We start from the raw sequence: 55,346 nt of genomic DNA, 5'->3' as shown, positions 1-55,346 counted from the left end.
CACAACCCCGAGCGCCAGCGAAATCCCCTTCACATTGCAGTCACACAGGCTCCGCATAATGCGCATGCACTGAAAACGTTTACACCGCCACCCCACGTCGTGGGGACCTGCAGAGAAAATGCCTTCGACCATCAAGGACGTCGCCGCTCACGCGAGCGTATCCATCGCGACGGTATCGCGCACGATCAACGCGCCGCATCGCGTGAATGCCGAAACCTTGGCGCGGGTGCGCGAATCGATCCAGGTGCTCGACTTCACCCCGAGCGCCCTCGGTCGGCAACTGCGCGGCGAGCGCACGCGCCTCATCGGCGTGATCGTCCCGACGCTTGCGAATCCGGTATTCGCCGAGTCGCTGCAAGGCGCGGACGAAGCCGCCTCGGCCGACGGCTACCGGCTCATGCTCATGACCACCGAGTACGACACCGCCCGCGAGCGCGCCGCCATCGAAACGCTTCGCGAACAGCGCGTGGACGGCCTCATCGCTACCGTCGCGGACGCCGGCGCCAACACGCTGCTCGACGAACTCGACCGCGCGGAACTGCCCTACGTCCTCACGCACAACGACACCCCCCACCGCCCCTCCGTCTGCGTGGACAACCGCCGCGCCGCGCGCGAAGGCGTGCACGCGCTGCTCGCGCGCGGACATCGCAACGTGACGATGGTGGCGGGCAGCTTCGCGGCCTCCGACCGCGCACGGCTGCGCTATCAGGGCTACGCGGACGCCATGCAGGAAGCGGGTCTCCAGCCGCTGCCCGCCGTCGAAATCGACTTCAACGCGGACGATGTTCCCGATTCGCTCCTCGCCGGCCTCGTGCGCCGCGGCGATCGCCCCACGGCGCTCTTCTGCAGCAACGACCGCCTCGCGATGGTCGTGATGCACGCGCTGCGCCGCGCGGGCATCGACGTGCCGCGCGACATGTCCGTCCTCGGCTTCGACGGCATTCCGCTCGGCGAACTGATGCAGCCCGCGCTCGCGAGCATCGCCACGCCGAACCGCCTGATCGGCCGCACGGCCTGGCGGCAGCTTGCGCCGCTGCTCGGCCTGGCGGGCGATGCGCACGCGCCGCAATGCACGACGCTCCCTCACCGCTTCAGGCCGGGCGCAACCATAGCGGAACCCGATTCAGCCCAACGCCTTCATTCCCTCTCGCCGGAGACACCGCATGAACATCCGTAAGCTCGCCGCGACGCTCCTTGCGACGCTCGCCGTCACGACAGCCGCGCACGCCGACAACACGGCCATCTGCTACAACTGCCCGCCCGAATGGGCCGACTGGGCAAGCCAGATCGCCGCGATACAGAAGGCGACTGGCATCCGCGTACCGTTCGACAACAAGAACTCCGGGCAGTCGATCGCGCAGCTCATCGCGGAGCAGAAGAGCCCGGTTGCGGACGTGGTGTACCTCGGCGTGTCGTCGGCGTTTCAGGCGAAGGACAAGGGCCTCGTGCAGCCGTACAAGCCCGCGAAGTGGAACGACATTCCCGCCGGCATGAAGGACCCGAATGGCGCGTGGTTCGCCATCCATTCCGGCACGCTCGGCTTCATGGTCAACAAGGACGCACTCGAAGGCAAGCCGGTGCCGCGCTCGTGGAACGATCTGCTCAAGCCCGAATACAAGGGCATGGTGGGCTATCTCGACCCGGCATCGGCGTTCGTCGGCTATGCGGGCGCGGTGGCGGTAAATCAGGCGCTCGGCGGTTCCTTCGACAACTTCAAGCCCGGCCTCGACTGGTTCGAGAAGCTCAAGGCCAACGCACCGATCGTGCCGAAGCAGACGGCCTATGCGCGCGTCATGTCGGGCGAGATCCCGATCCTGCTCGACTACGACTTCGACGCGTACCGCGCGAAGTACAAGGACCATGCGAACGTGGAATTCGTGATCCCGGCCGAAGGCACGATCGCGGTGCCATACGTGATGAGCCTCGTGAAGGGCGCGCCGCATCAGGCGAACGGCGAGAAGGTGCTCGACTTCGTGCTGTCGGACGAGGGCCAGCGCCTCTGGGCCAACGCTTTCCTGCGGCCGGTGCGGGGCGCCGCGCTGCCTCCCGACGTCGCCGCGAAATTCCTGCCCGCATCCGACTACGCCCGCGCGAAGAACGTCGATTTCGCCCGCATGGCCGACAAGCAGAAAGAGTTCGGCGAAGCGTACCTGCGCGTGATGCACTGATTCCGAAGGCGATTCGACATGCACGATCTCACGTTCCCGCTGCGCACCCGCATCGCGCTCATCGCGCCCGCGCTGGCGGTGTTCGTCGCGTTCTGGCTACTGCCGCTCGTCGCGCTCCTGCAGGCGAGCGCGGCGCCCGACGGGCACGCCAGCGCCTTTGCCGCGTATGGCGCGGTGCTCACGAACCAGCGCTATCTGCACAGCCTCGTGTCGACGATCGTGCTGTCGCTTGCCGTGACCGTCGCGACGCTCGCGCTCTCCACGGTCACCGGGCTCTTTCTCGCGCGCCATAGTTTTCCGGCCAAGCGTCTGATGGTCGCGCTGCTCACCTTCCCCCTCGCCTTTCCGGGCGTGGTGGTCGGCTTCATGGTGATCATGCTCGCCGGGCGGCAGGGCCTGATCGGCGCGATCTCGGCGCGGCTCACCGGCGACAAGTGGGTGTTCGCCTATTCGGTCGGCGGCCTGTTCGTCGGCTATCTGTATTTCTCGATACCGCGTGTGATCGTCACCGTGATGGCCGCCGCCACGAAACTCGACGCGTCGCTGGAAGAAGCGGCGCGCTCGCTCGGCGCGTCGCCGTGGCGCGTCTTCGCGGACGTCGTGCTGCCGGCGCTCAGGCCGGCCCTGATCGCGGCGGGCGCGATCTGCTTCGCCACCGCGATGGGCGCATTCGGCACCGCGTTCACGCTCGCCACCGACCTCGAAGTCCTGCCGATGACCATCTACACCGAGTTCACGCTCAACGCGAATCTCGCGACAGCCGCCTCGCTCTCGCTGATCCTCGGCTTCGTCACGTGGGCGGTGCTCGCGCTCGCCCGCAGCATGACCGGCGCGGCCGTCGCCGCCACCGCGTGAGGGCCGCCATGTCCGCGCGCACGGCACCCCGGCGGTTTCTCACCGCGCTGCAGTTCGCGCTCACGCTGGCGCTCGTCGCGTTCCTGGTCGTCCCGGTCGTGATGTCGGTGCTCGCCGGGCTCACCGTGAACTACTTTCGGGGCGTCGCGAGCGGCCTCACGCTGCGCTGGCTCACAGAGGTCTGGTCGATGTACCAGGGCTCCGTCTGGCTCTCCCTCGAGATCGCGCTCGCCACCGTCTGCATCACCGCCGTGATCGGCGTGCCTGCCGCCTACGTGCTAGCGAGAAGCCGCAGCCGCGCGGCACGCGTCGTCGAGGAGCTGCTGGTGCTGCCCGTCGCGCTGCCGGGGCTCGCGTCGGCGCTCGCGCTGCTGTCGGTGTATGGCGGCTTCGGCGCGTTCCGCTCGAGCATGTGGTTCATCGTCGTGGGCCACGTGGTCTTCACGCTGCCGTTCATGGTGCGCTCGGTCGCGGCCGTCTGCGCGAGCAGCGACCTCGGCACGCTCGAAGAAGGCGCGGCGAGCCTCGGCGCCACGTTCACGCAGCGCTTCTTCACGATCGTGCTGCCGAACGTGCGGCCCGGCATCGTCGCGGGGGCGCTCGCGGTGCTCACGCTGTCGATCGGCGAATTCAACCTCACGTGGATGCTCCACACGCCCGACACGAAGACGCTGCCCGTCGGCCTCGCGGATGCCTACGCGTCGATGCGGCTCGAAATCGGCAGCGCCTACACGATCCTGTTCCTGCTGATGACGCTGCCGTTCCTCGTCGCGATGCAATGGCTCGGCGTCGATCCGGCCGGCGCGCGCATCGCCCGCCGCGTGAAGACGCGCAAGGCCGCGCAGAACGAAACGCCGGGCGTCACCTCAACTTCCGTCGAACCTGCCTAATCTGCCTGATCTGCGCCTGATGAAACTCGAAGCCGTTTCCGTCACCCTGCGCCAATGCGCGAAAACCTTTCGCGGACAGCGCGTCCTCGAACCCGTCGACCTGACGATCGAAGCCGGCGAAACGATGGTCCTGCTCGGCCCCTCGGGTTGCGGCAAGACCACGACGCTGCGCATCATCGCCGGTCTCGAAACGCCCGATACGGGCGGCCGCGTGCTCTTCGGCGGCGAAGACGTAACGCCCTTGCCGATCGAGCGCCGTCAGGTCGGCATGGTGTTCCAGAGCTACGCGCTCTTTCCGAACCTCACGGTGCGCGGCAACGTCGGCTATGGGCTGCGCATCCGCCGCGTCGATCCGGCCGAAGCGCGCCGCCGCGTGGACGAACTGCTCGCGATGACCGAACTCACCGCGCACGCCGACAAGCCGATCGACGAGCTGTCCGGCGGCCAGCGCCAGCGGGTTGCGCTTGCGCGCGCGCTCGCGCCGCGTCCGCGCGTGCTGTTGCTCGACGAGCCGCTCACCGCGCTCGACGCGCGCCTGCGCGAAAGCCTGCGCGCCGACATGAACGCGCTGCTGCGCGAACTGCGCGTGACGAGCGTCTACGTGACGCACGACCAGGCCGAAGCGATGGCGCTCGCCGACCGCATCGTCGTGATGAGCGCGGGGCGCGTCGAGCAGTGCGGCACGCCGCGCGACATCTATCACCGGCCCGCCAACCGCGCGGTCGCGCAGTTCATCGGCACGTTCAACCGTGTCGCGGGCGTGTGCCGCGGCGATTCGCTCAGCACGCGCGGCGGCGTCGTGCCGATGCACGCGCGCGCCGCCCGCGATGGCGACGCCGTCGAGCAGTTCTTCCGTCCCGAGGACGCGCAGATCGTTCACCCGGCGTCCGCGCAGCTGTGCGGCTCGGTGACCTCGGCGCAGTTTCTCGGCGAGCGCACCCGCCTGAAGATCGACGGCGCGACGGAGGACACGCTCACCGTCGACGTGCCGGGCCGCATCGAACTCGCGGCGGGCACGCTCGTCGGGATTTCGGTTCGCGACGAAGGCTGGCTGACGTTCGCGTGACGCTTTTTCGCCTGACGCAACCCCGTTCAACAGGAGTCACCATGCTGTTAGCCCAGATCTCGGATCTGCACATCAAGCAACCCGGCGCGCTCGCGTACCGCAAGATCGATACGGCCGCCTGCCTGCGGCGCTGCGTCGAGCGGCTGAACGCGCTCGTGCCGCGTCCGGACGCCGTGCTCGTCACCGGCGATTTGACCGACTTCGGCACGCGCGAGGAATACGCGCATCTCGCGGCGCTTCTCGAACCGCTCGAACTGCCGGTGTATCTGATGGTCGGCAATCACGACGACCGCGCCGCGCTGCGCTCGGCGTTCGACGCGCCCTACCTGCACGCCGCCGCGGACTTCGTGCATTACGCATTCGACCTCGGCGAACTGCGCATCATCGCGATGGATTCGCAAGCGCCGGGCGGCAGCGCGGGAACGCTCTGCGATGCGCGCCTCGACTGGCTCGCCGCGCAACTCGACGCGGCAGGCGGGCGGCCGGCGATCGTCGCGCTGCATCATCCGCCGTTCAGGACCGGCATCGGGCACATGGACGAGATCGCGCTCGATACACCGGCGGCCGCGAAACTGGCCGCGCTGATCGGCGCGCATCCGAACGTCGAGCGCGTGCTGTGCGGGCATCTGCACCGGCCGATCAGCGTGCGTTTCGCGGGGACGATCGCGTCGACGGCGCCCTCCACCGCGCATCAGGTCGTGCTCGATCTGCGCCCGGACGCGCCGTCCGCGCTCGTGCTCGAGCCGCCCGCGTTCACGCTGCACCAGTGGCAGCCGGACACGGGCGTGATTTCGCATCACGCTTACGTCGACACGTTCGACGGCCCGTATCCGTTCTTCGATGCCGGCGGCAAGCTCGTGGACTGAGGGGCCGGGCAAGACCGGCAATGAGGGCGCTCGTCTCAGCCGAAGCGATGCATGCCGCGCGGCCAGCCGGCCGCTTGCGCAACCTCTGCCGCGGCGGCGCGCCGCGCGGCACCGGGCGACACGCCCATGACCCGCTTGAACGCCCGGCTGAACGCGGCTTCCGAATCGTAGCCGAGGCGGCTCGCCAGTTCCGCGAGCGGCGCTTCGGTTTCCCGCAGGCGCGTGAGGGCGGCCTGCATCTTCCAGCGCACGGCGTAGCGCATCGCCGGTTCGCCGACGAGCTGCGTGAAGCGCGCCGAAAACGCCGAGCGCGACATGCCGACCGTATCGGCAAGGGACGCCACCGTCCAGTTGCGCGCCGGATCGCGATGGATCGCCGCGATCGCCCGTCCGATCTGCCTGTCGCGCAGCGCACCGAGCCAGCCCGCCTGCGCGCCGGCGTCGCGTGCGATCCACGCGCGCACCGCCTGGATCACGAGAATGTCCGCGAGACGCGTGATGACCGTCTCGCCTCCCGCGTTCAGCTGCTGCGCCTCGGCGGCGATGAAGCGCAGCGTGCTCTGTATCCACTCCATTTCCGGCGACTTCCACGTATCGACGCGAATCAGCTTCGGCAGAAGACGAATCAGCTGATGCGCGGCCGGGTGGTCGAAGCGCACGAGCGCGCAGATCATCGTGGCAGGCGCGCCGCCCTCGCCGTGCCGCAGGATTTCGTAGCGGTTGCTGACGGCCTCGCGCGACAGGTCGAACAGTCTCGCCGCCGGAACGCCGGGCTCGCTCGCGAGCCGGTGGCCCGCGCCGTGCGGAACGAGCGCGAGATCGCCTGGGCGCAGGAGGCAGGGCTCGGCGCCTTCCACTTCCAGCAGGCACTGACCGGCCGTGACCACATGGAACATCAGGCAGTGCTCGAACGGCGGAAGCTCCAGCGCCCACGGCGCGCTGAACTCCGAGCGGCAATAGAACGTGCCGCTCATGCGCAGAAAATGCAGCGCTTCGCCCAGGGGGTCGTCGGGAGGTGGCAGTTCGCTCATGTGTCCAGTGTAGGCGTCCGGTCCCGGTCGAGTCCACTTGCCTGGACGATCGGGCATGAAATACGGATCAATCGACATTGTTGATCCTGTGCACCGTGCCTATCCTGGACGCAAGGTCACAGCAATCGCGTGACCCCCATCCTGGAGGAGCGAACAATGACTGCGCAAACCATTCTGGTGCTCGGCAGCACGGGCAAGACCGGCCGTCGCGTGGCGGAGCGCCTTGCGTTTCGCCATCTGCCGGTGCGGCACGGCTCGCGCTCGGCCACCCCGCCGTTCGACTGGGACGACCGCGCCACGTGGGCGCCGGCGCTCGACGGCGTGCGCGCCGTCTACGTTTCGTATTACCCGGATCTGGCCGCCGAGGGCGCCGCGGACGCGATCCAGTCGTTCACGGACCTCGCGGTCAAGAGCAGCGTGCGGCGCCTCGTGCTGCTTTCCGGACGAGGCGAAGCCGAAGCGCAGCGCTGCGAGGAGATCGTGCGCCAGTGCGGTATCGAGTGGACGCTGTTGCGCTGCAGCTGGTTCGCGCAAAACTTCAGCGAGGCGCATTTCCTCGAGCCGATCCTCGCGGGCGATGTCGCGCTGCCCGTTGCCGAGATCGGCGAGCCGTTCGTGGACGCGGACGATATCGCCGACGCCGCGGTCGCCGCGCTCACGCAGGATGGTCACGCGGGGCAGTTGTATGAACTGACCGGCCCGCGCTTGTGGACGTTCGCGCAGGCAATCGACGAGATCGCGCGGGCGACCGGGCGGCCGATCCGCTTCACGCGGATTCCGGCGGAACAATACGTCGCCGCACTCGAAGAAGCGCAGCTCCCGCCGCAACTCGTCGATCTGATCCGGTATCTGTTCACCGAAGTGCTCGACGGCCGCAACGCGTCCGTTGCGAACGGCGTCGCGCGCGCGCTCGGGCGGCCCGCCCGCGATTTCACCGATTACGTGCGCGAAACAGCGGCAACGGGCGTCTGGGGCGGCGCCTCGCGCTGAGCGGCGCGGCGTCGGGTTGCGGCCCGTGTCGCGGCTTCATGGCGCGGCGCCGCCAGCCATTCAGCCGTGCGCTCAGCCGAGCTTCGCCTGCAACTCGGCGGCCCCGCCGCGCCGGTACAGCGACAGCGTCGCGCAGAACCCGCACAGCGCCGCGAAGATGAGCCAGTAGGCGGGCGCGGCCTTGTCGCCGGTGGCCTCGATCAGGTACGTCGAGACGGCGGGCGTAAAGCCGCCGAACACGGCGGTCGCGAGACTGAACGCGAGCGAGAATCCGGCGACGCGCACGTTGACCGGCATCACCTCGGTCAGCGCCGCGACCATCGCGCCGTTGTACGCGCCGAAGAAGAACGAGAAGTACAGCAGCACGGCCAGCATGCGCAGGAAGCTCGGCGCGTGCGCGAGCCATTCCAGCGCGGGATAGGCGGTCACGACGGCGAGCGCGGACACGAAGAGCAGGAGCGGCCGCCGTCCGATGCGATCCGAGATCGCGCCGCCGATCGGCAGCCAGATGAAGTTCGACAGCCCGACGAACAGCGTCACGATCAGGCTGTCCGACGTGCTCAGGTGCAGCACGGTCTTGCCGAACGTCGGGGTGTAGACCGTGATCAGATAGAACGTCGTGGTGGTCATCGCGACCATCAGCATGCCGGCGATCACGGTCTTCCAGTTGGCGAGCATCGAGCGGAACACTTCGGACGTGGCCGGATGATGCGCGCGCGACTGGAACTCGGCGGTTTCCTGCAGCGAGCGCCTGAGCACGTACAGAAACGGCACGATCAGGCAGCCGATGAAGAACGGCACGCGCCATCCCCACGCGCCGATCTGCGCCGTCGAGAGCATGCCGTTGAGCGCATAGCCGAGCGCCGCCGCGACGATGATCGCGACCTGCTGGCTCGCGGACTGCCACGCGGTGTAGAAACCCTTTTTGCCCGGCGTCGCCATTTCCGCGAGATAGACCGAGACGCCGCCCAGCTCCGCGCCCGCCGAAAAGCCTTGCAGCAGCCGCCCGATCAGCACGAGCGCGGGCGCGAAAAGACCGATGGACGCATAGCCCGGCACGCAGGCGATCAGGATCGTGCCGCTCGCCATGATCGACAGCGTGACGATCAGGCCGCGGCGGCGCCCCACCTTGTCGATGTACGCACCGAGCACGATCGCCCCGAGCGGGCGCATCAGGAAACCCGCGCCGAACACGGCGAACGTCTGCATCAGCGAGGCGAAGTCGCTTGCGGACGGAAAAAACGTGCGGGCGATGAACGTCGCGTAAAAGCCGAACAGGAAGAAGTCGAACTGCTCGAGAAAGTTGCCGCTCGTCACGCGCAGGACCGCGCCCATTTTCGATGCGGCGGACGCCGTCGCGCCGAGTGCGCGGGGTTGATGCTGTGAATCCATGTCGTCTCCTGAGACCTTTTGAATGCGCCGATGTCGTTGTTGGTTTGCCGCGTGCCCCGATTTCGTGTGCGTCCCCGCGCGGCCCGGGTCAGTCCTCGACCAGAAGGCCGCTCGGGCGCCGCTTCTCCACGGCCCATTTCAGCAGCGCGGCGCTGCGATAGATGCCGTGCGCGAACTTCCCGTAGGGCAGCGTCAGGAAGAGCGCCATGACGATGCCCAGGTGCACCGCGAGCAGGAGCGCCATCATCGAGGTGTCGCGCAGCATCAGCAGCGCGAGGCCGCTTGCGCTCGTGAGCAGCAGCAACGCGATGAAACCGCGGTCCATCGGCCGCTGCGCAACGTCGCCGTGCTGAGGATGGCGCTTCAGGTTGAGCCACAGGAGCCCCGCCGGGCCCGCCAGCAGGCCGATGCCGCCCGCCGCGCCGAGCACGACCGGCAGGCTCGCCAGCGCATACGGCGCCTCGAGTTTCAGCAGATAGTGGTAGAGCGTCGCGACGCATGTCGATGCGAAACACAGCATGAAGCCGTAGAACGTCAGATGGTGAAAGCGCCTGCGAGCAAGCGAGAACGCGTCGCTTGCGTTGTTGCATCCTTCGCCGTGGCCGCCGCCGAGATAGTGCAGGCTCAGCACGTCGTGCGCCGCTTCGCCGATCGCCGCGCCCGACATCGCACCCGGGTCCTCGTTGCGCCAGAAGCGGCGCACGCCCACGCCGAGCGCGATCATCGAGAAGAGGAAGACCGCGCCGAAGAGCAAGGCGAGCGTGTTGTGCGGAAACACCGCATAGAAGTTGCCCGCGAGCGGCGGCAGGAAGAGCGAGCCCTTCATCGCTGTCGCGAGAATCAGGAAGAGCGCCAGTCCGCCGGCGAGCGCGACCGCGATCGTCAGCCCGTTGCGCTTGTAGAGCGCGCCGAATCCGGCCGGCCAGGCGTAGTCGACGTAGGTCTGCCTGCGCACCTCGGCCATCGCCTTCGGCACGTTGACCGCGAATTCGTGCGGCGGCGCGTACTGGCAGGAATGCAGGCAGGCGCCGCAGTTGTGGCAGAGGTTCGCGAGAAAGTGCGCATCGGCGCGGCCGAATTCGAGGCGGCGCGTCATCGCGGGGAACACGGCGCAGAAGCCTTCGCAATAGCGGCACGCATTGCAGATCTGCATGATGCGGCTGACCTCGCCCTCGGCGGCGGTCATCGCGGATACGACCGTGATTTCGTTCGAGGCGAGCGCACTGGCCTCGCGGGTGAGCGCTTCAAGCGACTGCATGACGGGTTTCCTTCGATTTCAACGCGGCGTTCGCCGCCTGTGTTCCGGCGATGCGTCCGAACGCGGTGCCGATCGCCATGCCGACTCCCGCCGTATAGCCCTTGCCGAGCACGTTGCCCGCCATCATCTCGCCCGCGACATACAGGTTCGGACTCGGCTTGCCGCCGAAGTGCACGGCCGAGTGCTCGTTCACCTTCAGCCCGAGATAGGTGAACGTGATGCCGGGGCGAAGCGCGAACGCGTAGAACGGCGGCTTGTCGATGGGTTGCGCCCAGTGCGTCTTCGCGGGCGTTAGGCCCTCGGTGTGGCAGTCGTCGAGCACGGAGTGATCGAACGTGCCGACGCGGCAGGCGGCGTTGTAGGCCGAGAGGGTCTTCAGGAAGCGCGCTTCGTCGAGTCCCGTTGCCCGCGCAAGCTCGCCAAGCGTATTCGCCCGCGTGCCGGGGAACACCGGCGGCATGAAGCGGCCGATCGCCTTCGAGTCGATGATCGAATAGCCGATCTGCCCCGGCTGCTGCGCGACGAGGCGGCCCCAGATCGCATAGCGTTTGGGCCAGAAATCCTCGCCTTCGTCATAGAAGCGCTCGGCGTTGCGGTTGAGCACCACGCCGAGCGACACGCAGTCGACGCGCGTGCAGATGCCGCCGTCATAGAGCGGCGCGCGGGCGTCGATGGCGACGCAGTGCGACTGCGACGGATCGCCGACGGCGTCCGCGCCCGCATCGATCATGTACTTGAGCAGCACGCCCATGTTGAAGCGCGTGCCGCGGATCAGGAAATTCTCCGCGACCCATTCGCCGTTGACCTGCCCCCACGCCTCACGCAGCCACTCGCGGTTCGATTCGAAACCGCCCGCCGCGAGCACGCAGCTCTTCGCCTCGATGCGCTCGCCGCCGATGCGGGCCGCGACGAACCGGTCGCCGTCGAGCTCGATCGCATCGACCGGCGCGTTGTAGCGAATGCCGATGCCGAGCGCTTCGGCGCTGCGGTAGTAGGCGTTCACGAGCGCCTTGCCGCCGCCCATGAAGAACGCGTTGGTGCGCGCGACATGCAGCGCGCCGGAAAGCGGCGGCTGAAAATGCACGCCGTGACGGCGCATCCAGTCGCGGCACGTCGACGATGCGCGAATGGCGAGCCGCGCGAGCTTCTCGTCCGTGATGCCGCCCGTGACTTTCAGCAGGTCCTGCCAGTACTCTTCTTCGGGATATGCCTCGACCAGCACGTCCTGCGGCGCGTCATGCATGCAGCGCAGATTGCGCGTGTGCTGCGAATTGCCGCCGCGCCATTCGCGCGGCGCGGCTTCGAGCATGAGCACCGACGCCCCGGCCTCGCGTGCCATCAATGCGGCGCACAGGGCCGCATTGCCCCCGCCGATCACCAGTACATCCACCATCGTTTGACGTCCCCCACCAGTTGCGCAGAGTGTAGGGCGCCAGGTCTTCAGCCGCCAGCATCAAGCTGGCAATGGGTGTTCACGAATCGTGAAGGGGCTGGCTCGGGACCGGACGGGTGTCTGCCGCGAGCGTCGCGCCCGCCCATTCGCCGCGCGCGACGAGCGTGCGGGCGACATCCGCGAGCACCACGCGCGCCGCGAGGCCGGCGGGCGAAAGCTCGTCGTCGGACAGGCTCACGAGCTGGTTCGGGCGCACCATGTGGGCGTCGCTGATGGCGAGCGCGCGAAACGACGACGGGTCGCGCCGCGCGAGCGCCGCGCCCGGCTGGATCGTCACGCCGAGCCCGCCGCCTACGGCATCCATCAGCATCGCGAGGCCGTCGATCTCCGCGACGATGTTCGGCTCGCACTTCACCCGCGCGAAGGCGGTGGTGAGCAGCGAGCGCAGGCCATGCGGGCCGCTCGGGAGAATCAGCGGAAGCGGCGCGATCTGCGCGAGCTTCACTTTCTTGCCGCCGGGCATCGGCTCGAACTGCGCAGACGATATGGCGAAAAGGCGTTCGTCGAGTAGGGGCGTCGCGCTGAAGCGCCTGGCGGCGCCGCTCTGGAACAGGATGGCGAGGTCGATCTGGCGCGCGCTCAGCATCGTGGCGAGATGGCCGGAGAGGCTCTCCACCATGCGCAGGCGCACGTCGGGGTAGCGCTCGCGCATCGCGCGCATGAACGCGAGGCCGAGCACGCCCGTCGTGCTCGGCGCCATGCCGACGCTCACATGGCCCGACAGGCGCGCGTGCCGGGCCGCGTGCGCGGCGTCGTCGACGTGGCGCAGCGCGAGCTGGGCCTGACGCCAGAACGCGAGGCCCGCGTCAGTGGGGCGCACGCCATTGGCCGTGCGCTGCAGCAGGCGCGTGGACAGTTCGCTCTCCAGCCGGCTGATCTGCTGGCTCAGCGCCGACGTCACGACACCGAGGTCCGCCGCGGCGCGGCCCATGCTGCCGTACTCGACGACACGAACGAAGTAGCGAAGCTGGCGCAGTTCCAAAAGTGTTCCTTTGCGGTATGACGAATCGTGCGCCGAAGTGACGGCGCTAGCGCGGCGGCACAGCGCGCAGCCGCCCGACGACCGTCTCCGAGATCTGCCCGGCGGCGCGCTCGATGGTCGAATGCTCGTCGCGGCCGTCGAGCACGAACTTCGCCGCGATCACATAGGGATTGAGTTTCACGATCGCGCCCGGCTTGTCGCGGCTCGTGCTTTCCTCGACGTTTTCATAGAGCGGCCCCTGCTGCGGCGAGGAAAGATCGTCGAGGGAAACCGCGACCTGCAGGTCGTTCTGGCCCGCGCCGAAGCCCACGACCGCGCGCCGCAGGCGGTTGCCCTCGTCGACGTTCAGAAACACGCCGCGCACCCGGTAGCCGCTCGGCGGCACGGGCGCGCCGGGCAGCAGGCGGCGCGCGTCGAGGCCCGCCTTCGTCAGATCCGCCGTCAGTTGCTCCGACATCTGCGAGACGATCTCGCGCGCGTGCGCCTGCGGGTCCTGCTGCGAGTGCAGCGGGCCGCGCGGCAGGATGCCGCCCGCGAGACGCCGCGCGCGCGAGCCCGGGCCGCTGTCGGGCTCGACATCGGCCACGTCGAGCTCGAAATCGGTCACGTAGACCAGGGGCGGAGCAGTCGGCGCGGAATTCGGTGCGGAAGCCGTGCCGGCCGCGAGACTCGCCGCCGACATGACGCCAAGGCATCCCGCCGCGGCGAGCGCGGAGCGCAACCAGTGAAGTCCCATGATCGCTCTCCGCTATTCACGTGTCGACGTCGCTATCGTACTGCACGCGGGCAGCGGACACGAGCGGCCGCCCGCGGCGGCGCATCACGCGTGCGCCGCGGGCGCCGCGAGGGCCCAGCACGTCTTGCCCCCGCGCCTTCGCGGCATAAAGCGCGCCGTCGGCCGCCTTCAGGATGGTGTCGATGTCCTCGCCGTGATCGGGCACCAGCGCGACGCCGATGCTCGCGCTGATGCGGATCGAGTTCGCGTGGCCGAGATCGAACGGCTGCGAGACCGTTTCGATCAGGCTGTCGGCGAGCGGCGGCACGTCGGCGCGCTTCACCCGCTGAACCAGCAGCACGAACTCGTCGCCGCCGATGCGCGCGACCACGTCGCATGCCCGCACGCACGCGCGCAAACGTTGCGACACGCCGATCAGCAGCGCATCGCCGGCGGCGTGGCCGTAGCGGTCGTTGACCGGCTTGAAGCCGTCCAGGTCCAGATAGAAGATCGCCGCCCGGTGCGCGCCCGGCGCGAGGCCGCCCGACATGGCGTCGATCGCATGAACCAGACCCGCGCGGTTCGGCAGGCCGGTGAGCAGGTCGTGCCTCGCGCGGCGGTCGTTTTCCCGCTCGGCCTTCATCGTGGACACGAGCAGCTTGTTCAGCCGGAACGCCGCGATGCTCATCGCGAACAGATAGAACGGTATCTGGATCAGGACGAGCAGCAGCACCGGCTGGCCGGAAAGGGCGCCCGCCGGACAGCACGGCCCGAGCGAGAGCAGGATCATCACGGCGACGAGACGCGGCGCGCCGAAGTTCCGGAAGCAGATGCCGCCCACCATCGCGGCCGCCGAAAGACACGAGAGGGTCGCCGCCACCCAGTCGCCGCTCAGAATGCTGACGAACGCGCCATAGCCGACGCTCGCGCCCCACAGCACCGCGAGCAGGACATAGCTGTCGGTAGGCGTGCGCCTGCCGGACGCGGCGGTGCGATGCGCCATCAGGAGCAGCACGAGTCGCGCCGAGCACAGGATCACCTCGATCACGAACCACGTGACGAAGGGTGCCGTGGGCCGGCGCAGCGCGATGACGAGCGACACGGCGATCGTATTGACCACGCCACCCGCGAAGATCGGCAGCGTGCCGAACAGGCTCGCGACCAGTGCGGAGCGGATATCGTCCGGCACGTCGTGACCCGCGTGCAGCAGCCACCGCGTCAGCCGCCAGCGCGGCAGGCTGAACGTGATCACCTGGTTATTCATGAATTCCTGCCTGATACAACGAGCGCAACCCGCGAACCACGAACCCGGCGAGCCTTTCGCACGGGTACCGGCGCGGGCGCGCCACCTGTCAACACTACCCGGCTACCTGTATATCGGCCGGATTTCAAATGTCTTGAGCGCGGGCCGCCGGTCAGCCGCGCCACGCATCACGGATCACGCGCATGCACTTCGTAAGGAAATATCGCGCAATCGATTGCCGCCGGCGCCGCTGGAATAAATCGCGTACACGGATCGTTCATCTAGGAACGGTTAGCGCTGCCCTGCGAAAGCGGCGCCCACATGAACGAACGGACCCCATGAGCCTCACCAACACCCGCAGCACCTTCGAACAGATGGCGGCGGAGCCCGCCTCGAAATACACCCGCACCGCGATGGTGCTCCACTGGACCATCGCGCTGCTGATCATCGTGAACGTCATGCTCGGTCTCGGCAGCGAATCGCTGCCCGACAGCATGGTCCGCTTCGCGATCGATACGCACAAGTCGATCGGCATCACGGTGCTCGGCCTCGTGATCCTGCGCATCCTGTGGCGCACCACGCATCGGCCGCCGCCGATGCCGCGCAGCTTTCCGAAGCTCGAGCAGATCGCGGCGCATGTCGCGCACTTCCTGCTCTACCTGCTGATGATCGCGCTGCCGCTTTCCGGCTGGATGCACGACTCCGCATGGAAGGACGCGGCCACGCATCCGATGTACTACTTCGGCCTCTTCACGTGGCCGCGCGTCGGCTTCATCGAGCATATCGACCCGCAGGTGAGGGAGACGCTGCATACGCGCCTCGGGATGCTGCACACGTGGTTCGGCTACGCGCTGTACGCGCTGTTCGCAATGCACATCGGCGGCGCGCTGAAGCATTCCTGGATCGACCGGCGCTCGGTCATCTCGAGGATGGTCCCATGAACGCGCGCACGCCTCTGAGGCTCGTTACATCGCGGCAGGAACCGCAACCGGAACCGGAACGCTCCTTGAAAACCTCTCTCGAAGACGCCCTCGCGATCGCTTCGCCGCGCATCGCGCCGCGCGGGTTCACCGTGCCGGGCATCGTCATTCATTGCAGCGTCGTCGTGCTGTGGGGTCTGCTGTTCGCCCGCGCGTTCTTTCTGCACGGCGTGGTGGCATGGTCGACGGGCATCGCCTACGTGATCTACGACACCATCCTGCTGCTTTTCGTCGCCGTGAAGACCCTGCCGCTCGCGATGCCCGCACGGCCTCGCGCGCCCATGCCGGATAGCGGCGACATGCCGGGCCTCGGCGTGATCGTCGCCTCGCACAATGAAGCCGCCGTGCTGCCGATCACGCTCGACGCGCTGCTCGCGCAGGAGCACGGGCCCGCGCAGATCGTGATCGCCGACGACGGTTCCACCGACGGCACCATCGCGCTGCTCGTCTGCCGCTACGGCCTCGTCGCAGCGCCCGAAGGCGAACTGAGCGCGCCGAGCACGCTGCATCCGAACCTGTACTGGATGCGCGTGCCGCATGGCGGCAAGGCGCGCGCGCTGAACGCCGCGCTCACCGCGATGACCACCGAGACCGTCATGACCGTCGACGCCGATACGCTGCTCGCGCCCGACGCCACGCTCGCGATGCGCCGGGCGTTCGCGGAAAGCGGCAAGCTCGTCGCGGCGGCGGGCATCCTCGTGCCGGTGTGCAGCAGGACGATGTCGGGCCGCTTCTTCCAGTGGTTCCAGACCTACGAATACATCCGCAACTTCATCTCGCGCTTCGCATGGATGCGCGCCGACAGCCTGCTGCTGATCTCGGGCGCGTTCGCCACGTTTCGCCGCGACGCGCTCGTCACGGTCGGCGGGTTCGATCCGCAGTGCCTCGTCGAAGACTACGAGCTGATCCACCGCCTGCGCCGCTACGCGGTGGATCACGGGCTCGACTGGGACGTGCGCGTGGTCGGCGACGCTCATGCGCATACCGATGCGCCGAGCAGCTTCGGCACGTTCCTGCGCCAGCGCCGCCGCTGGTTCGCGGGCTTCCTGCAGACGCAGTACTGGAATCGCGACATGACGGGCAACCGCCGCTATGGCACGCTCGGCCTGCTGATGCTGCCCGTGAAGGCGTTCGACACGCTGCAGCCCATCTACGGCCTGACGGCGTTTGCGCTGCTGATCGGCTTCATTTGCGAGGGACGGGGCACGATTGTCGGGCCGGCGTTCGGCGTGATCGGCGGAAAGATCGCGCTCGACTTCGCGTTCCACCTCTGGTCGGTGCATCTGTACCGGCGCTGGACGGGCGAGCGCGCCGGGTCTGCGTTCGGCATGGCGGTGCTCGCCTCGATCGCGGAGCCGTTCACGTTCCAGCTGCTGCGCCACTGGGGCGCGGCGCTCGGCTGGCTCTACTTCCTGCGCCGCCAGCGCGCATGGGGCGCGCAAAGCCGCGCGGGACTGGTGGCACCGGACAAGGCCTGACATCCCCGAGCCCGGCGCCACCCGCCGGGCGCCTGCTCAGAAGCCTGCGGCGAGCCCGTCGCGGCGGCTGTCGCTGGCCGCGACGTAGCCGCGCTCGGGATCATTGCGATCGAGCTTCCAGATGTACTGGCCGGAGCCGAAGTCCATGTAGGGGTCTTCGATCGACTTGATCGTATGGCCCAGCGCCTGCAGCGCCGACGCGGTCTTTTGGTTCAGCGTCGCTTCGACGTCGATGCTGAAGTCGCGGTTCACCTTCCAGCGCGGCGCATCGCACGCGGCCTGCGGCTGCTGGCCGTAGTCGAGCATCCTCACGATCGACTGCACGTGGCCCTGCGGCTGCATGTCGCCGCCCATCACGCCGAAGCTCATCACCGCCTCGCGCGTGCCGTTCACGTCCTGCGTGAGGAACGCCGGGATGATCGTGTGAAACGGCCGCTTGCCGCCCTCCACCACGTTCACCGATTTCGGGTCCATCGAGAATCCGCAGCCCCGGTTCTGCAGCGAGATGCCCGTGTCCGGCACCACCACGCCCGAGCCAAAGCCCATGTAGTTCGACTGAATGAAGCTCACCATCATGCCGCGCTCGTCCGCCACCGACATGTAGATCGTGCCGCCCGCCTTCGGCATGCCGAAATCGAACTGCGTCGCCTTCTTCGGATCGATCAGCTTCGCGCGCTCGGTGAGGTAGGCGTCGTCGAGCATCTGCGCCGGCGTCACGTCCATCGAGCGGGGGTCGGCCACGTAACGGTACAGGTCGGCGAACGCGAGCTTCATCGCCTCGATCTGCAAATGCTGCGACTCGATGTTGTCGACGGTGAGCGACTTCACGTCGAACTTGTCCAGGATGCCGAGCGCGATCAGTGCGGCGATGCCCTGCCCGTTCGGCGGAATCTCGTGGACCGTGTAGCCGCGATAGTCCTTCGCGATCGGCTCGACCCACTCCGCGCGATAGGCGCGCAGGTCGGCCGCCGTCATCGCGCCGCCGTGCTGCTTCGCGAACGCCGCGATCTTGTCGGCCGTCTCGCCTTCGTAGTACGCGCGCGGCCCCTGCTCGGCCAGCATGCGCAGCGTCTTCGCGTGGCCGGGAAAGCGCACGAGCTCGCTCACCTCGGGCGCGCGGCCGCGCGGCATGAACACGTCGGCGAAGCCCGGCTGGTCCTTCAGATCGGGAATAGCGGCCGCCCACTTGTGCGCGACGATGCTCGCTACCGCGTGCCCGCGCTCCGCAATCTCGATGGCCGGCTGCATCAGGTCGCCGAACGGCAGCGAGCCGAACTTCGCATGGAGCGCCTCCCATCCCGCGATCACGCCCGGCACCGTCACCGCGTCCCAGCCGCGCTTGGGCTGGATCGCCACGCCGTTTTCCTCGCCGTACTTGCGCCTGAAGTAGTCCACGTTCCATGCGGCCGGCGCCACACCCGACGCATTCAGGCCGTGCAGCTTCGCGCCGTCCCAGACGAGCGCGAACGCATCGCCGCCCAGGCCGCACGAAACCGGCTCGACGACCGTGATCGCGGCCGCAGCGGCAATCGCCGCATCGACCGCGTTGCCGCCCTTCCACAACATGCGCAGGCCGGCCTGAGCCGCGAGCGGATGCGAGGTCGAAACGATGTTGCGTGCGAACACCGGCATGCGCGGCGTCGGATAAGGGTTTTGCCAATTGAATGAAGTCATACGAGTCGTGTGTGCTTGCGGAGCGTCAAAGCTCGCGGGGATCGAGGGCGTCGCGCAATCCGTCGCCCAGCAGGTTGAAGCCTAGCACCGCCAGGAAAATGGCGATGCCCGGGAAGATGGACATCCACGGCGCCTGATCGACGAAGTCCTTCGCGGTGTTCAGCATCGATCCCCACGAAGGCGCCGGCGGCAGTTGCCCGAGTCCGAGAAACGACAGGCTCGCCTCCGCGATGATCGCCATGGCGACCGTCAGGCTCGCCTGCACGATGATCGGCGGCAGCACGTTCGGCAGGATATACCGCACGATGATCCGGAAGTCGCCGAGACCGATGGCGCGCGCGCCTTCCACGTAGTCCTCGGCCTTCACGCTGAGCGCCTGGCCGCGTGTAAGACGCACGAACCGCGGCATCGCGGAGACGCCGATCGCGATCATCGCGTTCGTCAGGCTCGGGCCGAGAAACGCGGCGAGCGCGATCGCGAGGATCAGGAACGGGATGGACAGGAGCGCGTCGGCGAGCCGCGAGATGACGCCGTCGACGAGCTTGCCGAAGTAGCCCGCGAGCAATCCGAGCGGCACGCCGATCGCGACCGCGATGCCGACCGACACCACGCCCGCGAGCAGCGACGCCCGCGCGCCCCAGATCATGCGGCTCAGCACGTCGCGGCCGAGTTCGTCGGTGCCGAACCAGTGCGCGGCGTCGGGCGCCTTGCGCACGGTCATGAAGCTTGCCTGAACCGGGTCGTAAGGCGCGAGCCACGGCGCGAACAGCGCGACCAGAACGACCAGCGCGACAATCAACGCGCCCGCGACGGCGGCGCGATTCTTCATGAACTTCGCCAGGCCGCGATGCCGCCTGCGCGGCAGCTTCTCGGCGGCGATAACAGGGAGCGTGGCCATCAGCTTCGCCTCAGCCTCGGGTTGAGCAGGATATAAAGGACATCGGCGAACAGATTCACCACGATGAAACTGACCGCGGTTACGAGCACCACGCCCTGCACGACCGCGTAATCGCGGTTGAACACCGCATCGACGATCAGCTTGCCGAAGCCCGGAATCGTGAACACCTGCTCCGTGAGCACGGCGCCCGCGAGCAGTTCGCCGAACAGCAGCGCGAGCACGGTCACGATCGGAATCAGCGCATTGCGGAACGCGTGCTTGATGACCACCGTGCCGCGCAGGAGACCCTTCGCGCGCGCGGTGCGGATGTAGTCGGTGCGCAGCACGCTCAGCATCGCGCTGCGCGTATGGCGCATCAGCTGCGCGCCGAGCGCCGCGCCCAGCACGAACGCGGGCATCAGCATGGTCTTGATGCTCATCCAGAAATCCTCCGACGGCGACACGTAGCCCGACGAAGGCAGCAGATGCCAGCGCACCGACACCACGAAGATCAGGATGATGCCGAGCCAGAAGTTGGGAATCGACATGCCGGAGAGCGCGAGCACGTTCGCGCCGTAGTCGAGCGCGCGCCCCTTGTTCGCCGCCGACAGCACCCCGAGCGGCAGGCCGATCCCGATTGCGAGGATCATGCCCATCACCGCCAGTTGCAACGTGACCGGCAGCTTCTGCGCGATCAGCGTCGTCACCGGAACGTCGGTGCGGATCGACGCGCCCAGATCGCCGCGCAGCATGTCCTTCATCCACAGCACGTACTGCGCGGGCACGGGTTCATCGAGGTGATACTTCGCGCGCAGCATCGCGATGACCTGCGGATTCTGGTCCTCGCCCGCCATCGCGAGGACCGGGTCGCCCGGCAGCATCTTCTGCAAGCCGAAGATCATCATCGACACGAGTATCAGCGTCGGGATGGCAACCAGCACGCGGTTGGCGATGATGCGCAGCATGACCCCTCACCCCTTGATGCTCATGCCGCGCAGGCGGATCAGCCCGTCCGGGTACGGCGTAAATCCCTGGACCTTCTTCGAGAGCACGTAGGGCCACGGCTGTACGTACAAATAGACGATCGGGTCTTCGTCGGCGAGGATCTTCGAGGCCGCGTCGTAGAGCGGCTTGCGCTGCTCCACCGTCGATTTCACGCGGGCGTCGTCGAGCAGGCGGTCCACCTCGGGGTTGCAATAGAGGCCATAGTTGAGGTTGCCCTTGCAGCTCACGAACTGATGCAGGTTGCCGTCCGGATCGATGCGGCCCGACCAGCCCAGATACAGCAGCTCGAAATCGCCCTTGTGCGCGGCGTTGAGCGCCGCGGCATAGTCGGTCGGACGCAGCTTGAGGTTGATGCCCGCTTCCGAGAGCATGGCCTGCAGCATCTGCGCCATCTGGTTCGACACGGTGTTGTTGCCGAACGTGAGTTCCACGTCGACCTTGTCGTAGCCCGCCGCCTTCAGGAGGGCCTTCGCCTTCGGGATATCGCGCTTCGTGGTCTTGATCGACTTGTCGTAGTACGGGCTCGATGCCGTCAGCGGCTGATTCGCCGGGGCGAAGATGCCTGCGCCGATCACCTGGTTGATCGCGTCGCGGTCGATGGAAAGCTCGAACGCCTCGCGCACGCGCTTGTCCTTGAGCGCCTTCGGCGCACGCGCGCCGTTCGAGATATTGAACGTGAGATCGTAGAAGCCGAGCCCCGGGATCGACACGAAGTTGAGGTTGCGGTCGTTCTTCGCCGTGTTCACGTCCGACGGCGCGAGGCGCTCGAGCATGTCGAGCGAGCCTGCGCGCACGTTCGCGAGACGTACGGTGGCGTCGGGCACCGGCTGATAGATCACCTTCTGGATCGAATACTTGTCGGCGTCCCAGTAGCCCGCGAATTTCTCCAGCACCACACGGTCGTTCTGCACGCGCTGCACGAACTTGTACGGGCCCGAGCACACCGGATGCGTCGCGACGCCCGCGTCGTCCGCGAGCGTCCTGGGCGCGAGCATCATGCCCGCGCGGTCGGTCAGCGTTGCGAGCAGCGCCGAGTCGGGCGTCTTCAGCACGAAGTTGACCGTGTATTCGTCGACCACGTCCACGTGATCCACCGACGCCAGTTCGCTCTTGCGGTTGCTCGCCGGCAGCGTGCGCGAGCGGTCGATGTTGGCCTTCACCGCGGCTGCGTTGAACGGCTCGTCGTTCTGGAACTTCACGCCGTGGCGCAGCTTCATCGTCAGCGTCTTGCCGTCGGCGCTCGTGCTCCATGAAGTTGCGAGCATCGGCACGATCTTCAGGTCGGGCGAGATGTCGACGAGCGAATTGCACAGCGAGTTGAGCACCATGCGGTCGACGACCTGGCTGCTGCGCGCAGGATCGAGCGTGCCGATGTCGTCCTGCAGGCCGATGCGGATGGTCGACTGCGCCATCGCGCTTCCGGCGCTCATGGCGCCTGCAGCAAGTACCCCGGCTACAAGGATGTTACGCATGCGGTCTTTCCTTCGAGTTTGAATGATCACTGGTTGCGTGCCGTATCGGTGGCGGCCTGACGTTCGCGATAGACGGCGAGGCGCTCGACGAGCTTCGCGCTCACGCTCGCCCGAAGCGGCGCGCCGCCGCCCGCGTTCTGGATGTCGCGCCAGAAATGGCACGAGACCGAGCGGCCGTCGGGGAGCGTCTGCGCCGGCGGCTTCTGCTCGCGGCATACCGGCCTCGCATGCGGACAGCGCGGATGAAAGCGGCAGCCCGGCGGCGGCGAGGTGGGGCTCGGCAGGTCGCCCGTCAGCGCGACGCGATCGCGCCGCTCGCGCGGGCTGCTCGCGGGAATTGCCTGCAGGAGCGCCTGCGTATAGGGATGCAGCGGCGTGTCGAAGAGGTCGTCGACGTTCGCGAGTTCGACGATCTCGCCGAGATACATCACCGCCACGCGATCGCTCATGTGCCGGATCACCGCGAGATCGTGCGCGACCATGATGAGCGTGAGGCCGAGATCGGCCTTCAGCTTTTCGAGCAGGTTGATCACCTGCGCCTGCACGGAGACGTCGAGCGCGGACACGGGTTCGTCGCCGACGATGAGGCGCGGCTCGCCCGCGAGCGCGCGCGCGATGCCGATGCGCTGGCGCTGGCCGCCGGAGAATTCGTGCGGGTAACGGTCCGCGTACTCGGGATGCAGGCCGACCGTGCGCAGCAGCTCCGCCACGCGCTCCGCGCGCGCCTTGCCGTGCGCGAGGCCGTGCAGCCCGATCGGTTCGCCGATGATGCGCGCTACCGTCATGCCGGGATTCAGCGACGCGAACGGGTCCTGAAAGATGATCTGCATCTCGCGGCGCAGCCGCCGCAGCGCCTGCACGCCGAGATGCGTGATATCCCTGCCCTGATAGATGACCCGGCCTTCGGTTGCGTCGATGAGGCGCAGCAGCAGCCGTCCGAGCGTCGACTTGCCGCATCCCGATTCGCCGACGATCGCGAAAGTCTCGCCCTCCTGCACCGTGAACGAGACGCCGTTCACGGCATACACGGTCGGCGAGCGCGAGAACAGATGGCGCGCGCCGCCGAAGTGCTTCGTGAGCGCGCGTGCTTCGAGAATCGCGCTCATGCGGTCACCGCGCGCAGTTGCGTGCCGATCGAGGTTTCCACCGGCGCGACCCAGCAGGCCACGCGATGCGTGCCGCCCACGAGCTTGTCGGGCGGCACCGCATCGATGCATCGCGCTTGCGCGAACGGACAGCGCGGCGCGAAGCGGCAGCCCTTCGGCATGCGCTCGGGCGCAGGCACCGAGCCGCGGATCGTCGCGAGCTGCCCTTCGCGCCTGCCGACCGACGGGATCGCGCCCATCAGGCCGATCGTGTAAGGGTGCTGCGGATCGTCGAATATCTCCGCGACGGGACCATATTCCACGATGCGCCCCGCATACATCACCGCGACGTGATCGGCGACCTCCGCGACCACGCCGAGGTCGTGCGTGATCAGGATCATCGCGGTGCCGGTCTCGGCCTGCAGATTGCGCACGAGCGAGAGGACCTGGGCCTGGATGGTGACGTCGAGCGCAGTGGTGGGCTCGTCGGCGATCAGGAGCTTCGGGCGGTTGGCGAGCGCCATCGCGATCATCACGCGCTGGCGCATGCCGCCCGACAGCTCGTGCGGATACGCGTCGAGCCGGGTCTCGGGCGCGGGAATGCGCACGAGCCGGAGCATCGCGAGCGCCTCGGCGCGGGCCTCGGCGCGCGCCAGCCCGCGATGCCGCGCGACGCACTCCGCAATCTGATGGCCGACCGTGAACGCCGGATTCAGCGAGGTCATCGGCTCCTGAAAGATCATCGACATGCGGTTGCCGCGCACGTCGGCGAGTTCGCGCTCGGAAAGCTTCAGCAGGTCGCGGCCGTCGAACATGGCCGTGCCCGCGACGATGTTGGCGGGCGGGCTCGGCAGCAAGCCCATCAGCGCGAGCGAGGTCACGCTCTTGCCGCAGCCCGACTCGCCGACGATGCACAACGTCTCTCCCGCGTTCACGGCAAGCGAAACGTCGTCGACGAGGTTGGGAACGTTCACGTCCCGCGAGAATTTGAGCGAGAAGCCCGCCACCTCCAGCACCGGGCGGTGCTCGACAGGCGTGTTCATGGTCTGCTGCTTCAGCACTGCGTCGAAATCCGGTAAAAAATCATTTAGTGATTATGTCGAACACCGGGCATCAGAAAATATTAATATTTCTTAATCACACTCAATTTTTATTTAAGCATCGATGCTCACGATCCGCATGCTGAAGACTTTCCGGCTGGTCGCGAAGACCGGCTCGTTCGCCGCCGCCGCGGACAAGATCGCGCTGACCCAGGCCGCCGTCAGCCTGCAGATGCGCGGGCTCGAAGAGGCGCTCAACCGCGAACTGTTCGACCGCAGCGGCCGCCAGATCACGCTCACGCGGGCGGGCCGCGAGATATCGCCGAAGGTCGAGCAGATCCTCGACCTGATGGCGCAACTCGAAGCGAAGCCTGCAAATTCGATGCAGGGGCCGGTCACGATCGGCGCGGTGGTGTCGGTGATCGGCGCGCTGTCGCTCGTCGTCGCGGGGCTGAAGACGGCTCATCCGCTCCTCGACGTGCGTCTCCTGTCGGCGCGCTCCGACGAGCTGACGGTGATGGTCGATGAAGGCGAAGTGGACATTGCGGCCGTGGTCGCGCGCCCCGACGACACGCTGCCCGAAGGCCTGATATGGACGCCGCTCTATACCGAGCCGCTCATCCTCGTCGTGAACCGCGAGGTCACGGACACCGACGTTCAGCGCGTGCTGCGCGCGCACGGCTTCCTGCGCTTCGACCGGCGCGTGCGCACCGGCCTCGTCGTGGATCAGGCATTGCACACGCTCGGTCTGGAGGTGAACGAGTATCTGGAACTCAATTCGATCGAGACGATCGTCGCGCTGGTGCGCAAGAACGTCGGCGTCACGGTGCTGCCGAAGCTGCACAGCGGCGACTGGGACGCGGACCCGTCGCTGCGCCTCGTGCCGATCGCCTATCCGCCGATCACGCGCACGGTCGGCATGATTCACCGGGCGTCATACGGACAGACGGGGATCACCGAAGCGATCGTCGACATGCTGCATTCGGACTAGACGCGCAAGGGCCGCCGGCGAGGCGCGTGCCCCGCCAGCGGCCCTTGCGGCGCCCGATACTCAGGCGCGCGGCTTCACGTTCTGATTGAGGCTGAAGAAATTGGCCGGATCGTACTTGTTCTTCAGTTCGACGAGGCGCGCGTGATTGCTTCCGAATGCCGCCCGGATCACGTCCTGATTGTCCTCGCTGAGAAAGTTCAGCAGCTGGCTGCCGTTCGAATACGGCTTGAGCGCATCGGCCAGCGCGTTCGTCCAGGCGATGTGCTTCGCATTCTCCGTGGCATCGGTCCATTGCGCCGTGATCCCGACGTTGTACTTCGCCTCGCGCTGCGCGAATGCGGTCTCGCCGTGGCCGACGCGGCTCGCCGCGCCGCCGTAGTACTCCACCACCACGCCCGAGAGCGGCGACTCGACCCGGTTGGCGTGATCGATCAACAGGTCGATCGTGTCGTCGGTCAGATCCTTCAGGAACGTCGACTTCCAGTAGTTGTAGGTCCGGTCCGGGAACGCGTCGTCGAGCAGCGTCTGCATGGCCGGAAACGGCATCGGCTGAACCGCATCGAGCATCGGCGTGCCGAACGCGCGCACCGGCGCGAGCACGCGCTCACCCTGCGTGAGATCGCCGCAATAGCAGAGGATCATGCCCACGGCCGGCACGCCTTCGGGGGTCGAGATGAGCCCGGCATACGCCGTCAATTCTTCCGGCGCGCTCGCGATGAAGTCCCGGTAGAAGCGCAGCACTTCGCCCGCCTTGTCGCGCGGATAGAGGATCAGGCCGCCCAGCACCGTGGAAACGGGCTGTCCGCGAAATACGAACGACGTCACGATGCCGAAATTGCCGCCGCCGCCGCGCAGACCCCAGAACAGGTCCGGGTTCGACGTTTCGCTGGCCGTGACGAGTTCCCCACTCGCCGTGACGACGTCGCAGGAAAGCAGGTTGTCGCACGTCATTCCGTACTTGCGCACGAGCCAGCCGACCCCGCTGCCGAGCGTGAGACCCGCGATGCCCGTCTTCGAGACCACGCCCATCGGCACCGCCAGGCCGTGCGGGTGCGTTGCACGGTCGATGTCGCCGAGCAGCGCGCCGCCCTGCACGGTCACCGTGCGCCTTGCCGGGTCGACGGAGACGGCGTTCAGCGCCGACAGGTCGATCACGATGCCGTCGTCGCAGAGCGCCCGGCCCGCAACGTTGTGGCCGCCGCCCCTGACCGCCACCAGCAGATTGTTCTCGCGCGCGAAGTTCACCGCGCGGATCACGTCGTCGGTGACCGCGCAGCGGGCGACCAGGCCAGGATGCTTGTCGATGCTCGCGTTCCAGATGCGCCGCGCCGCATCGTAGCCGGCATCGTCCGGCAGGAGTGCCTCGCCCCTGAACGCGCGCCGGAACGCTTCGACGGCGGCGGTTTCGACGGCGGCGCCGTCACGTTGTTTGAGCATCGGAGTCTTCATGGGTTTCCTCCCGGAATGGACTGAGGCGACGCAGAATGTACGTCGTGCGCACTACACTGCCGCCGCTTGCGCGGCCCGAACGGCCGCAACACCACAACACCCGCACCGGCGCATTTATTCCGGGCCAGGGCGCAATTACCCGGGCCCGCACCATGAAACGTTGCGCATTCTCGACAAGACCGTCAAAATAGCATTTGAACGGAATCATTTTACGAGGAGCATCATGGCAGGCGTTCGGCAGTTCGACGAAGACAGCGCATTTTCGGAGGCGCTGGGGGTATTCTGGGCCAAGGGCTTCCGGGCAACGTCCATGCTGGATCTGGCGGAGGCCACCGGCGTGCAGCGCGGCTCGCTCTACAACGCGTACGGCGACAAGGAAGAGATTTTCATGCGCGTGTTCGAGCGTTACGCCGCGCGTTTCATCGCCGATGTGCGCAAGGCGCTCGCCAAGCCCGACCTGCGCGACGCGCTGACCGCGTTTTTCGCGTTCGCCATCCGCTCGATTTCGCAGGGTTCTCCGTCGCGCGGCTGTCTTTCGACCAAGGCCGCCGTCGAACTCGACCCCGATTCCCCCCGCGTGCGCCGCGCGCTGCAACGCATGCTCGACGAACTCGAAGCCGCGCTCGTCGAGGTGCTCGACACCCCCGAAGCACGCGCGCAACTCGCCGTGCCGCCGCGGCAGGCAGCGGGCATCGTCGTCACGATGACCCGCGGGATCGCCGTCATGGAGCGCGTCTACGACGACACGAAGCGTCTGCGGCAAACGGCTTCGGCGCTCGTCGATGCGCTGGTGCCGGCACGCTGAGCCGCCCCGGCTGACCCTCTGCTGACCCCCTGCTGACGTCACGCCCGGCAGGGCCGGCCAGCATCGGCGGCTCCCGGCGCGGGCGCACTCAATCGCCGGCGCGAGGCGCGACCCAGGCGGTCGCAACCGCTTTCGCAGCGGGGCCGATGTCCACCGCCATCCCGAGCGTCACGAGCGCGGCGCCATAGCCGATAACCGCCGCCAGCACTGAATCGAACGCCGCCTTCGCGCCGGTATGGTCGAGTCGCACGAGCCGCCCTTCGGTATTGCCGAAGCCCGCGCCGAGCGCGACGCCGTATCGCGCGGCGCCGTCGATCAGCGCCTGGGCATCGATGCCGTCCGGGACCGGCGCCGACGTGACGAGTGCCGAGGCGGCCCGGTCGTCGGCGATCCACGGCTCGACGCCCAGCGCGCGAAGCCCCGCGCGCGCCGCCATTGCGGCGCGCTGATGGCGGGCGATCACGTTGTCGATGCCCTCGGCCTCCACCCGGTCGATCGCCGCCTCCAGCGCCCAGAATTCCAGCGGCGCCGGCATGCCCGGCAACGCGCCGCGGCCGCGATCGAGCCAGGTGCGCCTGATCTCGGCGAGCGAAAGACTCGAAGGCGCGAAATCGGGCGTGGCCGCAACATGCGTCCACGCCCGCTGGCTCATTGCGACGGCGGACACGCCCGCCGGCCCCGCGAGCCCCTTCTGCGCACCAATCACCGCAATGTCGATGCCGAGCGCGTCGACATCGAGCGGATGGGCACCGATCGACGCCACCGCATCGATCACGAGCAGCGCGTTGCGTGCCTTCGCGAGCGCCGCGATATCGGCGAGCGGATTGAGCACGCCGTTGGCCGCTTCCGCATGAACGGCCGCGACGACATCGACCGCGGGCAACGCGTCCATCCGTGCGCGCAGCGCCTGCATGCCGGCAGGCTGCCCCGGCTCTGCGACCAGCTCGTGCACCGTCGCCCCGGCGCGGCGCAGCCAGGCGCCGAAGTACGCGCCGTAGGGGCTCGTCACGATGTTCACCGCCGTCACGCCCGGCCGCGCGATGCTCGTTGCGACGGCTTCGAGTGCAAGGATCGCCTCGGCCTGCACGAAGATCACATCGCCGGTGCTCGAAAGCAGGCGTCCGATGCGATCCGCGAGCGGCGCAGAGCGCCCCGCAGGATAGACCGGCACATCGAGAAGGGCATTCGCATGACGTATCGGCATGAAGGGAACCTCGTCTACGGGATGATTCGGGCGGCGAACGGGCGCCGCGCCAGACGATACAGCACCGCGGCGAGACCGAGCATCAGCATCGTGAACATGAAGACGGCCGACACCGCAGCGTAGACGGTCGGCGACGGCCCATACTGAAGGCTGCCATAAAGATAGACCGGCAGCGTGGTGACCTGCGGCGTCGACAGGAAAGCCGACACGACGAGATTGTCGAACGAGAACGTGTACGCCATCACGCCGCCCGCCGCGACGGCCGGCGTCAGTTGCGGCAGCACGATGAACCAGAGCGTCTTCAGCCGTGTGCTGCCCAGATCCGCCGCCGCGTCTTCCACGCGGCGGTCGAGCGTCAGCATGCGCGCACGAACCACGAGCGCGACCACGGCGATCGCCATTGGCGTGATGCCGGTGACGAGCGTCGCGGTATCGAGCGAAATTCGCGTGACACTGTAGAGCAGGAGCAGCGAAACGGCGATCACGGATTCCGGCACGATCAGCAGGATATACGTGAGCGCCGCCAGCAGGTGACGCACGCGGCCGCTCGGATGCCGCACGATCGCGTAGCCCAGCGCCGAACCGATCACGACCGAGAGCAGCGACGACCAGAACGCGACGTCGAGACTCGACACGATCGAATGCCTCAGCGTCAGGTCGTTCCAGGCGGCCGGATACCATTGCAGGGTCCAGCCGGTCAGCGTGGCGGTTTCATTGCCAAGAACGCCGAGGTTGAACGAATAGACAAGCGCCGCGACGATCGGCGCGAAGAGAAAGACGACCGCGGCGGCATACCACAGCCTCAGGCTCGCATGCGTCGCGTATTCCTTCCAGCCGGTGCGGGCATATTCGCGCGCCGTCATCGCCCGACCTCCGCAAAGCCTCGCGTGATGCGGGCGAGCACCGCGACGATGATCGCCACCGCGACGAGCACAAGCACCGCCATCGCGGAGCCGAGCGCGTAGTTCTGCGATTGCAGGTACTGGGCGGAAATCGCCTGGCCCATCAGCATGCCGCGATCGCCGCCGAGCAGCCTCGGGACCACCAGTTCGCCGAGCATCGGCACCATCGTCAGAAGAATCGCGGTGGCGATGCCGGGGCGGATCATCGGCAGCGTGATGAAGCGGAAGGTCTGCCAGCGCGACGCGCCGAGATCGCGGCTCGCCTCGATGAGCGCGCGCGGGATCCGGTCGATCACGACGAAGAGCGGCACGACGGCAATCGGCAGATAGCCGTACACCATGCCGATGAATACGGCCGTGCGGGTATCGAGCACATCGAGCGGACCGTGGTGCAGATGCAGCGCGTTGAGCATGCCCTGCACGGCGCCGTCACGCGACATCAGCATGTGCAGCGACATCAGGCGGATCAGGAAGCTCGAGAAGTACGGCACCACGATGAGCGCGATCGCAAGCGCGCGATGCCGCCGCGTATGGCGGGCCACGAAATAGGCCACGGGCAATGCGGCGCCGAGGCAAAGCGCCGAGGCCGACGCCGCGAATGCGATCGTCCTGAGGAAAGTCGCGCCGTAGAAGCCCGAGAGCGCGGCCGCGTAGTTGTCGAGCGTGAAGTCGGGCACGACGCCGCCGAACGTCGGCCGTCCGAACGAGAACACCACGGTGAACGCGAGCGGCGCGAGAAAGAACACCGCGAGCCAGAGCGCCGGCACGCCCGCAAGCAGGTGGTGCGGCAGATTGCCGGCTGTGGCGGGACGACGACCCACGCCGCGGTCGGTACAGCCGTCGCATCGCCCGCCGGCGCCGCGACGTTCATCGAACAGGTGAAGTAGGACTCGCACCACGCTTTAGCCAGCCGCCGCCTGGATTTCGGTCTGCATCTGAAGATACACCCCGATTGTTTGAGGATTCACCACGAACGACGTCAGCCTGCTGAAGTCGAGATTCCTGCCGCCGAAAATGAGGTCGGCGTTGGGCACATCCGCGCCGAGCTTCGCGCGCAGATCGGACAGTGCGGCCGGAAAGCCGAGATACCGCGTCTCGGAGATCTGCACCTCGGGCCGCAGCTGATAGGCGAGGAAATCGTAGGCCTGATCGAGATGGGGCGCGTTCGCGGCGATCGCGTAGTTGTCCACCCACAGTTCGCTCAACGGACCCGGCACCGCCCATCTCAGCTTCGGATTGAGCGCGATGGCGGCGCGCGCCGCGCTCTGGTGGGTCTGTGCGAGCACGATCGAGCCATTCGCGACGGCGTTGGGGTCGAGAACCGAAAAGGACTTGACGTGTTTCGCAAAGCCCTTGAGCCGGCCCGCCGCCGCGCGGATAGCGGCGGCATCCGCCGTGTTCCAGTCCTTGCCCTGCAGCCAGAGTTCGGGGCCGATCGTCTCCCATCCCGACACGGACAGACGAACCTTCCCCGACACGCCCGGCCTTTCCCCGGCCCTGAAGAAATCCTCCCAGGTCGCGATATCGCCGCCCGTCGCATCCGGGTCGTAGAGCACGCCGAGCAGGCCCCAGTCCTTCGGAATCGAGTACCGGTTGCCAGGATCGTACACACGGTTCATGAGCTTCGGATCGAGCGCGCCGATGTTCAGCCTGCCGTGGTCGATCGGCTGCAGCAGCCCCCTGCGGGCAAGCTGCGAGATCCAGCTCGACGAGGGAATGACGACGTCGTAGCCCGCGCCCGCCGCGCTGTTGAGCCTCGCGAACAGCGTCTCGTTGGAGTCGTAGGTCGAGACGTTCGGCGTGACACCGGACTTCTGCGCATAGGCGCGCAGGTCGCCGGGAGAAAAGTAGTTCGGCCAGCTGTAGACATCGAGCTGGCGCGCTGCCCCCGCCGCTGCGCCGGGCACGCATGCCGCCAGTGCGGCCGTGGCGCAGGCGCCGCCCAGCCGGCGCAGCATGGAGCGGCGGCTCAACGACGAGTCGAGGGTGAGCGAATCTGTCTTCATCAAAGCGATACCTTTCGAGTCAGCCGGAGAACGTTGCGTTGCCTGAGCCTCAGGCGAACCAGTCGTCGCGGTACGCGCGTACCGAACCGGCATCGAATGTGATGAAGACGGGATTGCCCGGCGCGAGACCATGGCTTGGCGACATGCCCGGCTTGCGCGCCTCGATCGAGTCGAAGACGCTGCCGTCCGCGGTGACGGCGCTCAGACGCCGCGACGGACCGGCCGTGACCACGTGGAGCAGCCGGGCCGCGAGGCGGTTCGTGCGGGTGAGCGCGGTCGGGCCGCTGCGTTCGATGCGCGTCGCCTCCGGCCTGATGACCACGAGCGCGGTGTCGCCGCTCATCAGGTCTTCGTCGAAATAGCCGGCTTCGATCAGGCCGGGCCTCGACGTGAGCATCGCGCTGCGGCCGATGCGGTCCACGTGCGCGCGGAGCATGTTGGCGCCGCCGACGAAGCGCGCGACCCATGCATTGGCCGGCCGGTCGTAGATTTCCGCCGGGGAACCGACCTGTTCGATGCGTCCTTCGCGCATGACGGCGAGCCGGTCCGCCATGGCGAACGCTTCTTCCTGATCGTGCGTGACATAGATGAAGGTGCCCGCCAGCTCGCTGTGCACGCGCCGCAGCTCGCGCTGCATCTCGCAGCGCAGCTTGCGGTCGAGCGCGCCGAGCGGCTCGTCGAGCAGCAGCACCGCCGGAGCATTGGCAAGCGCGCGGGCAAGCGCGACCCGCTGCTGCATGCCTCCGGACAATTCGTGCGGACGGCGCATGGCCGCGTCCGAGAGGCGCACCAGCTCGAGCAGGTCGTAGGCTCTCGCGTGCCGTGCCTTGCGGGAGAGGCCGCGCATGCGCGGGCCGTATGCGACGTTGTCGAGCACGTTCAGATGGGGGAAGAGCGCATAGCTCTGGAAGACGGTGTTGACGTCGCGCTGCTCGGCGGGAACGCACGTGACATCTCTGCCCTCGATGAACACCTGTCCTTCGTCGGGCGTCTCGAGGCCCGCGATGAGACGCAACGCCGTCGTCTTGCCGCTGCCGCTCGGCCCGAGAACGGCAAGGAACTCGCCCGCCGCGACGTCGAGCGAGAACTCGCGCAGCGCCCGCCGGCCGCCGTAGCTCTTGCTCACTTCATTGAGCGACACCCTGCTTTGATAGGCCGATTGCGGCACTGGTAACGGCATCATCAGCATCTTCCTGGAGATGGGTCATCTGTCGCCGCCAGTGATGCCGAAACGAGTCCACGATCGTGGAAGTGCTGCTACGCACGATCGCGGACCGGGCCCGCCACGGTAAGCAGGCCGTGCGCGATGGACCGCAGCCTCCGCGGTAGGCGGTATCGGCGGTCCGTTTCGGCGTCCGACCGGACGAGCAGCGTTTTGTCCGGACATGACGCACCGATTACGACAGAAACGTGTCGGCGTACGGATCGATTGATCGATTGGGGGTCCGCAAGCCTTTCCACCTCATAGATAACAGCCGAAGGGCCGATTTATTCCGTGACTGAACAAGTCTTCGCGCTCGGACGCGAGACGTGTGTGCCTGCCCGATCGCATCGGTGCGATGCAATGCATGGTTACTTCCACTTGCGTCGGGACGGGGCCTTTGCGCGCACGCGCTGCGCGCCGTTCGCCGGTTCGCTGTCGCCGTGGGTTGCGGCGGCTTCGCCGGGCGCGGCCTTGAGGTAGTTGTAGACCGTCGCGCGCGAGACGCCGAAATATTCGCCAACATGGTCGATGAAATTTCTCACGCTGAGCAATCCGTCCGCCCTCGCCTGCGCGAGCACCAGTGTGATCTCCGTTCGCCCGAAGTCGCTCGTGCGCACACAGCATTGCGCCGACACCTGCTCCGCGATTTCGTTGAGCCTTTCCTTCCAGTCCGACCTGAACAACGCGTCGGGCCGCGCCTGCGACTGCGCGCCGACCGCAAAGCCGCTCAGGAGCTTCTGTACCTGGGTCAGCGCGGAGACATCGAAGTTCAGGCAGAGCAGCGCCACGATCTCGCCTTGCTCCGAACGCGCGACAATAGTGATCGAGCGCAGCTTGCGGTTGTTGGGCCCGCCCTTCTCGTAGGGGCCGATGACGTCGCCGCCTTCCTGCAAGGCAGGCAGGTCGGAGATGAGGGACGGGTCGCCGGGCTTGCGCTTCGAGAAGCCATTCGCGATATGCGCGACGAGCCCCGTCCTCGCGTCGTGCACGACCGCTTCCAGATCGGGGAAGAGCAGCGCGGCAATGCCGTCGGCCGCCGCTTTCAGAAAGCCGATATCAATCATCACAGATCGCCCTGCGTCATCGCGTGCTGCTTCGCAGGTAATCCTGCAGGACGCCGAGACCCTCTTCGATGTTCGCGCGGCCATAGCCGATGCGGAACCGGTCAGCGGGCACCGGGTTCAACTCGGAGCGGTAGATGCTCGACGGCAGCAGCAGCACGCCCGTTCGTTCGACGAGGTCTGTCGTGAACTGCTCCACGCCCTCTGCACCAAGATAGCGCGGATATGCAACGCACCCGCCATCCGGGCGATACCATTCGAACCGGTCTTCGAAGTCCGCGAAGAAGCGGTCGAGCACCGCGAGGTTGTGCGTCATCAGCGCGTGAATGCGCGCGAGGATCGTGTCCTTCGCTTTCAGCGCGATGCGCGCAAGCACTTCGCCCGGCCCGGAATTGCAGATCGACAGATAGTGCTTCATCCGCTCCATGCGCGAGAGCAGTGCCCTGTCGTGACACGCGATCCAGCCGATCCTGAGACCCGGCAGGCCATAGGGCTTCGACATCACGGAAAGCGAGAGCCCGCGCTCGTAGACATCGGCGGCGGCGGGCAGCTGCGGCGTGCCGCCGGCGCCGAGCAGGCGATACGCCTCGTCGCTGAAGAGGTAGATGCCATGCTGGCGGCACAGCGCGACGAGCGCGTCGAAACGGTCACGCTCCAGAATCTTGCCCGTCGGGTTGTGCGGGAAGTTGATGGAGACGAGCTTCGTGCTCGGCCGGATGGCCGCCGCGACCGCATCGATATCGAGCGTCCAGCCGCGCGCCGGATCGAGCGCTACGCCCGTGACCTCGCAGATGCTGAGCGGCACCGTTTCCGACGACTGGTAGTTCGGCGTGACGACGATCGCGTGATCGCCCTTGTCGAGGATCGCGTGCATCGCCACATACAGCCCCTCTTCCGCGCCGGCGAAGCACAGAATATCCGCCGCCGCCTGACGCTCGTACGTGGCCGCGATCACCTCGCGCAACTCGGGCGCGCCGAAAGTCTGCGTGTAGCCGAGCGAGAGGTTGTCGAACGCGTCCCTGTCGCGGTCGTCCGCAAGCGCGAGCAACGCCTTGATGGACATGCTCTCCGCGTCGGATGCCGTCATGTGGTAGCGCGCCGAAAACTCCCACTTCGAGAAGTACGTTTCCAGCCGGAAATCCGGGAGTGTGGCCATGCTCGTTCACCTTGTCGGGTCGTTGATCGTGTCGTTGCTTCGCGGCGCGCGCCATTCGGTTCGCATGCAGCCCATCAGCAGACGTACGGTACAACAGTTTAAACCGTTTGTCTAATTTGGACTTTTTATCCAAACAACAGCGGTTTCACCGGGTGATCGAAAACATGGCTCGTGCGTCACTGCCGCGCCGGTGCGCCTCCTGACTGCGATGCACCGTTTTCTTGCGCACCGCCTAGCGCGCTCGTCGCGCGCTGGTCGTCCTGCGCCGCGATTCTGGCATCGACGGACTGAATGTCGGCCGGGTAGCTCGCGTCCTCGCCGATCGGGCGATACCCCGCGTGCTCGGCGCGCACGAGATCAGCACGCACCTGCGCGCGCGTCAGCGCGTCGTTGGCCGTGTCTGCGAAGGACAGCGCGGGACCCGCCAGGGCGCCCACTGCAAGCGCGATGTAGACAAGCGTTTTCATGATTGCAAACTCCGTGAAGGATTGAGAGACGGTGAATCATCTGTCACGCGGATCAGCTTCCGAAGTACGGCTTGCAGAAGCTCGCCGGTCCGACGCAGGCATCGTTGACGGTCATCGCGTGCATCGGTGCGCGCGCACCGCTCGCGCTCGTTCCGGACGTGTCCGCGCCCATGCCCGAATCGTTCTGTGCTTTCAGACGCGCGACCTGCTGCGCATAGATCGGGCTGACTTCGGGGTACGACGCGTCGGTCACGAATCGCGAACCGTTGTTCTCTGCCTGCACGAGTTGCTGACGGACTTCGGCGCGCGTGACTTCCTGCGCGAAGGCGTTGGAGAAAACGCCCGACGAGGCGAGCAGTGCAAGCGATACGGTGGCAAGGGCAAGCTTCTTCATTTCAGGCTCCTGTGTACTGTCATTGTGTGAGTGTTCATGGGGGCGAACACCGGCACGTCGCCCGATATTCCGGCGCACATGACTTTTTTCGGAGCAGTTTGACGAGAACGACGCGCGAATCCGCTTGCAGACCGCGATTCGCGGGCCCCGGTCATACGGATGTATGACCGGGGCATCCCTTGCGCGCGACGCGCGATGGAAGGGCTGGCGAGAGGATTTTTCGCGACCGCGCGATGCGCGTCGCGTCGAATGAAGGAGTGGTGGACCGCCTGGACTAACGCCGCCGCTTCCCGGAACCTGCGCGTCGAAGCACGCTTATTCTGGCCACGATGCTCGCCAGCACCGCCAGCGCGCCGAGCGTTTCGAGAATGCAGGTCATGGTCTGTCCTCCCGTACGTCGATGAGGATGCTCAAACGATCTGGCGCACAATCAGTTGAAGACCGAGCGCGAGCAGGCACAAGAAGAACCAGCGGCGAAAGCTCGCGGGACTGATGCGCCCACGTATGCGTTGGCCGATCCACATGCCCGCAAGTGCGGGAACGACCGCGAGCAGGGAATCGCGCACGTCGCCGATCGCAAATGCGCCCGCGTGTGCGAGGCCGGTGGCAAGCGCGATCGTCGACACGGTGAACGACATGCCGAGGGCCTGCACGAGATCTTCCTTCTTCAGATCGAGCGACTGAAGATAGGGCGCGGCAGGCACGACGGCAACGCCGGTTCCGCCGGTGATCAGGCCGGTCACGACACCGATGAGCGGCGACAGGCGGTGCTCATGCCGCGCGGGCACCGTGAAGCGCCAGGCAAGCAGCCCCGATGCGGCGTAGAGCGTGAGCACCGTTCCCAGTCCGAGCACGGCCCAGTGCGTCTTGCTGCCGGTCATCAACGACGCGGCAAGCATCGTGCCGCACGCGATGCCCGCTATCATCGGCCAGAACCGTCTGAACAGCACGAGCAGGCGGGGGCCCGCAAGCAGTTGCCATGCATTCGTGATGAAGGACGGCAGGATGAGCAACGCCGCCGCTTCGGCGGGCAGCATGAAGGCGCCGAGCACGCCCATCGCGACCGTCGGCAAGCCCATGCCCGTCACGCCTTTCACGGTGCCGGCAAGGAGAAAGGTGAGCGAAACGATCGCTATCCGGAATGCGGCAGGGTAAGTCATCGGTCTCGGATGCAGGAAAGGACGTGCCCATTCTTCCGCGAATATGCACGCGCCACAATGCGGAATAAACTTACCGAGCCTTCGGGTTTGCCTAAGGCTCGCATACCCGATACCCAGACCAATACGGAAAGCCCCGCTCATGCGCTTCGACCTGACCGACCTTCGCCTCTTCACGTTCATCATCGAGACCGGCAGCATCACGCATGGAGCGGCAAAGGCGAACATGTCGCTGCCGTCCGCGAGCGCGCGTCTTCGCGGCATGGAGGAAGCGATCGGCATGCCGCTCCTCGCGCGGGGCCGGCGCGGCGTCGAGTCCACGCCCGCGGGCGACACGCTCGCCCACCATGCGCGCCTCGTGCTCGGACAGATCGATCGCATGCAGGGGGAACTGGGCGAACATTCGGAGCGGCGCAAGACCCGTATCCGGCTGTGGGCGAATACGGCAGCCATCACCGAATTTCTCCCGCGCGCCCTCGCCCCGTTCCTGCGCGACCATCCGAACGTGCATATCGATCTGAAGGAGCGCCTGAGCACGCAGACCGTCAAGGCGGTGCTCGCGGGAACGGCGCCGATCGGAATTGCGACGGATGCCGTCGATCACGGCGCGCTGCAGACTTTTCCGTTTGCCATGGACCAGTTCGTTCTCGTGGTGAGCCGCGATCATCCGCTCGCCGGAGAGCGGCGCATCGCGCTTCAGGATGTGAACGAACGCAACTTCATCGGGCTCTCCGACGGCAGCCCGATGCAGGAGTATCTGAACGAGCAGGCCGTGCTCGCCGGCCTGACGCTCGACTTCCGCGCGCGCGTGCGTACCTTCGACGGCATCTGCTGCATGGCCGAATACGGTGCGGGCGTCGGCATCGTGCCCCTCACGGCGGCAAAGCGCTACAAGGGCGCGCTCGGCATCCGCACCGTCTCGCTGACCGATCGCTGGGCGAAGCGCCGGCTCGTGCTGTGCGTGCGCGCCGCCGACCAGTTGCAACGGTCCGAGAAGGCATTGCTCGATCATCTCACCGCTCATGGCGAAGCTCGCGAAGGCTAGCGCGCGAAGCGGGCTTCGCACAATGCACCGATACGAGCGGATACGAATGGAACGGTTACCGAACTATTCGGATGCCCGGATTGTTCGGATCCCCCGAAAACAATATGCGCTTTTGGGGGGATTAAAACTTCGCGCTCCCTACGTACACTGGGCTCACATTTCGTTAGGTCGATCGCGACAGACAGCGGAGCGAGGCTGATGAAGTGATTATTAAACCCTATCAGGAGCACGATCATGAGCAAGCGTTATCTGACGGCCGTCCTCGTTGCGGCAGCATCGGTTCTCGCAGCACCCGCGTTCGCGAGCGGCTACGGACCCGCCCCGTACTACAGCGCGTCCGAAGGCGCGCCCGCGTCGCAGCGTGGCGTGAGCGCGCTCACAGTGGCCGCCGAACAGGCGAAAGGCCAGGAAGACGCCGTGTGGGCAAAGGCCGCGCAAGGCGATGGCGCCCGCTCGACGCAGACGGCCGAAGTCACGCAGTAAGCGTGTGCGTGAATGCGACTGCGCCCGGTGCGACGATCGTCGCACCGGGCGCAGTCAGTCATGAGCCGCTGACCGTGCTCAGTCTGCCGCCTGAGTCGACTTGCGCAGCTTGGCGACCTCGGTCGCGGCCACCGCAGGCGCGCCGTTGTTCCACCCTGCACGGATGAACGTGAGCACGTCGGCGATCTGCTGGTCGTTCAGCACCGGAGCGTATTTCGGCATCGGATACGCGGCGGGGATGCCCTGAATCACGAGGACGTGCGCGCCATTGAGCGTCACGTTGATGAGCGACGACGGGTCCTTCTCCATCACGTTCGGATTGCCCGCGAGCGGCGCGAGCAACGGCGCATAGCCCTTGCCGTCCACGCCATGGCAGTGCATGCAGTACGCGGTGTAGACCTTGGCTCCGGCATCGCTCGCGGGGCGCGCAAGCGACACCTTCGTCACGTTCGGATCATAGGCATAGCGCGGCGCGTTCGTGCCGCCGGCGGCGGGCAGTGACTTCAGGTAGCGTGCCATCGCGGTGATGTCCTCGCCGTTCATCGCCTGCGTGCTGTTGTTGATCACGTCCGTCATCGAACCGAACGCCGATGCATGCGCGTTGGCCCCGGTCTTCAGGAACTCCGCGACCTGAGCTTCGGACCATCGGCCGAGCCCGACGTTGTGCTCGCCCGTCAGGTTCGATGCGAACCAGCCGTCGAGCAGCGCGCCCGTCAGATAGGCGCCGCCGGTTTCGTCGAGCGCTTTCTCCTGGAACGCGACGCCGCGCGGCGTGTGGCACGAGCCGCAGTGCCCGAGGCCCTGGATGAGGTAGGCGCCGCGATTCCACGCGACGTCCTTGCCGCTCCTGTCCTGGTACACGCCCTTCTCGAGGAAGACCGCGTTCCAGATCTTCAGCGGCCAGCGCATGTTCATCGGGAAGGGAATATCGGCGGCGCGGTTGGCCTGCCTGACCGGTGCCACGCCCTTCATGAAATACGCATAGAGCGCCTTCACGTCGTCGTCGCGCACCTTCGCGTACGACGGATACGGCATCGCCGGATAGAGGTTGTGCCCGTCCTTCGCGACGCCCTGCCTGAGCGCCCGCTCGAAGTCCGCCTCGCTCCACGTGCCGATGCCCGTGTCCGGGTCCGGCGTGATGTTGGTCGTATAGATGCGGCCCATCGGCGTGGTCATCGGAAGGCCGCCCGCGAAAGGCTTGCCCTTCGGCGCCGAGTGACACGCGGCGCAATCGCCGGCCTTTGAAAGATAGGCACCGCGTGCGACGAGCGCGTCGTCATCCGCGGCGGCGTGCGCGAGCCCCGACCACGCAAGGGGCACAGCGAGCGCGATGGCCGCAACGAGTCTTTTCGTCATGACGCTTCTCCTCACGCGGTTTGCAGTTGACGACCCACCGGTAGCTGCCGCAGACGCTTGCCGGTCGCCGCGTAGATCGCATTGGCGAGCGCGGGCATGAGCGCGGCCGTGCCCGGTTCGCCGATGCCGCCCGGCGCCTCCGTGCTCTTCACGATATGCACCTCGATCGGCGGTGTCTGGGAGAGCCGCAGCACGGGGTAGTCGGTGAAGTTGGTCTGCTCGACACGGCCGTCCTTGATCGTGATCTCGCCGTGAAGCACCGCCGTGATGGCGAAGATCACGCCGCCCTGGATCTGCGCCTCGACCGTGTCGGGATTGACCACCATGCCGCAATCCACCGCGCACACCACGCGGTTCACCGCGACCTCGCCGTTCGCGACCGTGACGTCCGCCACCATCGCGAAGAAGCTGCCGAACGCGTGCATCACCGATACGCCGCGCCCCTGCCCCTTCGGCACCGTCTTGCCCCAGGCGGCGGCGTGCGCCGCGACATCGAGCACGTTGCGCGCACGCGGCGTCTTCGCGAGCAGGTCGCGGCGATACTGCACCGGGTCGGCTTTCGCCTGCACCGCGAGTTCGTCGATGAAGCTCTCCACGACGAACGTCCCGCGCGTCGGACCGACGCCGCGCCAGAACGCGGTGGGGATGTCGCGCGGCTCCTGCCGCACGTAATCGACGAGCTGGTTTGGAAGGTCGTACGGAAGATCGGCCGCGACCTCGACCGCGTCGGGATCGACGCCGTCCTTGATCGCGGGCGGCGCGAAGCGCGCCAGGATCGACGACCCGACGATGCGATGCTTCCACGCCACCGGCTTGCCGTTCGCATCGAGCCCGGCCGAAATCACGTCGTAGTAGTACGGACGGAACATGTCGTGCTGGATGTCCTCGTCGCGCATGTAGACGACCTTCACGGGGCCGTCCACCTGCTTGCCGATCTTCACCGCCTGCTCGATGAAGTCCGTCTCCAGCCGGCGGCCAAAGCCGCCGCCGAGCAGGTGGTTGTGGATCACGATCTTGTCGGCGGGAAGGCCCGTGACCTTCGCGGCGGTATCGACCGCGCGCGTGGGCACCTGCGTGCCGACCCAGACGTCGCAGCCGTCCGCGCGCACGTGCACCGTGCAGTTGACCGGCTCCATCGTCGCGTGCGCGAGGAACGGCTGCTGATAGACGGCATCGACGCGCGTCTTCGCATCCCTGAAGCCCTTGTCGATGTCGCCGTCCTTGCGCGCGACCGCGCCGTCGCGCTTCGAGGCGTTCGCGAGGTCGTCGACGAGCTGCTGCATCTGCAAGGTCGCACCCTTGCCCTCGTTCCATTCGATCACGAGCGCCGACGCGCCGCGCTTCGCGGCCCACGTGTGATCGCCGACCACCGCCACTGCGTTGTCGGCCTTCACGACCTGGCGCACGCCCGGGATCTTCTTCGCGTTGGTGTCGTCCACGCGCGCGACCGTGCCGCCGAACACCGGGCAGTTCACGATCACCGCGTACTTCATGCCGGGCACGCGCACGTCGAGGCCGTACATCGCGGCGCCGTCGATCTTCTCCGGCGAGTCGAGGCGCTTCACCGCCGTGCCGATCAGCCTGAAGTCCTTCGGGTCCTTGAGCGGCACGTTCTGCGGCGCAGGCAGCTTCGCGGCGGCATCGACGAGCTCGCCGTAGCCGATCGAGCGGCTGCTCGCCGCATGCACGACCTTGCCGCCCTCCGCGCGGCAGCTCGCCGGGTCGACCTGCCACTGCCCTGCCGCCGCCGACACGAGCAGCACGCGAGCCGCGGCGCCCGCCTTGCGCATCGGCTCCCATGCGTAACGGATCGAGGTCGAGCCGCCCGTCAGCTGGCCGCCGAGCAGCGGGTCCGTGAAGAGCTTCGCATCGGGCGGCGCATGGTCGATCACGACACTCTCGATCGGCACTTCGAGTTCTTCCGCGATCAGCATCGGTATCGACGTGTAGACGCCCTGCCCCATCTCGACCTTGGGAATCACGAGCGTCACCTTGCCCGCGCGGTCGATCTGCACGAACGCGTTCGGCGCGAACACGCCGTCCTGCGGCGTTTCGATACCGTCGCCGCCGATCACCGATCGCGCGCCTTGAGTGCCCGGCGCGCCCTGCCCTTCGCCGGCCGCGGGAAAGCTGAAGCCGAGCATCAGCCCGCCGCCCGCCGCCGCGCCCACCGTGAAGCCGAACTTGAGGAACGTGCGCCGGGTGACGCCGCGCTTGTCCGGGTGCCCGTTCTGCGCATCGAGTAGCCCTTGCGACATGTCAGGCTCCCTTCGCGGCGTGCTTGATCGCCGCGCGAATCCGGTTGTACGTGCCGCAGCGGCAGATGTTGCCGTCCATCGCGGCGTCGATGTCGGCGTCGCTCGGGTTCGGATTGGCCGCGATCAGCGACGCCGCGGACATCACCTGGCCCGACTGGCAATAGCCGCACTGCACGACGTCGAGCGCCTTCCACGCGTCCTGAATCTTCTTGCCCGCGGGCGTGCTGCCCACCGCTTCGATGGTCGTCACCTTGCGGCTCTGCACCGCGGCGACCGGCAGGACGCACGAGCGCACCGCCTCGCCGTCGAGGTGGACCGTGCACGCGCCGCACTGCGCAATGCCGCAGCCGAATTTGGTTCCCGTCAGGCCGACGAGGTCGCGCAGCACCCATAGCAGGGGCATGTCCGGGGGAGCATCGACCGTATGGTCCTGACCATTGACGTTGAGCGTCGTTGTCATGTGCAACTCCAATTGTGGGTACGGTTTTTGTTTTTTGCCCCTTGCAGCGCCGCCCGCCTGCTTTCGATGCGCAAGCACGCAGCAACAGGCACGACGCGCTTGCACCGGCGTCAGGGATCATTTGTATCGATTTGTACCAGAACGCGTACGTTCTTGCTCTAGTCGGACGCCGAGGCTTACCGGAAGCCTACAGCTGGGCACGGCGCGTGCTGCTCATCCAGTGCCGACGCAGCGATTCGAGCGCTGCCGGAACAGGAGACGACGATGAAACGGCTAACGACGGTGCTGTGCTCGCTCACGCTAGTGGCGGGTGTGGCCATGACGGGCACATCCGCGCTTGCGCAGACGAACAGCACGAGTGGACAGCAGACAGGCGGACAACAAGCCGGACAGCAGGCGGGCAAGGGCGTACAGCCAGGCAGCGCCGGTCAGGCGATGGGACACGCAGCTGGCACGGAAGATGGCAAGACGGGCGCGCAGGGCTCGCTGATGCAGAAGCGCGAAAGCGCAATGTCGCCGCAAGGGGCGTCGGGGGGAGCGGAGACCGGCAAGGTCAAGCAATGACGCGCGCGGGTAGCCGCCATGCGCGCGGGGACGTTCGCGTCACCGTGCACCAACACCTCGCCCCGCCCGCCCTGACGAAAGCCGGCCTGACGCGCTAGGACTTCCTGTTGCCCTCGGAACCATGCGCGAGGTCAAAGCGTCCGCCGCGTGCGGCGCGCTCGTGTGCGCGCGCCACGATCGCGTTTATCGTGCGCTGCGCGGAGAGCCGCTGATTGTTCCTCACAATGCGGCCGAGCTTTCTCGCGCTGTCCGGATGGAACGCCCAGTAGAGCGCGGCAAGCCAGCCGACCACGGTCCAGCCGAGCAACAGATTGAACAGCGCGAGCAGCAGTACCGAGCGGCGTTTCGTCCGGTCGGCGAGAATCGCGGGCAAAAAATAAATCGCGACGAATCCGCCCGTCGCAAGCATTTCGAGCGACATCTTCAGCATGGTCTTCCCCTACGCATCGAAGCCAGAACCATTGCGCCCCGTAAATGAGCAGCGCGTGTCTTGACGATAGTAGGAAGCCTGAACGCATGCATCAATGCCGGTCACGGCAACAGACTCTTGCAACAGCGGATCCAAATCCGCCGCAATACGCTGGGTAAAACGAGCGCGGAAACCTCTCAGGCTTCGGACACAGCCGCGTCCGCATCCATGCGCTGATGTCCGCCCGAGGCGCGCCACCGCGCGGGCGTCACGCCGATATGGCGCTTGAACACGCGCTGAAACGCAGCGTCCGACTGATATCCCACCGATTCACCGATATCCGCCACCGGCGCATGCGTCTCCAGCAGCGCGCGGCCGGCAATCGTCATACGCACTTCGGTGAGCACGTCGGTGGCCGAGCGGCCGATCGCTTCCTGGAATTGTCGGACGAAAGTGGCCCGCGACATGTTGCATAGCGCCGCGAACTGATCGAGCGTCCAGGCCTCGCCCGGCTTGTCAAACATCACGGAAATCGCCGCCTGCAGGCGCGGCCGGCCGGCGAGCGCGAGCAGGCCGAGCGGCGCCTGCGTGCCTTCGCTCGCGAAGCGCAGCGTGAGCGCGAAGAGGGCCCCGGAGAGGTGGCTCACGAGCGACTCGCTGCCGGGCCCTTCGTCGACGGCTTCTTCCCGCATCAGTTCGATGAGCCGTCGCAGGCGCGAGCCGCTCGAACTCGGCGCCGATCCGTTGCCGGTCCCGTTTTCATGGCCGTTGGCGCTCGCGGCAGTGTGCACGACGAGCCGCCCCGGCAGGTGATCGCGCAGCATGCGGTCCGGCACCGCGCCGAGCAGGAACCGGCCGCACAGAATATCGGCGCCCTCGCCCGGCCCCTCGTTCTCCGACACCGCAAGCGACAGGCTTTGCCGCTTCACGCCGGGCACGGGCGCCTGCCCGCTGCCGTCGTGTATGCGGTGCGCGCTGCCGCCCGGAAACACGACGATATCGCCCGCCACGAGCGCCTGCGGCGGCCCGTTGCCATCCTCGATGACCGCGCTTCCCGACATCAGCACGTGGTACGGGATTTCGCGCACGCCCGCCCGGCTTTCGGTCAGCGCCCACGGCGCGCCGAAGTGGCACCGCACGTCCAGCCGCCCGCTGACCGACATGAGCGAAAGAAGTCGACTTAGCAAATCCATATGAGCCGCTTGAGCATGATTTTGCGTGTTTTGAGAATTAGCACCGGCAGCGCGCCGCCATACAGTGACGTCAAGCCGGGCGAATGAATTCTACCCGGCACGGCAATACGGCACTGGCATCGCGTCTCGCGGCGCCAGCAGTGCGACCAGCAAACATCATCGGACATGCCATGAAAACACTTCATACCGACGTCGCCGTCATCGGCGCCGGAAGCGCGGGCATGACGGCATACCGCGCCGCGAAGGCGGCGGGCGCCTCGACCATCCTGATCGAAGGCGGTCACTACGGAACGACCTGTGCCCGCGTGGGCTGCATGCCGTCCAAGCTTCTCATCGCAGCGGCGGAAGCGGCGCACGACGCGGCGCGCACGGCGCCGTTCGGCGTCCATGTCGACGGCGCGATCCGCGTGGACGGCCGCGAGGTGATGCAGCGCGTGAAAGGCGAGCGCGACCGCTTCGTCGGCTTCGTGGTGGAAGGCGTGGAGGCGCTGCCGGCGGAGGACCGTCTCGTCGGCCACGCGCGCTTCATCGACGACGGCCTGCTGCAAGTGGGCGATCACACGAAAGTGCATGCGCGCAGCATCGTGATCGCGACCGGCTCGACGCCGGACATGCCCGACATGTACCGCGCGCTCGGCGACCGGGCCATCGTCAACGACGACGTGTTCGCGTGGTCCGACCTGCCGCGCAGCGTCGCGGTGATCGGCGCGGGCGTCATCGGGCTGGAACTCGGGCAGGCGCTTTCGAGGCTCGGCGTGCGCGTGAGCGTGCTCGGCGCGCGTGGACGCGTCGGTCCGCTGACCGATCCGGCGATCCGCGGCTACGCGGAAAAGACTTTTGCGCATGCGCTGCACTTCGAGCCGCGCGCAACGGTGGAGGCCGCGACCCGCGAAGGAAACAGCGTGCATCTGCGCTATCGGTCGGACACGGGCGCGCTGATCGACGACACGTTCGACTACGTGCTCGTTGCGACCGGCCGCAAGCCGAACGTTGCGGGCCTCGGGCTCAACCACACGTCGCTTGCGCTCGATGAACGCGGTGTACCCGTGTACGACCCCGCCACACTGCAGGCGGGCGCGTATCCGGTTTTCATCGCGGGCGACGCCAACGGCATCCTGCCGCTGCTGCACGAAGCCGCCGACGAAGGCCGCGCCGCAGGCACGAACGCCGCGCGCTTTCCCGATGTCGCGCCGCTCAGGCGCCGCGCGCCGCTCGCGATCGCGTTCACCGACCCCGGCATCGCGATGGTCGGCGCCCGGCACGCGGATCTCGCGGCGAACACGTTCGTCACCGGCGAGGTGAGCTTCGAGGATCAGGGACGCAGCCGCGTCATGCTGCGCAACGAAGGCCTGATGCACGTGTACGTCGACCGGACGAGCCGGCGCTTTCTCGGCGCCGAATGGATCGGGCCGGATGCCGAGCACATCGCGCATCTGCTCGCGTGGGCGCTTCAGATGAACCTCACCGTCGACGCGATGCTCGACATGCCGTTCTATCACCCGGTCATCGAGGAAGGGCTGCGCACGGCATTGCGCGATGCCGCCGCCCGGCTGCGGTGACACTGCAAGCCACCGATGGTCCGTGCGCACCCGTGCGGGCGGACCGCTCGCAACACAACCCGTAAAAGAGGTAAATGCCATGTCCAAAGTCACGATCCACACCACGCCGGCGTGCCCCTACTGCATCGCGGCGAAAGCCCTGCTGCGCCGCAAGGGCGTCGCCTTCACGGAAATCAGCATCGAAGGCGACAAGGCCGCGGCCGCCGCGCTCGCCGAGCGAACGGGACGCCGCACGGTGCCGCAGATCTTTATCGGGCAAACGCATATCGGCGGCTTCGACGACCTGCACGCGCTCGAAACGGCAGGCCAGCTCGACGAGCTTCTCGAGCGGGACGCGTACGCGTCGTAATGCGCGTGACGATGCACGAGGTACCGTGAGCCGTTGCGCAAAAGCCTGAGAGAGACCGCATTTGTTACGGCGAAGCGGTGATTTTTAACTCGGCGTTTACGAGCGGATGCGTAAGCTGGATGTCATGCAGACAACACGAGTGCATCGCCATATGAAGTCCTCTCTTGCACAAGACGGCCTGGTCGGGGCCGGCATCCCTCTCGTGCCGCGCGAAGCGCCGCATGCCATGTCACCGGAGCGCATGCTCGTCTCGGCCGCGATCCGCGGCGAAGAAGACGAGCGCTCGCGCGAGCGCATCAGGCGGCTCTTTTTCTCGCCGCTCGGCGTGTATGTCAGTCACGCGTCGCGCGCCCGCGACGAGCTGCGCCTGGAAATCGACGTGGCCACCGAGGATCTGGACTTCGCCCTGCGCACGCTGCGGCAGGTGTTTCCCGAAGCCGTGATCGAAGAGATCCGGCCGCGCGTATTCGAACGCCGCCAGCACTGAGGAGCGCACATGTACTCAGCAATCTGGCTGCCGATCGTCACGCCGTTTCGCAACGGGCGCGTCGACGTGAACGCGCTTCAGCATCTCGCCGATCACTATCTCACCACGGAGGTCAGCGGCTTCATCGCGCTCGGCACGACCGGCGAGGCGGCACTGCTCGACCATCACGAACGGACAACCGTGTTGCAGGCGCTGCTCGAAGTCGTGGGCACGCGCTTGCCGGTCGTGGTCGGCGTCGGCGGGATGAACACGGGCGAGATGGTGCGCGACGTCCAGCAGTTCGATCATCGCGATATCGGCGGCTACCTCGTGCCCGCGCCCGCGTATATCTGTCCGGACCAGCGCGGGATTCAGTGGCACTTCGAGGAAATCGCCCGCGCCACCGACCGCCCGATCGTGCTCTACGACGTGCCGCATCGCAGCGGCGTGGCGATCGCGCCCGACACGGCGAAGCGCCTCGTCGAATGCAGCAACATCGTGGCGATCAAGGCGTGCGTTCCGCAGACGTTCAAGGCATTCAGCGCGCTGCCGATCAGCGTGCTGTGCGGCACCGACGAAGCGTTCGTCGACTGCCTGGAAGCGGGCGGCGTGGGCGGTATTCTGGCGAGTGCGCATCTCTTCGCCGACGACTTCGCGGAGATTCAGGCGATCTTCTCCGAGGGCAGGACGGCCGATGCGCGGGCGCGCTTCGAAACACTCCTGCCGGCCATCCGGCTGCTGTTTTCCGCGCCGAACCCGTCGGCGGTCAAGGCCGCGCTCTCGATCAGCGGGCACATCGACGGCGAGACGCGCATGCCGATCGCAGCCGCCTCGGACGCATTGATGGAACGGCTCCGGGTCATGCTGGCGTCGCGCGTCGCGGAGCACGGATCGCTCGCCTGAGCAGGGGATCCGGTTCGCTGCGTCGGGCGGGCCGCGAGAACGGCGCAACGTGTCGAGCCTGCCCTTTGCCGCCGCTCTTTTCACGCGCCCGTACCGGGCGCCGCACGCGCTCGACATTCGCGACACCAGCGCGCGTATTTCACCGCATTCTTGCCGGCCAGGCATGTTGTAAACGACCGACACATTTGCCCTTGAACTTAGCACCCTGATTTTATTTCTGACCTCCTTTAAGGAGACGGTCGTGCTCAGGATCATTGGAATGCTCGGGGTTGCGGCAACGCTTGCGGGATGCGCGGTCGCGCCAGGTTACGGATATCCCGGCTACGGATACGCCGATACGTACGATGCCGCTTACCCGTACGACTACTATCCCGGCTATGCGCCGATCTACGGAAGCATCGGCTTCTGGGGCGGCGGCGGTTGCTGTCATACCCGTTACTTTCACGGACGAGGCCACTACTACGGCGGCGGCTTCGGTCACGGTCATGGAGGCTTCGGACACGGCGGCAGCTTCGGGCGAGGGGGCGGCCACGGCGGGGGCGGGGGCGGACATGGCCGCTGAGGCCCGCCATCGCGTGCAGGTTCCGGCCGGGGCGCATCACGGCCCCGCGCTATACGCTGCTTTGCCCCATGCCCGCCAGGCGCGCGCCGATGCGCCGCGCCATGCGCATCATGTCGACGCTGATCTTTTTTTCGCGGCGCGCGTCGATGCGGCTGAGCGGCACGCTGGTGCTCACCGCCACGCGGTTGCCGAGCGCCGTCTCGCCCACATACGCGGCGAAGCAGGCAAGCCCCGCCGCCGCTTCTTCCGATTCACCCGCGAGGCCCGCCTCGCGCACGGCGGCGAGTTCACGCAACAGCCTCGCGCGGCGCGTAACGGTGCGCGGCGTGACCGCCTGAAGCCGATCGGGTAGAACGGCGAGCAGTGCATCGTCGGAGAGGCTCGCGAGCAGCGCCTTGCCAAGCGCGCAGCAGTGCGCCGGGAGCCGCGAGCCGAGATCCGAGACGAGCCGCACCGGGCGATGCGAATCTTCCCGCGCGATGTACACCACTTCGGTGCCGTCGAGCACTGCAAGCTGGACGACCTCGTTGTGAGCACCGACGAACTCCGCCGCCTCGACGCGAAACGCAGCCTGCAACGCGTCGTGACGCAAAAAGCCGCTGCCCAGTTCGAAGAGCCTCACGCCGATCACATAGCCGTCGCTGACCTTCTCGATCCACCGGCGGCGCTCGAGCGAGTCGAGCAGCAGATACAGCGTGCTGCGCGAGAGGCCCGTGGCCGCAAGCAGCGCGCTCGCGCGCACCGGCAGCCGGGATTCGCCGAGCACGCTCAGGATGTCGTCGGCGCGTTTCAGCGCGGGCACTTCGTAGTCTTTTTCCATGGCGATTCACACAAGCTCGAATGCACCCATCATCCAACCTGTTGGACAAAATGGCAAGATTCTGGACACTGCCGGCGGCCGGCAATACGATGGCCGGACTTCCTGCAACCATCGAAAGACCCATGCCTCAGCCCACCGTCTCGCAGTTCCTTCCCGACGATCTCGCCGACGCCGTTCTGATCGGCCGCGCATGGCGCAACGGCCCGACGCCGGGACCTTCCGTGATCGCCGTGCGTGACGGGAAGGTGTTCGACATCACCGCGTCGGCGCCGACCACCGCCGATCTGTTCGACCACGCCGATCGCCTCGACATCGCGCGCAAGGCAGGCGAGCCGATGGGCACGGTCGAGGACCTGATGCGTGCCAGCATCGAAGGCGCGGGCGGCGCGGCGGTTGCGACGCTGCTCGCACCGTGCGACGTGCAGGCCATCAAGGCGTGCGGCGTGACCTTCGCGGTGAGCCTGCTCGAGCGCGTCATCGAGGAGCACGCGGGCGGCGATGCGAGCAAGGCGCTGGAGATCCGCGCGACCATCAATCAGCTGATCGGCGCGGATCTGTCCAGGATCGAGCCGGGCTCCGACGCCGCGATGCGGCTGAAGGCGGAACTCGAGCGGCGCGGAGCGTGGTCGCAGTACATGGAGGTGGGCATCGGCCCCGACGCCGAAGTGTTCTCGAAGTCGCAGCCGATGTCGTCGGTCGGGTTCGGCGCGGACGTCGGGCTGTACCCTACTTCGAAATGGAACAACCCCGAGCCCGAGATCGTGCTTGCCGTGAACAGCCGCGGCGAGACGGTCGGCGCGACGCTCGGCAACGACGTGAACCTGCGCGACATCGAAGGCCGCTCGGCGTTGCTGCTCGGCAAGGCGAAGGACAACAACGGATCGTGCGCGATCGGCCCGTTCGTGCGGCTCTTCGACGCGAAGTTCACGCTCGACACGATTCGCACGGCGAGCGTATCACTGCGCATCGAAGGCCCGGACGACGGCTTCGAACTGGACGGCGTGAGCCACATGAGCGAGATCAGCCGCGATCCGGCGGACCTCGTCACGCAGACGTTCGGCCCGCACCATCAATATCCCGACGGCTTCATGCTTTTCCTCGGCACGATGTTCTCGCCGATCAAGGACCGCGACACGCCCGGCGGCGGATTCACCCATCATCTCGGCGATACGGTAACGATCGCCACGCCGAGCCTCGGCGCGCTCGTCAACACGGTGCGCCTGTCGACGGAAATCACGCCGTGGACTTTCGGGGTGCGCGAGCTGTATCGCAATCTCGCGTCTCGCGGGTTGCTCGGCGGCACACGATAACGCCACGATAACGCGCACGGGCTGACGCGCACCGCAGCAAATGCGACAGCAAAAAAAATGGTCCGCACATGCGGACCATTTTTTTGGCGAGAAGCCGCCGAACGGTGGCGTTACAGCGGTTGAATATTGGACGCCTGTTTGCCCTTCGGTCCTTGTTTTACGTCAAAACTCACGCGTTGATTTTCCTGCAGCGATTTGAAGCCTTCCGCTTTTACTTCCGAGAAATGAGCGAACAGGTCTTCACCGCCGTCATCCGGAGTAATGAAGCCGAAACCCTTTGCATCGTTGAACCACTTGACCGTACCGGTTGCCATAATCGTGTCCGAGATAGAAAAAAATCGCATTAATCCGCTGCGACGGCGCGCGGCGCAGTGCCGATTATGCGGGTTGCACAACAGTCCGAAAGCCCTGAATAAACCCCGGATAAAATCTGAAAATCCGGGATCGAGCAAAAATGAGCCTAGGGGAATTGCGCGCCCGGCACAACCGGCATTTCTCCCGAATGACTTGCGCGAAAAAAGCGACATCCCCCGATTCAGCCCAATATCCGCACATTTTGTGTGCTCATTTGCATTCCTCTGATGTGTCGTTAGCGTGAAAATCAGTAAAACTCACTCGATGTTTCGAAATTCGACGCCTTCATTCAGCAAAAATGGGACATTGAACCGTTCTCCGCACCGGCGGTGAAAAAGCGAATCCGGCGATCGACCGTGCCAGGCCATGCGCGGATTCCCATCCCATGATCGGCCGGAACAAAAGGAAAGACGCAGCGAGGATTCAAGCCGCCTGAATGTGCACGCGCTCCGTCGCCTGATGTCGTGCCGATGGCGCTCTTCGGCGCGCTCGTCTTCATCAACATCGGCTTTTCGACGCTCAACATCGATACGCAGGTCGGGCTCGTCACGTTGATGGGGCTCGTCAGCAAGCACGGCATCCTAATCGTGCAGTTCGCGAACGAACTGCAGCGCGCGGGCAGGCCGAAGCGCGAGGCGCGGCATCCGCAGGCCGGCTGACTGCGTTCAGGCGAACGAGAGCGCCAGTTGCGCCGGGTTTTCGCGCGCACGCTTGCGGCGGCTGTCGCGTGTTCCTGGCGGCGGCGTGATGCGCGCCGCCGCGGCTGCACGGGGAGCCTCCTGCGGCACGAGAGTGAACGCAGGGCGCGCATCGCTCGCGACGCACTCCAGCTCGCCCGCCACGAGCCGCTTCGCGAGCAGGCCGTAGACATCGGGATCGAACGGTCGCGCTTCGCCGCACGCGCCGACCAGCGCCGCGACTTCGCCGACGCTCGCGCACGACCCCAGATAGCACCACCGGTCGACGACATGCCACACCTCGCGCCCGGATTCCGGATCGCGCTCGGCGATCGCAAGCGGTCCCGCATGCGGCCAGCGCACGACGCGCGATGCGTCCAGCGCATCGCGCACGCGCGCGCCGTGCTCCGCAAGCGATTCCGCTCCCACGCACGCGCCCCTGCAGCGCCGGACCTGATGGCCGAAGCAGCCTCGCACGTTGCCCGGCGGCACTTTTTCGAGGCCGAGTGTCGCGTGACACAGGCCGTGCTCGTCGGCCAGATGCCGCAGATGCGCATGCGCCTTCGCGCGCGACGCATGGATGCCGAAGAGGCCCGCCTCGCGCGAGAAGTCGTGCCTGTGCGCGTGGATCAGCACCGGCGCGTGCGCACCCGGGCGCCATTGCCATGCGCAAACGCCCGCCGCGCGGCGCAGCAGGCGGTTGTGCACCGGCTGCATGTCCTTGACGAGTTTTGCTTCGAGCAGCAGCGCGCCGAGTTCCCCGAGTGTCTCGCGGCATTCGATGCGCCGGATCGTCTGCGAGATTCTCAGGTCCTTCTCGAGCCGGTGGTCGCCGGAAAAGTGCGACATCACGCGCTGCCGGAGGTTGATGCTCTTGCCGACGTAGAGCGGCAGGTCGTCGTCGCCGTAGAAGAGATAGACGCCGGGGCTTGCTGGCAGCGCGTCGAGCGCGCTTTCCGGCAGCGCGGCGGGCAGGCTGGCGCGCCTGATCAGCGCCTTGACCGCGGCGTCGACGAGTTCCTGCGAATACACCTCGTGGATCTTCTGCCAGAACTGCCACAGGAGGTCGGCGTCGGCGAGCGCGCGATGGCGGCCCTCGGGAGCGAGGCCGAAGCGCGCGATCAGCGCATCGAGCCCGTGGCGCTGCACCGACGGAAAGAGCGCGCGGGAAAGCCGCACGGTACACAGCACGTCCGCGCGAAACGCGACGCCCGCGCGCCGGAACTCGTTCTTCAGGAAACCGTAATCGAATCGCGCGTTGTGCGCGACGAAGAGCTTGCCGTCGAGCCGCTCCGCCAGCGACTGCGCAAGTGACGCGAAGCTCGGCTGCCCGTGCAGCATGGCGTCGTCGATGCCTGTCAGCCGCTCGATGAACGGCGGCACCGGCGTCTGCGGATCGACGAGCACGCTCCAGCGCTCGACGCCCGCGCGGCTCACCTCGACCACGCCGATCTCGGTGATGCGGTCGGTGGTTGCGTTGCCGCCGGTGGTCTCGAGATCGACGAACACGATCGGACGCGCCAGCTGTTCGAGCAGCGCGTCAGCGATGGAATCGGATGGGGCGGCGGCGGGCATCGCTCCAGAAGCGGAAATGAGCGCCAATTGTAGCGCCGCACTCGCGCCACGCATGCCGGCCGCCCAACGAAAAAGGCCCAGACCGGAGGATCTGGGCAATCCAGCGAAACCGAAGCCCGCTGGAGGAGGTACTGATCTGTATGTGTGCATCTGACGCGCGGTAACGTTGCGCGTCCGATCAGCAAAGCGGGCGGCACTGCGTGACCGCCCGCCCGAACCTGTACCGGTTAGTTGCCGAAGTAGATCGACTTCATGTTGTCGTTCGACGCCGCGCGCACCGCCGCACCCGATGCCGACGCGCCGCCCGTCACGCCGCCGTAGCCGCTCGCAGCGCCATTCTGCGCGGCGACGCGGGATTCGGCAGCCTGGATGTCGGCGGGATAGGTCGAGTTATCGGCATTGCCCGGGTTGTAACCCGCCTTTTCCAGTTGTACCAGTTCGGCGCGCACCTGTGCGCGGGTCACCGGCGCGTCCGACTGGGCGAACGAAACGGCGGGAACGGCGAGAACAGCGGCAAGAGCAACGGCTTGAATGAGCGATTTCATGACTAACCTCCAGATTTTGTTTATTTGCTGCGGACCCTTGTTCGCAGCGAGTGATGACAGTGTAGGGAGGACGTTGCTCAAGATTAAGAGCCGAAAAAGCAATTGATTATTGTCGAAATAGGTGTAAACCCTAGTCCCGGCCGGATGCCGTTTTGACCGAATCTGGCGGGAGACAACCCTTGTGGAGGATCGAATGACGGGTGACGTGAACGTCCGGCGCATCAGCGCCGGCGAAGCCGCGGAGCGCATGGAAGCGCTCGCCGAAGTGCTGGTCGACTGCGTCGAAGGCGGCGCGTCGGTGAGCTTCATGCTGCCGCTGCCGCGCGAGAAGGCCGTGGCGTTCTGGCGCGGCGTCGCCGAAGGCGTCGCGCGCGGCGAACGCGCGCTCGTGATCGCCGAGGACGGCGAAGGCCGGATCGTCGGCACCGTGCAGATGGTCCTGTCGCAGCCCGACAACCAGCCGCATCGCGCCGATATCGCCAAGATGCTGGTTCATCGCCGCGCACGGCGTCGCGGGATCGCCCAACGTCTGATGAATGCGATCGACGAAATCGCCCGCGAGGAAGGCAAGACCGTGCTCGTGCTGGACACCGTGACGGGCGGCGACGCCGAGCGGCTCTACGAGCGCACCGGCTGGCAGCGCGCGGGGGTGGTGCCGAAATACGCGCTGATGCCCGATGGCGCGTTCTGCGCGACGACGTTCTACTACAAGCATCTGTAAAACGCGCGGGCAGGAGGGATCAAGCCTCGATCATCGGCTCGAAGCGCAGCGTGCCGCCGATCAGCAGGGTGAGCGCGCGATACCCGAATGCGGGTGCAGCTTGAACAGCATCGGCGCCGACGGCTCCAGGCGGAAGAGATCGAGGAGCACAAACGGCTTGATGATTTGCACGATCGGGCGTGCTGACGAGACGCCTGATTGCCCCTTCGCGCCCCGGTTCCGCGCCACGGCGCGTGCTCGCGGATGCGGCGCTGCCGTCGCCCGTGGTGTCAATGGGTCATGTCGCGCGCTGTGCGTGGCAATGCTTTCACCTTCGTCGGTTCGCTTCGCGTGAACGCGACGCCTGCGTGCGGCGTCCCTTCTTGCGCTTCTGACAACAGCCGGGCGCGGCGTGTGTTCCCGCGGCGCACGCGTTTGCGCG

The 55,346-nt window shown here is 66.9% G+C and carries 54 protein-coding genes and 1 pseudogene; 22 read left to right on the top strand and 33 right to left on the bottom strand.

The window, feature by feature from the left end:
* Window positions 1-118: 118 nt before the first annotated feature.
* The 6 genes from BG61_RS14985 to BG61_RS14960 are packed head-to-tail and all read left to right on the top strand — an operon-like array spanning window position 119 to window position 5,845.
* Entirely contained in the window at window positions 119-1,177 is a 1,059-nt protein-coding gene (locus BG61_RS14985; protein WP_051672539.1) for a LacI family DNA-binding transcriptional regulator, read from the top strand.
* Window positions 1,164-2,168 (top strand): ABC transporter substrate-binding protein, encoded by a 1,005-nt coding sequence (locus BG61_RS14980; RefSeq protein WP_035934139.1) that lies wholly within the window; start codon window positions 1,164-1,166, stop codon window positions 2,166-2,168. Before BG61_RS14985 ends, BG61_RS14980 begins: the two co-directional genes overlap by 14 nt.
* An 18-nt stretch (window positions 2,169-2,186) precedes the next feature.
* Entirely contained in the window at window positions 2,187-3,023 is an 837-nt protein-coding gene (locus tag BG61_RS14975; protein WP_035934141.1) for an ABC transporter permease, read from the top strand.
* Window positions 3,024-3,031: 8 nt separating this feature from the next.
* Window positions 3,032-3,913 carry an ABC transporter permease gene (locus tag BG61_RS14970; RefSeq protein WP_051672538.1) on the top strand — a complete coding sequence of 294 codons (882 nt, stop codon included), beginning with the start codon at window positions 3,032-3,034 and terminating at the stop codon, window positions 3,911-3,913.
* A 19-nt stretch (window positions 3,914-3,932) separates the two neighbouring features.
* A complete protein-coding gene (locus BG61_RS14965; protein ID WP_035934142.1) occupies window positions 3,933-4,979 on the top strand; it encodes an ABC transporter ATP-binding protein in 1,047 nt (348 codons plus the stop codon).
* Between the two features lie 41 nt (window positions 4,980-5,020).
* Complete coding sequence (locus BG61_RS14960; protein WP_035934144.1) at window positions 5,021-5,845, top strand: phosphodiesterase; 825 nt, start codon at window positions 5,021-5,023, stop codon at window positions 5,843-5,845.
* A 35-nt stretch (window positions 5,846-5,880) separates the two neighbouring features.
* On the opposite strand, the gene BG61_RS14955 is transcribed toward BG61_RS14960, so the two are convergent.
* Window positions 5,881-6,876 (bottom strand): AraC family transcriptional regulator, encoded by a 996-nt coding sequence (locus BG61_RS14955; protein ID WP_035934146.1) that lies wholly within the window; start codon window positions 6,874-6,876, stop codon window positions 5,881-5,883.
* A 156-nt stretch (window positions 6,877-7,032) separates the two neighbouring features.
* Between BG61_RS14955 and BG61_RS14950 the strand changes: the two genes are divergently transcribed.
* Window positions 7,033-7,866 (top strand): Rossmann-fold NAD(P)-binding domain-containing protein, encoded by an 834-nt coding sequence (locus BG61_RS14950; protein ID WP_035934148.1) that lies wholly within the window; start codon window positions 7,033-7,035, stop codon window positions 7,864-7,866.
* A 72-nt stretch (window positions 7,867-7,938) separates the two neighbouring features.
* On the opposite strand, the gene tcuC is transcribed toward BG61_RS14950, so the two are convergent.
* The 6 genes from tcuC to BG61_RS14920 form a co-directional block, all read right to left on the bottom strand.
* Window positions 7,939-9,258: an MFS transporter gene (gene tcuC, locus BG61_RS14945; RefSeq protein WP_035934151.1), complete on the bottom strand. Its 1,320-nt coding sequence runs from the start codon at window positions 9,256-9,258 to the stop codon at window positions 7,939-7,941.
* An 88-nt stretch (window positions 9,259-9,346) separates the two neighbouring features.
* The gene (tcuB, locus tag BG61_RS14940; RefSeq protein ID WP_035934153.1) at window positions 9,347-10,516 is read right to left on the bottom strand and encodes a tricarballylate utilization 4Fe-4S protein TcuB; all 1,170 of its coding nucleotides are present in this window, start codon (window positions 10,514-10,516) and stop codon (window positions 9,347-9,349) included.
* On the bottom strand, window positions 10,503-11,909 hold the full coding sequence (tcuA, locus tag BG61_RS14935; protein WP_035934155.1) for an FAD-dependent tricarballylate dehydrogenase TcuA: 1,407 nt from the start codon (window positions 11,907-11,909) through the stop codon (window positions 10,503-10,505). Before tcuA ends, tcuB begins: the two co-directional genes overlap by 14 nt.
* A 79-nt stretch (window positions 11,910-11,988) precedes the next feature.
* Window positions 11,989-12,951 carry a LysR family transcriptional regulator gene (locus BG61_RS14930; RefSeq protein ID WP_035934156.1) on the bottom strand — a complete coding sequence of 321 codons (963 nt, stop codon included), beginning with the start codon at window positions 12,949-12,951 and terminating at the stop codon, window positions 11,989-11,991.
* 46 nt (window positions 12,952-12,997) lie between these two features.
* Window positions 12,998-13,687: a DUF4410 domain-containing protein gene (locus BG61_RS14925; RefSeq protein ID WP_035934157.1), complete on the bottom strand. Its 690-nt coding sequence runs from the start codon at window positions 13,685-13,687 to the stop codon at window positions 12,998-13,000.
* Window positions 13,688-13,703: 16 nt separating this feature from the next.
* Complete coding sequence (locus BG61_RS14920) at window positions 13,704-14,930, bottom strand: GGDEF domain-containing protein (RefSeq protein ID WP_063741025.1); 1,227 nt, start codon at window positions 14,928-14,930, stop codon at window positions 13,704-13,706.
* Between the two features lie 317 nt (window positions 14,931-15,247).
* Between BG61_RS14920 and BG61_RS14915 the strand changes: the two genes are divergently transcribed.
* Together BG61_RS14915 and BG61_RS14910 are read left to right on the top strand one after the other, a co-directional pair.
* Window positions 15,248-15,850, top strand: coding sequence for a cytochrome b (locus BG61_RS14915; RefSeq protein WP_051672537.1), 603 nt, complete (start codon window positions 15,248-15,250; stop codon window positions 15,848-15,850).
* A gap of 65 nt (window positions 15,851-15,915) precedes the next feature.
* Window positions 15,916-17,367, top strand: coding sequence for a glycosyltransferase family 2 protein (locus tag BG61_RS14910; protein ID WP_035934233.1), 1,452 nt, complete (start codon window positions 15,916-15,918; stop codon window positions 17,365-17,367).
* Window positions 17,368-17,403: 36 nt separating this feature from the next.
* On the opposite strand, the gene ggt is transcribed toward BG61_RS14910, so the two are convergent.
* From ggt to BG61_RS14880, 6 genes are read right to left on the bottom strand one after another with little or no spacing between them, the layout of a single operon-like run.
* Window positions 17,404-19,041: a gamma-glutamyltransferase gene (gene ggt, locus BG61_RS14905; protein WP_035934158.1), complete on the bottom strand. Its 1,638-nt coding sequence runs from the start codon at window positions 19,039-19,041 to the stop codon at window positions 17,404-17,406.
* A gap of 25 nt (window positions 19,042-19,066) precedes the next feature.
* The gene (locus BG61_RS14900) at window positions 19,067-19,939 is read right to left on the bottom strand and encodes an ABC transporter permease (protein ID WP_035934161.1); all 873 of its coding nucleotides are present in this window, start codon (window positions 19,937-19,939) and stop codon (window positions 19,067-19,069) included.
* On the bottom strand, window positions 19,939-20,883 hold the full coding sequence (locus BG61_RS14895) for an ABC transporter permease (RefSeq protein WP_035934163.1): 945 nt from the start codon (window positions 20,881-20,883) through the stop codon (window positions 19,939-19,941). The genes BG61_RS14900 and BG61_RS14895 overlap by 1 nt, the downstream gene beginning before the upstream one ends.
* Before the next feature lie 6 nt (window positions 20,884-20,889).
* Window positions 20,890-22,395, bottom strand: coding sequence for an ABC transporter substrate-binding protein (locus BG61_RS14890; RefSeq protein ID WP_035934165.1), 1,506 nt, complete (start codon window positions 22,393-22,395; stop codon window positions 20,890-20,892).
* A 26-nt stretch (window positions 22,396-22,421) separates the two neighbouring features.
* Entirely contained in the window at window positions 22,422-23,501 is a 1,080-nt protein-coding gene (locus BG61_RS14885) for an ABC transporter ATP-binding protein (protein WP_035934167.1), read from the bottom strand.
* A complete protein-coding gene (locus BG61_RS14880; RefSeq protein ID WP_035934235.1) occupies window positions 23,498-24,523 on the bottom strand; it encodes an ABC transporter ATP-binding protein in 1,026 nt (341 codons plus the stop codon). Before BG61_RS14880 ends, BG61_RS14885 begins: the two co-directional genes overlap by 4 nt.
* Before the next feature lie 121 nt (window positions 24,524-24,644).
* On the opposite strand from BG61_RS14880, the gene BG61_RS14875 reads away from it, so the two are divergent.
* A complete protein-coding gene (locus BG61_RS14875; RefSeq protein ID WP_035934169.1) occupies window positions 24,645-25,511 on the top strand; it encodes a LysR family transcriptional regulator in 867 nt (288 codons plus the stop codon).
* 60 nt (window positions 25,512-25,571) lie between these two features.
* On the opposite strand, the gene BG61_RS14870 is transcribed toward BG61_RS14875, so the two are convergent.
* Window positions 25,572-26,960, bottom strand: coding sequence for an FAD-binding oxidoreductase (locus BG61_RS14870; protein ID WP_051672536.1), 1,389 nt, complete (start codon window positions 26,958-26,960; stop codon window positions 25,572-25,574).
* Between the two features lie 223 nt (window positions 26,961-27,183).
* Between BG61_RS14870 and BG61_RS14865 the strand changes: the two genes are divergently transcribed.
* Window positions 27,184-27,765 (top strand): TetR/AcrR family transcriptional regulator, encoded by a 582-nt coding sequence (locus BG61_RS14865; protein ID WP_035934170.1) that lies wholly within the window; start codon window positions 27,184-27,186, stop codon window positions 27,763-27,765.
* 88 nt (window positions 27,766-27,853) lie between these two features.
* Here the strand turns inward: BG61_RS14865 and BG61_RS14860 are convergent, their stop codons facing one another.
* The 10 genes from BG61_RS14860 to BG61_RS14815 all read right to left on the bottom strand — a co-directional run bounded on the left by BG61_RS14860 (window position 27,854) and on the right by BG61_RS14815 (window position 37,319).
* Complete coding sequence (locus tag BG61_RS14860; protein ID WP_035934172.1) at window positions 27,854-28,969, bottom strand: pyridoxal-phosphate-dependent aminotransferase family protein; 1,116 nt, start codon at window positions 28,967-28,969, stop codon at window positions 27,854-27,856.
* Between the two features lie 14 nt (window positions 28,970-28,983).
* Window positions 28,984-29,832 (bottom strand): ABC transporter permease, encoded by an 849-nt coding sequence (locus BG61_RS14855; protein ID WP_035934174.1) that lies wholly within the window; start codon window positions 29,830-29,832, stop codon window positions 28,984-28,986.
* Window positions 29,829-30,692, bottom strand: coding sequence for an ABC transporter permease (locus BG61_RS14850; RefSeq protein ID WP_051672535.1), 864 nt, complete (start codon window positions 30,690-30,692; stop codon window positions 29,829-29,831). The genes BG61_RS14855 and BG61_RS14850 overlap by 4 nt, the downstream gene beginning before the upstream one ends.
* Window positions 30,693-30,773: 81 nt before the next feature.
* The gene (locus BG61_RS14845) at window positions 30,774-31,877 is read right to left on the bottom strand and encodes an ABC transporter substrate-binding protein (RefSeq protein ID WP_035934176.1); all 1,104 of its coding nucleotides are present in this window, start codon (window positions 31,875-31,877) and stop codon (window positions 30,774-30,776) included.
* 49 nt (window positions 31,878-31,926) lie between these two features.
* The gene (locus BG61_RS14840) at window positions 31,927-33,060 is read right to left on the bottom strand and encodes an ABC transporter ATP-binding protein (protein ID WP_161783677.1); all 1,134 of its coding nucleotides are present in this window, start codon (window positions 33,058-33,060) and stop codon (window positions 31,927-31,929) included.
* Between the two features lie 389 nt (window positions 33,061-33,449).
* Entirely contained in the window at window positions 33,450-34,145 is a 696-nt protein-coding gene (locus BG61_RS14835; RefSeq protein WP_081868070.1) for a helix-turn-helix transcriptional regulator, read from the bottom strand.
* A gap of 16 nt (window positions 34,146-34,161) precedes the next feature.
* A complete protein-coding gene (locus BG61_RS14830) occupies window positions 34,162-35,298 on the bottom strand; it encodes an aminotransferase class I/II-fold pyridoxal phosphate-dependent enzyme (protein ID WP_035934177.1) in 1,137 nt (378 codons plus the stop codon).
* 176 nt (window positions 35,299-35,474) lie between these two features.
* Entirely contained in the window at window positions 35,475-35,765 is a 291-nt protein-coding gene (locus BG61_RS14825) for a DUF4148 domain-containing protein (RefSeq protein WP_051672533.1), read from the bottom strand.
* 52 nt (window positions 35,766-35,817) lie between these two features.
* Window positions 35,818-36,159 (bottom strand): DUF4148 domain-containing protein, encoded by a 342-nt coding sequence (locus BG61_RS14820; RefSeq protein WP_035934178.1) that lies wholly within the window; start codon window positions 36,157-36,159, stop codon window positions 35,818-35,820.
* 410 nt (window positions 36,160-36,569) lie between these two features.
* Complete coding sequence (locus tag BG61_RS14815; protein WP_035934180.1) at window positions 36,570-37,319, bottom strand: sulfite exporter TauE/SafE family protein; 750 nt, start codon at window positions 37,317-37,319, stop codon at window positions 36,570-36,572.
* A 139-nt stretch (window positions 37,320-37,458) separates the two neighbouring features.
* Between BG61_RS14815 and BG61_RS14810 the strand changes: the two genes are divergently transcribed.
* Both BG61_RS14810 and BG61_RS14805 read left to right on the top strand, forming a co-directional pair.
* A complete protein-coding gene (locus BG61_RS14810) occupies window positions 37,459-38,361 on the top strand; it encodes a LysR substrate-binding domain-containing protein (protein WP_035934183.1) in 903 nt (300 codons plus the stop codon).
* Between the two features lie 234 nt (window positions 38,362-38,595).
* Complete coding sequence (locus BG61_RS14805) at window positions 38,596-38,844, top strand: hypothetical protein (protein ID WP_035934185.1); 249 nt, start codon at window positions 38,596-38,598, stop codon at window positions 38,842-38,844.
* 78 nt (window positions 38,845-38,922) lie between these two features.
* Here BG61_RS14805 and BG61_RS14800 read toward each other — a convergent pair whose 3' ends face one another.
* The 3 genes from BG61_RS14800 to BG61_RS14790 are packed head-to-tail and all read right to left on the bottom strand — an operon-like array spanning window position 38,923 to window position 42,918.
* Complete coding sequence (locus BG61_RS14800) at window positions 38,923-40,200, bottom strand: cytochrome c (protein WP_035934187.1); 1,278 nt, start codon at window positions 40,198-40,200, stop codon at window positions 38,923-38,925.
* Between the two features lie 11 nt (window positions 40,201-40,211).
* On the bottom strand, window positions 40,212-42,458 hold the full coding sequence (locus BG61_RS14795; protein ID WP_035934189.1) for a xanthine dehydrogenase family protein molybdopterin-binding subunit: 2,247 nt from the start codon (window positions 42,456-42,458) through the stop codon (window positions 40,212-40,214).
* A gap of 1 nt (window position 42,459) precedes the next feature.
* Window positions 42,460-42,918 (bottom strand): (2Fe-2S)-binding protein, encoded by a 459-nt coding sequence (locus tag BG61_RS14790; protein ID WP_035934190.1) that lies wholly within the window; start codon window positions 42,916-42,918, stop codon window positions 42,460-42,462.
* A gap of 264 nt (window positions 42,919-43,182) precedes the next feature.
* On the opposite strand from BG61_RS14790, the gene BG61_RS14785 reads away from it, so the two are divergent.
* The gene (locus BG61_RS14785; protein WP_051672532.1) at window positions 43,183-43,482 is read left to right on the top strand and encodes a hypothetical protein; all 300 of its coding nucleotides are present in this window, start codon (window positions 43,183-43,185) and stop codon (window positions 43,480-43,482) included.
* Between the two features lie 94 nt (window positions 43,483-43,576).
* Here BG61_RS14785 and BG61_RS39255 read toward each other — a convergent pair whose 3' ends face one another.
* Both BG61_RS39255 and BG61_RS14775 read right to left on the bottom strand, forming a co-directional pair.
* Window positions 43,577-43,912, bottom strand: a complete 336-nt coding sequence (locus BG61_RS39255) for a superinfection immunity protein (RefSeq protein ID WP_051672531.1) — start codon at window positions 43,910-43,912, stop codon at window positions 43,577-43,579.
* Window positions 43,913-44,088: 176 nt separating this feature from the next.
* Window positions 44,089-45,084 carry an AraC family transcriptional regulator gene (locus tag BG61_RS14775; RefSeq protein ID WP_035934191.1) on the bottom strand — a complete coding sequence of 332 codons (996 nt, stop codon included), beginning with the start codon at window positions 45,082-45,084 and terminating at the stop codon, window positions 44,089-44,091.
* Between the two features lie 170 nt (window positions 45,085-45,254).
* Between BG61_RS14775 and BG61_RS14770 the strand changes: the two genes are divergently transcribed.
* The 5 genes from BG61_RS14770 (at window position 45,255) to BG61_RS14750 (ending at window position 48,923) form a co-directional block, all read left to right on the top strand.
* The gene (locus BG61_RS14770) at window positions 45,255-46,643 is read left to right on the top strand and encodes a dihydrolipoyl dehydrogenase (protein WP_035934194.1); all 1,389 of its coding nucleotides are present in this window, start codon (window positions 45,255-45,257) and stop codon (window positions 46,641-46,643) included.
* Window positions 46,644-46,722: 79 nt separating this feature from the next.
* Entirely contained in the window at window positions 46,723-46,992 is a 270-nt protein-coding gene (gene grxC / locus BG61_RS14765) for a glutaredoxin 3 (protein WP_035934195.1), read from the top strand.
* 151 nt (window positions 46,993-47,143) lie between these two features.
* Window positions 47,144-47,479: a hypothetical protein gene (locus tag BG61_RS14760; protein ID WP_051672530.1), complete on the top strand. Its 336-nt coding sequence runs from the start codon at window positions 47,144-47,146 to the stop codon at window positions 47,477-47,479.
* Between the two features lie 9 nt (window positions 47,480-47,488).
* A complete protein-coding gene (locus tag BG61_RS14755; protein ID WP_035934196.1) occupies window positions 47,489-48,361 on the top strand; it encodes a 4-hydroxy-tetrahydrodipicolinate synthase family protein in 873 nt (290 codons plus the stop codon).
* Window positions 48,362-48,602: 241 nt separating this feature from the next.
* A complete protein-coding gene (locus BG61_RS14750; protein WP_199242026.1) occupies window positions 48,603-48,923 on the top strand; it encodes a hypothetical protein in 321 nt (106 codons plus the stop codon).
* A gap of 49 nt (window positions 48,924-48,972) precedes the next feature.
* On the opposite strand, the gene BG61_RS14745 is transcribed toward BG61_RS14750, so the two are convergent.
* Complete coding sequence (locus tag BG61_RS14745; RefSeq protein ID WP_035935588.1) at window positions 48,973-49,743, bottom strand: IclR family transcriptional regulator; 771 nt, start codon at window positions 49,741-49,743, stop codon at window positions 48,973-48,975.
* A gap of 122 nt (window positions 49,744-49,865) precedes the next feature.
* On the opposite strand from BG61_RS14745, the gene BG61_RS14740 reads away from it, so the two are divergent.
* A complete protein-coding gene (locus tag BG61_RS14740) occupies window positions 49,866-51,053 on the top strand; it encodes a fumarylacetoacetate hydrolase family protein (RefSeq protein ID WP_035935590.1) in 1,188 nt (395 codons plus the stop codon).
* A gap of 110 nt (window positions 51,054-51,163) precedes the next feature.
* On the opposite strand, the gene BG61_RS14735 is transcribed toward BG61_RS14740, so the two are convergent.
* Window positions 51,164-51,367, bottom strand: a complete 204-nt coding sequence (locus tag BG61_RS14735; protein WP_035935594.1) for a cold-shock protein — start codon at window positions 51,365-51,367, stop codon at window positions 51,164-51,166.
* 504 nt (window positions 51,368-51,871) lie between these two features.
* Here BG61_RS14735 and BG61_RS14730 point away from each other — a divergent pair.
* Window positions 51,872-52,063 (top strand): annotated as a pseudogene (locus BG61_RS14730) (efflux RND transporter permease subunit); the annotation flags it as partial.
* Between the two features lie 9 nt (window positions 52,064-52,072).
* Here the strand turns inward: BG61_RS14730 and BG61_RS14725 are convergent.
* Together BG61_RS14725 and BG61_RS14720 are read right to left on the bottom strand one after the other, a co-directional pair.
* Window positions 52,073-53,659 carry a 3'-5' exonuclease family protein gene (locus BG61_RS14725; RefSeq protein WP_035935599.1) on the bottom strand — a complete coding sequence of 529 codons (1,587 nt, stop codon included), beginning with the start codon at window positions 53,657-53,659 and terminating at the stop codon, window positions 52,073-52,075.
* A gap of 227 nt (window positions 53,660-53,886) precedes the next feature.
* A complete protein-coding gene (locus BG61_RS14720) occupies window positions 53,887-54,204 on the bottom strand; it encodes a DUF4148 domain-containing protein (protein WP_035935601.1) in 318 nt (105 codons plus the stop codon).
* Window positions 54,205-54,397: 193 nt separating this feature from the next.
* Here BG61_RS14720 and BG61_RS14715 point away from each other — a divergent pair, with 193 nt between their 5' ends.
* Window positions 54,398-54,925, top strand: coding sequence for a GNAT family N-acetyltransferase (locus BG61_RS14715; RefSeq protein ID WP_035935602.1), 528 nt, complete (start codon window positions 54,398-54,400; stop codon window positions 54,923-54,925).
* Window positions 54,926-55,346 lie beyond the last annotated feature (421 nt).

This window comes from Caballeronia glathei (genome assembly GCF_000698595.1).
GTDB lineage: Bacteria > Pseudomonadota > Gammaproteobacteria > Burkholderiales > Burkholderiaceae > Caballeronia > Caballeronia glathei.
Note: the sequence above shows the minus strand (reverse complement) of the source record. Positions and strands in the feature narration are given on the sequence as shown.

What these genes read in the sequence shown, in the direction of transcription:
- BG61_RS14985 (WP_051672539.1), top strand. Translation starts at nt 119, where the DNA reads ATGCCTTCGACCATCAAGGACGTCGCCGCTCACGCGAGCGTATCCATC.
- BG61_RS14980 (WP_035934139.1), top strand. Translation starts at nt 1,164, where the DNA reads ATGAACATCCGTAAGCTCGCCGCGACGCTCCTTGCGACGCTCGCCGTC.
- BG61_RS14975 (WP_035934141.1), top strand. Translation starts at nt 2,187, where the DNA reads ATGCACGATCTCACGTTCCCGCTGCGCACCCGCATCGCGCTCATCGCG.
- BG61_RS14970 (WP_051672538.1), top strand. Translation starts at nt 3,032, where the DNA reads ATGTCCGCGCGCACGGCACCCCGGCGGTTTCTCACCGCGCTGCAGTTC.
- BG61_RS14965 (WP_035934142.1), top strand. Translation starts at nt 3,933, where the DNA reads ATGAAACTCGAAGCCGTTTCCGTCACCCTGCGCCAATGCGCGAAAACC.
- BG61_RS14960 (WP_035934144.1), top strand. Translation starts at nt 5,021, where the DNA reads ATGCTGTTAGCCCAGATCTCGGATCTGCACATCAAGCAACCCGGCGCG.
- BG61_RS14955 (WP_035934146.1), bottom strand. Translation starts at nt 6,876, where the DNA reads ATGAGCGAACTGCCACCTCCCGACGACCCCCTGGGCGAAGCGCTGCAT.
- BG61_RS14950 (WP_035934148.1), top strand. Translation starts at nt 7,033, where the DNA reads ATGACTGCGCAAACCATTCTGGTGCTCGGCAGCACGGGCAAGACCGGC.
- tcuC (WP_035934151.1), bottom strand. Translation starts at nt 9,258, where the DNA reads ATGGATTCACAGCATCAACCCCGCGCACTCGGCGCGACGGCGTCCGCC.
- tcuB (WP_035934153.1), bottom strand. Translation starts at nt 10,516, where the DNA reads ATGCAGTCGCTTGAAGCGCTCACCCGCGAGGCCAGTGCGCTCGCCTCG.
- tcuA (WP_035934155.1), bottom strand. Translation starts at nt 11,909, where the DNA reads ATGGTGGATGTACTGGTGATCGGCGGGGGCAATGCGGCCCTGTGCGCC.
- BG61_RS14925 (WP_035934157.1), bottom strand. Translation starts at nt 13,687, where the DNA reads ATGGGACTTCACTGGTTGCGCTCCGCGCTCGCCGCGGCGGGATGCCTT.
- BG61_RS14920 (WP_063741025.1), bottom strand. Translation starts at nt 14,930, where the DNA reads ATGAATAACCAGGTGATCACGTTCAGCCTGCCGCGCTGGCGGCTGACG.
- BG61_RS14915 (WP_051672537.1), top strand. Translation starts at nt 15,248, where the DNA reads ATGAGCCTCACCAACACCCGCAGCACCTTCGAACAGATGGCGGCGGAG.
- ggt (WP_035934158.1), bottom strand. Translation starts at nt 19,041, where the DNA reads ATGACTTCATTCAATTGGCAAAACCCTTATCCGACGCCGCGCATGCCG.
- BG61_RS14900 (WP_035934161.1), bottom strand. Translation starts at nt 19,939, where the DNA reads ATGGCCACGCTCCCTGTTATCGCCGCCGAGAAGCTGCCGCGCAGGCGG.
- BG61_RS14895 (WP_035934163.1), bottom strand. Translation starts at nt 20,883, where the DNA reads ATGCTGCGCATCATCGCCAACCGCGTGCTGGTTGCCATCCCGACGCTG.
- BG61_RS14890 (WP_035934165.1), bottom strand. Translation starts at nt 22,395, where the DNA reads ATGCGTAACATCCTTGTAGCCGGGGTACTTGCTGCAGGCGCCATGAGC.
- BG61_RS14885 (WP_035934167.1), bottom strand. Translation starts at nt 23,501, where the DNA reads ATGAGCGCGATTCTCGAAGCACGCGCGCTCACGAAGCACTTCGGCGGC.
- BG61_RS14880 (WP_035934235.1), bottom strand. Translation starts at nt 24,523, where the DNA reads ATGAACACGCCTGTCGAGCACCGCCCGGTGCTGGAGGTGGCGGGCTTC.
- BG61_RS14875 (WP_035934169.1), top strand. Translation starts at nt 24,645, where the DNA reads ATGCTCACGATCCGCATGCTGAAGACTTTCCGGCTGGTCGCGAAGACC.
- BG61_RS14870 (WP_051672536.1), bottom strand. Translation starts at nt 26,960, where the DNA reads ATGAAGACTCCGATGCTCAAACAACGTGACGGCGCCGCCGTCGAAACC.
- BG61_RS14865 (WP_035934170.1), top strand. Translation starts at nt 27,184, where the DNA reads ATGGCAGGCGTTCGGCAGTTCGACGAAGACAGCGCATTTTCGGAGGCG.
- BG61_RS14860 (WP_035934172.1), bottom strand. Translation starts at nt 28,969, where the DNA reads ATGCCGATACGTCATGCGAATGCCCTTCTCGATGTGCCGGTCTATCCT.
- BG61_RS14855 (WP_035934174.1), bottom strand. Translation starts at nt 29,832, where the DNA reads ATGACGGCGCGCGAATATGCCCGCACCGGCTGGAAGGAATACGCGACG.
- BG61_RS14845 (WP_035934176.1), bottom strand. Translation starts at nt 31,877, where the DNA reads ATGAAGACAGATTCGCTCACCCTCGACTCGTCGTTGAGCCGCCGCTCC.
- BG61_RS14840 (WP_161783677.1), bottom strand. Translation starts at nt 33,060, where the DNA reads ATGATGCCGTTACCAGTGCCGCAATCGGCCTATCAAAGCAGGGTGTCG.
- BG61_RS14835 (WP_081868070.1), bottom strand. Translation starts at nt 34,145, where the DNA reads ATGATTGATATCGGCTTTCTGAAAGCGGCGGCCGACGGCATTGCCGCG.
- BG61_RS14830 (WP_035934177.1), bottom strand. Translation starts at nt 35,298, where the DNA reads ATGGCCACACTCCCGGATTTCCGGCTGGAAACGTACTTCTCGAAGTGG.
- BG61_RS14825 (WP_051672533.1), bottom strand. Translation starts at nt 35,765, where the DNA reads ATGAAAACGCTTGTCTACATCGCGCTTGCAGTGGGCGCCCTGGCGGGT.
- BG61_RS14820 (WP_035934178.1), bottom strand. Translation starts at nt 36,159, where the DNA reads ATGAAGAAGCTTGCCCTTGCCACCGTATCGCTTGCACTGCTCGCCTCG.
- BG61_RS14815 (WP_035934180.1), bottom strand. Translation starts at nt 37,319, where the DNA reads ATGACTTACCCTGCCGCATTCCGGATAGCGATCGTTTCGCTCACCTTT.
- BG61_RS14810 (WP_035934183.1), top strand. Translation starts at nt 37,459, where the DNA reads ATGCGCTTCGACCTGACCGACCTTCGCCTCTTCACGTTCATCATCGAG.
- BG61_RS14805 (WP_035934185.1), top strand. Translation starts at nt 38,596, where the DNA reads ATGAGCAAGCGTTATCTGACGGCCGTCCTCGTTGCGGCAGCATCGGTT.
- BG61_RS14800 (WP_035934187.1), bottom strand. Translation starts at nt 40,200, where the DNA reads ATGACGAAAAGACTCGTTGCGGCCATCGCGCTCGCTGTGCCCCTTGCG.
- BG61_RS14795 (WP_035934189.1), bottom strand. Translation starts at nt 42,458, where the DNA reads ATGTCGCAAGGGCTACTCGATGCGCAGAACGGGCACCCGGACAAGCGC.
- BG61_RS14790 (WP_035934190.1), bottom strand. Translation starts at nt 42,918, where the DNA reads ATGACAACGACGCTCAACGTCAATGGTCAGGACCATACGGTCGATGCT.
- BG61_RS14785 (WP_051672532.1), top strand. Translation starts at nt 43,183, where the DNA reads ATGAAACGGCTAACGACGGTGCTGTGCTCGCTCACGCTAGTGGCGGGT.
- BG61_RS39255 (WP_051672531.1), bottom strand. Translation starts at nt 43,912, where the DNA reads ATGCTGAAGATGTCGCTCGAAATGCTTGCGACGGGCGGATTCGTCGCG.
- BG61_RS14775 (WP_035934191.1), bottom strand. Translation starts at nt 45,084, where the DNA reads ATGGATTTGCTAAGTCGACTTCTTTCGCTCATGTCGGTCAGCGGGCGG.
- BG61_RS14770 (WP_035934194.1), top strand. Translation starts at nt 45,255, where the DNA reads ATGAAAACACTTCATACCGACGTCGCCGTCATCGGCGCCGGAAGCGCG.
- grxC (WP_035934195.1), top strand. Translation starts at nt 46,723, where the DNA reads ATGTCCAAAGTCACGATCCACACCACGCCGGCGTGCCCCTACTGCATC.
- BG61_RS14760 (WP_051672530.1), top strand. Translation starts at nt 47,144, where the DNA reads ATGAAGTCCTCTCTTGCACAAGACGGCCTGGTCGGGGCCGGCATCCCT.
- BG61_RS14755 (WP_035934196.1), top strand. Translation starts at nt 47,489, where the DNA reads ATGTACTCAGCAATCTGGCTGCCGATCGTCACGCCGTTTCGCAACGGG.
- BG61_RS14745 (WP_035935588.1), bottom strand. Translation starts at nt 49,743, where the DNA reads ATGGAAAAAGACTACGAAGTGCCCGCGCTGAAACGCGCCGACGACATC.
- BG61_RS14740 (WP_035935590.1), top strand. Translation starts at nt 49,866, where the DNA reads ATGCCTCAGCCCACCGTCTCGCAGTTCCTTCCCGACGATCTCGCCGAC.
- BG61_RS14735 (WP_035935594.1), bottom strand. Translation starts at nt 51,367, where the DNA reads ATGGCAACCGGTACGGTCAAGTGGTTCAACGATGCAAAGGGTTTCGGC.
- BG61_RS14725 (WP_035935599.1), bottom strand. Translation starts at nt 53,659, where the DNA reads ATGCCCGCCGCCGCCCCATCCGATTCCATCGCTGACGCGCTGCTCGAA.
- BG61_RS14720 (WP_035935601.1), bottom strand. Translation starts at nt 54,204, where the DNA reads ATGAAATCGCTCATTCAAGCCGTTGCTCTTGCCGCTGTTCTCGCCGTT.
- BG61_RS14715 (WP_035935602.1), top strand. Translation starts at nt 54,398, where the DNA reads ATGACGGGTGACGTGAACGTCCGGCGCATCAGCGCCGGCGAAGCCGCG.